The following is a 57,407-nucleotide window of genomic DNA, read 5'->3' as shown; positions in this document are numbered from 1 at the left end:
CGTGAGTATAATTTAAGTTTTGGTATTCGCAGGGAAGTGTTGGAAAATTTAGGAAAAGAAATTGTAATTATGCATCCCGGCCCAATTAACAGAGGTGTGGAATTAGATAGTGATGTGGCTGATGGCCCTTTTTCTATTATTTTACATCAGGTTGAAAATGGAGTAGCTGTTCGTATGGCGGCATTATATTTATTATCGCCTCATAATCACTAATGCTGAACAAACATTTACTGTTTGCTTGGTTTAAAACAAATAACGATGAATAGAATTTGTTTGTTCCCCGGTACATTCGATCCTGTAACATTAGGGCATGTAGATATAATTAACCGAGCCCTTCCTTTATTTGATAAAATTTATGTAGGTATTGGTATTAATGCGGCTAAAAATCCCATGTTTTCAGCAGAACAACGCATGGATTGGTTCAAAGCCATATTTCGTAATGAACCTAAAGTTGAAAGTGTTTGCTATGAAGGATTAACGATTGATTTTTGCGAAAAAATCGGTGCCCGTTTTATTTTAAGGGGTATTCGATTTGTTAGCGATTTTGAATACGAAAAATCAATTGCCGATGCCAATAGAACCATGAATAGAAATATTGAAACCATTTTTTTAACCGGTGAACCTAAATATACTTCAGTGGCATCTACCATTGTTCGCGATATTTTAAAAAATGGCGGAAATGCCGATGCTTTTTTGCCGCAAGAAGTAGTTGCTACCCTTCAACAAAGAAAAATATGAGTGTAATTTGGTGGAAGCAGCATATTGAATTGAATGAATTAAATGAACTGAATAAAAATACCTTGGGTGAAGCTTTAGGTATTCAGTTTACAGAAATTGGAAACAATTACCTAGTGGCAACCATGCCTGTAACCCATGTTACAAAACAACCTTACGGATATTTACATGGAGGTGCATCAGCTGCCTTAGCTGAAACCATTGGCAGTGTTGCTTCAGCATTAATTATAAATCCGGAAAAACAACTTTGTATGGGTTTAGAAATTAATGCCAATCATGTTAAGGCTGTTCAGCAAGGCATAGTAACCGCCAAGTGTCAACCATTGCACATTGGTGCTACTACGCATGTGTGGGACATAAGAATTACTAATGAAAAGCATCAATTAATTTGCATAAGCCGATTAACTGTTGCTATTATCAAAAAGCATTAGGCGGTTGTATAACCGGCCTTTTTTAATACCTCAATAATAGATGGGTAGGTATGTTGAAGGTAATTATGTAAATCACTTGGTTTTACCCAAATTACTTCACTTATATCTTCAATAGCTTGCGGTATTAGTTTTTCTGCTTTAGTAGCTTTCATTAAAAACCAATGGGTATGTTTTTCAATTTCATTACCTGAGTAGGGATCCACATATTCATGTACAGTAACAGCAATTTCGTTACCTAATGTTAACTGGTGTAAACCGGTTTCTTCTTGAATTTCACGCATTACGCAGGTTTGTATAGTTTCATCTTCTTCCTTTTTACCCTTAGGTAAATCCCATTTACTCCTGCGAAAAATCATTAATATTTCTCCATCTTCATTCGTAATTAATCCACCACCGGCAATAACAATCTTTTTCATTTTGGTAATATTAATAGAATGTGAATAATAATATTGCAAGTTACAGCATTCAACTCTGCCTTGCAGCTTAATTTAGCGTGAAATTTTGAAACATTAAAGAAGAAGCAAACTGTTTTTTATGCAAGCCAATGCTCAAGCCGTTGCCGAAAAGCTATTACAAATTAAAGCAATTCAACTTAATCCTTCAAACCCCTTTACCTGGGCTAGTGGATGGAAAAGTCCCATTTATTGTGATAATAGAAAAGTGTTGTCATTTCCTTATGAACGCGATTTTATAAAGAGTGAACTATGCAATGTGTTGTTTTCCGAATATGAAAATGCAGATGCAATTGCCGGCGTAGCAACGGCAGGAATTGCTTGGGGTGCGATGGCAGCCGATCAGTTAAAGCTTCCTTTCCTTTATGTGCGCCCCAAACCTAAAGAACATGGTTTAGGTAATCAAATTGAAGGAAATGTGTTTCCCGGCAAGAAAGTGGTGGTGATAGAAGATTTAATTTCAACGGGAAAAAGTAGTTTAGCAGTAGTAAAAGTATTACAGCAAGCCGGTATGGAAGTAATAGGTTTGGTTTCTCTATTTACCTATGGTTTTGACGTTGCAGATCAATTGTTCAAAGAGGCCGGAATTCCCTTTAAGACATTAACGAATTATAGTGTTTTAATCAATTTAGCTGTTCAAAAACAAATTGTTGATGCTTCAACCGAAGAATTATTATTAAATTGGTGTAATGCTCCCGATAAATGGGGTCAAAATAAGTAATAGAATTACACACTTAAATGGCATTTTATGATGAAAAAATGGGTATTAATTATCGTATTTGCGTTTGCAGCACAGTATGCTCAAAGCCAAGTAATGTCGGCCCGGCCTCAGTGGGTAACCATTAAATCAGATAATTTAAGGTGTTGGGAGTGTAAAGAGCGGCTGGAAAAATACTTGATTGTTGAAAATAATGCCAGTATGCAGAAGGGGATGGTACAATGGAAAATTAACTTATTGGCAGGCGAAATTCGCATTCAATATGTACCTGACCGTGTTTCAGTAGATGACATTAAAACTGCCCTTAATAATGCCGGTTTTGATGCAGATGATGAAAAAGCAGAACCCGATGCTTATAAAAAATTGCCCCCCATTTGTAAAAGAGCTGAAGATGGTGGCGGTCCACAAAAGGGGAAGCCTTGCCATATTCCACCCATGCAATAAAGCTTCTAAAAGCTAAATATTTTGTATCCATTCGGTTATAAAGGCAAATGTTGTTGTCCTTTATAATCGAATGGTACATGTATAAAGATTCCTGATTTGCCCACTTTACAGTATCCCTTTACTTGTAACTCAACCGACTTTTGAAATAGGCTGTTCAATGCATTTTTATAAAATACCGACTTGGAAATTCTTAAAGCTGTGGGTATTGTAAATTCTGACTTTTTGTCAATTTTCATTAAAGTATCCAAATGATATTCGCCCACCCAATCTCCATTTAGTAAAACCGTTCCCACCACTTTTTTCAAATTCACCGCAAACCCGTTTGGGTTAGAAAATGCTAAATCCACCTTTACATTGACCGAATCTTTTGATAACGGTTGTACCTCTACTTGATCAATACTTCTAAAAACAAATGCCTGAGGTTTATTGCAAGCCATTAATATTCCTATTAGGGCAAATAGGGGCAAAGCTTTTTTAAACACCATTTTTTTTCTGAAAAGTAATTAAAAATTCCGGCTTACAAAAAGCTACTTAAAATTACCGTAAATTTGTTGCTAAACAATTTAGGTTTTTTGTAAAATTTTAGTCCTGATTTGACAACCAAAATAATTAGCTTTAATTAAATACAATAATTAATTGATTATAAGTTAATTATAAAATTTTATTGAAATTTAAAAGCTAAATAATTTTACTCATTTCGAACGATTTTTTAACTTTTGAAAGAATTATTTAAAAATGGATAATTTAAAATCATTATTAATTGATAATCAATATTTTATAAACGTTGAATCACTTAAAACTTTAGTTAAATTTTCAAATGTAAAAATTGAACAATGCGATAGCTGGCAAAAAATAAGTTTTCGCAATCGTTGCATGTTGGTTGGTGCTAATGGTGTTATGGGATTAACCGTACCCATTCAAAAAGGACGTGATCAAAAAGCTTTTTTTAGTGACATAAAAATTGATTACTCTAGTAGGTGGCAACTTACTCATTGGCGTACCCTGGTTACCAATTATAACCGTTCCCCTTTTTTTGAATATTATGCGCCCTCTTTAAAAGAAATTATTTTCACCCCTTTTCCCTCCCTGTTTGAATTGAATTTGGCTACCCTTCAATGGGTTTTAAAAAGTTTAAAACTTGCTGTCAATTTGTCGTTTACTGAAACATTTTTACCTCAATACCCTAATTTTGTACAAGATGACCGGAACAGGTATAACCCTAAAAACTTTCAGCAAATACAAAATCCTGTTCGTTATACCCAAGTTTTTGAAACCAAAATTGGCTTTCAAAAAAATTTGAGTTGTATTGATTTATTGTGTTGTGAGGGTCCTAATGCATTACATATTTTGCTGCAAAAACTATAAAGGGTTGGTAACATTTCTAAACTTGGAATAACACAACGCTTACAATTTTTATTGGGGCAATTGTAAAAGCATTGCTTCATGGGTTTGGTATTTTTTTAATTCTAAATGGCTTTTTATGCAACCTTTTTTACAGAAAATGATTGGTGATAATAAGGTTTTAGACTATGTAATTGTACTGGGATGGATGTTATTGGTGTGGGTAATGCTTAAATTTTTTAAAAAATACCTTATTCGTTATTTGCAGCATTTAACCGGCAAAACCAACAATCAGTTTGATGACCAATTAGTAGTAGCAGCCGAAAAATTCGTTATTCCTTATCTGTATTTGTTTGTTAATTATTCCATTATCACTACCCTTAATTTATCTCAAAAGTTACTGCATGTTTTATCCGCGGCACTTTCTGTAATAACCATTTACTACGCGGTTCGCTTAATCAATTATTTAATGCACAGCTTGGTTTTGTTGTATATGCACCTTAAAAATGAACCGCCTATTCGTATTAAACAATTAAATAGTCTACTTCTATTGGTGAAAGTATTGATTTGGGGGGGCGGTTTTATCATGTTACTCGACAATCTTGGTTATAATGTTACCACAATTATTGCCGGATTAGGGGTGGGCGGCATTGCCATTGCACTGGCTGCTCAAAATATTTTAAGCGATTTATTCAGCTATTTAGTGATATTTTTTGATAAACCTTTTGAAATAGGCGATTTTATAGTTGTAGGAACTACCAGTGGGATTATTGAAAGGATTGGTATTAAAACTTCTCATTTAAGAAGTTTGGATGGCCAACAATTGGTAATGCCCAATGCTGAATTAGTAAAATCTACCATTCATAATTTTAAGCGGATGGAACGTAGGCGTGTAGTGAACAGCATTGGAGTTACCTACCAAACCTCTAAGCAATATTTAGAAGCTATTCCTGGCATTTTAAAACAAATTATTACTGCTGCAGGAGCCACTTTTGACAGAGCGCACCTTAAAACGTTCGGTGATTTTGCTATTTTGTTCGAATACGTTTTTTATATAGAAAGTCCCGATTATGTTTTGTACATGAATACCGTTCAAGCCATTAATCTTTCCCTTTTTGAAGCGTTTGAACAAAGTGGAATTGAGTTTGCATACCCATCGCAAACCATTTATTTGGCAGGAAACGCCAATCCTAACTTGAATTTGCCCGTAAATTAAGTCAGGTTTATTCTGTACTTACTGCTTTTTGGTTCTGAAAACTTTGTTCAATTTTTTTACAAAGTTCAGTTTCTATCATTTTTTCGGCAACATCAATCATGTTGGCAAAGGCTTTGGCATTGCTAATGCCATGGCCAATAATCACTGGCTTAGCTACCCCTAATACAGGGGTTCCACCATAATTTTCATAATGAAAACGCTGTATATAGTTATCATTGTGAAAATTTCTTTGGTGGGCTATATCATAAAAGCTTTCTGCTAGTTTTAAAACCACATTGCCGGTAAAGCCATCACAAACAATTACATCGGCTTTGTCATTGAATAAATCGCGGCCTTCCATATTACCACTAAAATGAATTTGAGCATTGTTTTTTAATAATGGGAAAGTAGATTGAGCCAAAATGTTTCCTTTTCCTTCTTCTTCACCAACATTTAAAAGCCCCACTTTGGGATTGGATATGTGCAAAATGTGTTGTGCATATAAACTACCTAAAACGGCAAATTGTTCTAAATGTTCGGGTTTACAGTCGGCGTTTAAACCTACATCTAACAATAATCCGGTATTACCACTTAATTTAGGTAATATTGTTGCAATGGTTGGCCGAATTACGCCTTCAATGGCCTTAATACTAAATAATGCACCCACTAACATAGCACCGGTATTCCCGGCACTAATAAAAGCATCAATTTTTTGAGTAGCTAATAAATGAAAACCAATAGCAATAGAACTTTTGGGTTTTTCTTTTAATGCTTTGGTGGGATGTTCATTATAACCAATTACTTCTTCAGCATGCAAAATAGGAATATGGGTTAATTGGTACTTTTGTAACAACCCTTCAATAGCCGAATGGTTACCTATAGCTGTAATTGTAACTTGTTTACTATTGGGAAAATGGTTAGATGTTAAATATTCATGAATACCTTTTATGGCTTCTAAGGGTGCAAAATCGCCTCCCATTACATCTATTCCTATGTTCATTTTTTTTTGTTTAATAGCTCAACAATGCTGTTTTAATTAAATGTGTTTTACCATTTTCATTTGTAAAAATAGGGGAGAAAATAAGTAAAATACATGCTATCCAAAACTTATTTAACAATATAGTTGTAGGAAAATCAATACCTACTCGGTAAAGGTATTGATAAAAACAAAAAAAGCTGCTATTCGTTAGAAAACAAATAGCAGTGTGAAAAATATAAAAACGAAAATTAGGCCTTTAAAGGTGCTTTTTCAGCTACTAACTTTCCTTTGTAATACAATTTACCTTCACTTACATGTGCACGATGGCGTACATGTGTTTCACCGGTTGTACTGTCTTTACTTAATGTAACAGTTTCAGCCAGGTAATGTGTTCTTCTTTTAGCACTGCGTTGCTGTGAATGTCTGCGTTTCGGATTAGGCATAACCTTAAATTTATACTTTCAAAAAAATTTATTCTAAACCTTTTAATTTATCCAATCCTTTCCACAATGGGTTCGGATTTTGACTGGTTTGTTCTTCCATTTTTTTTAACTGTTCTAGAACAGCTTTGTTGCAAAGTGGCCCACCATATTCATCGGGGTTACACATATTTTGCATGGGTAAACATAAGTTAATGAATTCATATATCCAATCGGCTATCTGAATATGGCTTTCATTTTTTCCTATGTAAAACACATCCGGATCATCTTCCTGTTCGTTCATAATGTTGGGTTCCTCTACCATTTTAATTACCATGTTAAATTCATCCCAGAGTATTTTGGTAAGGGGGTTCCTACATCTGTCACACTGAATTTCAACTGTTCCGTCAATATCAAACTTTAGTTGCATAAAGCCATTTTTTTTATCAAGGCTTAGTTTAATATCGGCATTACACTTTGAAAATTCCTGATGTCCGTAAGCTGCAAAGAACTTATCTTCCACCTTAAATTCAAACACATGAACCCCGGGCTTTAACCCTACAAAAGCTATCTCAAATTCTCTGTTATGGCTCATGGTTTTATTTTAGGGTGGGCAAAGGTACAGTTTTGAATTGAAAGAGCAAAGGAATTTATTCCTGCACTTTTATTCAAAAAGGTTTACAATATGAAATTAAACATAAAATTTAACCAAAAAAGACAAATTTGGGTTTGGCTTACCTTATTGTTATTAGTTGGGTTTATTCAATTAATTACTTTATTTCCACCATTCATTGAGCGGTTTTACAGTTGTGCCTTTTATAAGTTTTATGCACAAATATTGAGGGCTTTGTTGGGTTGGATTCCCTTTAGTGCAGGTGATATATTGTATTTTATTGTGGGTGTTTGGTGTTTGGTATGGGTAATTAAACTACTGAAATACATTTTTACCCGGAATTGGAAGCTATTAACTAAACGCATCATCCTTTTTGTCAAAATTGTGCTAGTTATATATATATGGTTCATGTTAGGGTGGGGCTTGAACTATCATAGGCAGGGTATTGCTGAACAGTTAAACTTGCAGGTTCAGCCTTATAGTACAGAAGAATTATGCACATTGCGCGATAGTTTGGCTGTTCAATTAAATTATTGGCGCAAACAAGTTTCTGCAGATACAACATTACCTAAACCTGCTTTAAAATATTTGTACCAACAAGCTGTTACCGATTATTTGCAAAGTGCCCAACAGTACCCTTTTCTTAAATATGCTTTTCCTAGCATAAAAAGCAGTTTATTTTCACCTTGGGCAAAATACTTTGGTTGGGGTGGTTATTATAATCCATTTACCGGGGAAGCACAGGTGCGGAATAATCTTCCCCGCATTTTAATACCCTTTACTGTTTTGCATGAAATTGCACACCAAATTGGTTATGCAGGGGAAGAAGAGGCCAATTTTGTGGGTTTTATTGTGGGAAAGACATCTACACATCCATACGTGGTTTATTCTTGCTATAGTGAGTTGTATAAATATGTTTTTAGTGAACTGTTACAGCGAAACACTTTTCCTGATAAAAGTCCGGCATTAGATACTTTGGTGAAATATGATTTTAAACAAATCAATTTATTTTTTAGGCGTGAGGACAATAATATTGCCCCTCAAATCATGAATTTGTACGATATTTATTTAAGAGTAAATCAACAAACCAATGGCATTGATAGTTATAATCAGGTAGTTGGCTTATTAATTGCTTATCAAAAAAAATATGGGAAAATTTAATGGATTAAAATTACTGATATCGGTTATTGTTATTTTAGCCTTGGGTTCTGCCGGTGGTTTAGTAACCGCTCCTCAAATTAAAACCTGGTATGTTTTATTGCAAAAGCCGGTATTTAATCCTCCTAATTATTTGTTTGCACCTGTATGGACTTTTCTATATTTATCCATGGGCGTATCATTCTATTTATTGTGGAATAGCAAAAAATCTAACTATAAACAATATGCTATATCCGCCTTTGTTATTCAATTTATATTAAATATTGCCTGGTCGTTTATATTTTTTTATTTACACCACGTAGGGTGGGCTTTAGCCGAAATTTTAATGATTTGGTTATTTATTTTGCTCACTATTGTTTATGCATTTAAAGTACAAAAATGGGCGGCTTGGTTACTAATACCTTATTTGGCATGGGTAAGTTTTGCTACCATTTTAAATGCTGCAATATATATTATAAATTAAAACTGATTTTTCCACATCATACTTTCAATAGGCTTGTTGGGTTGATGGCTATATTTCGCATTGGCTTTTTGATTGTATTTGATAGCAATTTCACCTTCTACCGGAAAATAAATAAGTTGGCCAATAGGCATGCCCTTGTATATTTTTACAGGCTGCTTTACCGATATTTCCAACGTCCAATTACCACAAAAACCAACATCGCCCTTACCCGCTGTGGCATGAATGTCAATACCCAAACGTCCGGTTGATGATTTGCCTTCTAAAAATGGCACATGTGCATGTGTTTCTGTATATTCAGCGGTAACCCCCAAATAAAAAACATGTGGGTATAAAACAAAACCCTCATCGGGTATTTCAAAATACTCTATGGTGTTGTGTTGCTTTGCATCTAAAATATGATTTTTGTAAGTAGCTAAAGTGCTTCCCAAATGCACATCGTAGCTGTTACTTCCTAAGCAATTGCGCGAAAAGGGCGTAATTTTTATAGTGCCTTTCTCCATTTCTTCTAAAATGCGTATGTCAGATAAAATCATGGCCTGATAAATAGTTAAGTAGGTTAGTTAAACATATTTCATTGCTTACACATGGCATAATGTTACCTTTGTACCATGCACACTGCAATATAATTCGGAATTGTGCAAAATGTAGCATTCTAAAATATATGCCACTGTTTTATCAACAAAATATTAACCAAAACACTCGTTTAGCCATTTGGCATATTACAGAACCCTTATCATTTTTTTTAACTAAAGTACCCATTCAAAAAACCATAACTCATCCGCATAAGCAGTTGCAACATGCTGCCGGTCGTTATTTGTTGCCTTATTTGTTTGAAGATTTTCCTTATGATGAAATTTTAATTGCCAGTACCCGTAAACCTTATTTGCCCGATGAGCAATACCATTTTTCCATTTCGCATTGTGGCGATTACGTTGCCGCAATTGTTAGTAAAAATGAACGGGTTGGCATTGATATTGAGAAACCGCAGCAAAAAATTGTGAATATCAGTACCAAGTTTTTGCATAAAGAAGAATATCAGTTTTTGCGTTACGGTGGCGATTTAATGGCTACTACCACATTATTATGGAATGCAAAAGAAGCCATGTTTAAGTGGTGGGGATTAGGAAAAATTGATTTTAAAACCATGCTTCGAATTGAACAAATGGATGCTTCATCGCAAACTTTAAAAGGATGTTTTAGAAAAAATGGTATACAGCAACCTTTGGAATTGCATTATGAATTATTGCCCGACTTGTGTTTAGTATGGGTAAATACCCCTACGTTAGTGTAATTTACCGGGCGTTGCCTGCTTAGGAATTAAGGATAAACTTTTTCGCAAATTTTGTTTTAGTTGCGTCTTAACTATTTGGCCCATTGTATTGGCTTTTAAGAATACCGATTGATGAAAGTGATTACTCAATTCTTGTTTTAATTGTAAAACCTTCTCCGGTTTTGAAATTTCATCGTTACACATAATATCTAACAATTCTTTTATTCGATATTTGGCAGATGATAATCTGAATGCCATTAATGTTTTTTCTTCTGCTTGATACTGTGCTATGGATTCTTGATTCAAGTATTTGCTTACCAATGCTACAAAAGGATTGTTTTCTTTAAAAAATTGAGGCAGATATAAGTTTTTTCTTCCTTCATAGGATTGCTGATCAAAGTCAATAGCCCGAATACGATACTGGTAACCTTCAATATCGGGTGTAATGTTTACCACAAAGTTGTAGCTGCGCATATCGCCTAATAAGTGCGTAAAGCAACGCTCATTGAATTTTACAAACTCTTTTGCAAGCCTTACTGCATTTAAATCGGGTACGTGTAAGTATTGGTCAATGAATTTATCGCCGGGTATGCCGGGAATATGTTCTTCAATTAATGTGTTTTTAGAAGTGAAATATGTAATTCGGTTGGGTGATAATAAGTGTTCTAATTCTAAACCATATACCCGGCTGGCATCTGCTTGTTTAATATAGTAGTGATCTTGATTGTCGTTAAATTTATTAATGATTTTAATTCTAAACGGTTGGCTATTGCCGAAATAACAAAAGTCGATGCCGGCTACATCTAAGTGATTAATAAAACTAAAATCGCCTTTGGTCTTTAATATGGCATAATTTTTTACTAAGTTTTCTTTTAAAAATTCCAAATCGCGCATATCATAAATGGCACTTTCCCAAAACGTATCATGGTTATTGTCGTCTTTAATTGGTACGGTATAAATAAATCTGGTTAAATCGCTATACAAAGTGGGCAATTGCAATTCACGCCCAAAGCGCATTAGGTAATGCCTTAATTCAGCATTAATGGGATAAATAGGCTTTTTACGGCTTGGTTTATAAACATTAAACGATGTAGTAGAATCGGTTAACATAATGGGTATGGATTAATCAGGTAAAAACAGGTTTGATTCATCATGCATTAAATTCAAATTTACTGTATCGCTACCTGCAATGCCTTCAACGGAACCTTTAATATGAGCAGCATTTAGTAATACTTTTTCCAATTGTTTTTCTCTTGCTTTCCATAGTTTTTCCATAGCAATTCTTTCCTGTTGAATAGATAGTTTTAATTGCATGAATCCTTCGCTAATGGCATTCCATTGTTCTTTAAATTCCGCACCGGTAAGGTAATCATACAACATTGTCATTTTTTCACCTTTATTTTCCTGGCTTTTTTTCGCTTCCGAAATTTTTATAAGTGCATTACGCAAAAGCGCAGATAAACTTCTAACTTCTGAAAATGAACAAATGTAAACGCCATCTTTTTCGCCAAAATGTTCCATTTCTTTTGGCATTGCCTGGGTAACCAAAACAGCAACATCCGCACCAAGATTACGCATATCAACTTTTATTTTTTCAATCCATTCTTTGTTAAAGTCTTTTGTGCGTTTACTTTCATAAATAATGGTACCGCAGGTTTGTGCAAGTGCATTGCGAACGGTTTGTATACAATCTGCTCCTTTTATTCCTTTTCCAACTTCGCTTACAATATCAAAAGGGAAGGTGCTGCGTAACAATTCTTCTAACAATAATTCCTGTACTTCGCCTTGTAATTGCATGGAGCCTTGTTCGGCCTTTCGTTTCATTTCATCCACCAGTTTTTTTTGATCTTCAATTTGCTTCTCCAGTTCTTTCATTCGCAGTTGGTATTGTTCTTCCTTAAGTGTCATTTTTTCTTGTTCAACTTGCAATACTTCCTGTTTTAGCTTTTCTCTTTCCGTTAATAATTTTCGTTGTAGCGTTAATTCCAATTCTTCTTCTTTTTGTTGTAACAATTGTTCTTTTTGTAAAAACTGCAATTCTTTTTCTTGAGCAGTTTTTAACTTCTCTCTAAAATCAGCTTCATTCTTTTGCAGTATTTGTAATTTAGCTTCAAAGTCGGCATTAATGCGCTGCTGAATTTGTTTTTCCAGTTCGGTTTGCAGCTTTTGTTTTTCCTGCAATAGCTTATTATTAAATTCGATTTCATTATTTTCCAACTGTTTTAGCAGTTGCCCTTCTTTTAATTTATATTCTTCATCCTTTCCTTTTTGCCATTCCACCATTTTTTTTCTCAATTCATTTTGAATTTCTTCTCTAATGGTATCGCCGGGTTCAAATTGATGATTACACTTAGGACATGTTAGAATAAATGAGGACATACAACTAATATTTTGATTTTAAACAAATGTACTATAAATGCATGTGGCAGCACACCGTAGATATTATTGCATAAACATAAAAAACCATTGTTTATACAACAATGGTTAGCTAAGTGCGGAAGAGGAGATTCGAACTCCCACGCCCGTTAAGGCGCTACCACCTCAAAGTAGTGCGTCTACCAATTTCGCCACCTCCGCATGCACTATCTTCCAACAAAAATAAATAAATACCCTTTTGTAACAAGTTCTATTTTTTATTTATTTAATTGTTTTTACATTCGTTCCGGTACCTGAATTCCTAATAAATTCATGGAAGTTTTAATTACGTGGGCCGTTAAAGTAGCCAGCTGAATTCTAAATTGTTGTTGAACGCTACTAGATTCGTGTAAAATAGAATGATCAACATAAAACGAATTAAAAGTTTTGGCCAGGTTAAATACATAAATAGCCAATATAGATGGATTTAACGTATTGGCTGCATCTGAAATAAAACCGGGAAATTGTTCCAATGCTTTTACCAGTTCGGTTTCTAATTCACTAAGTTGCAAGGGGGCAGTATTGTTATTTTCAACAGCGGGTTGTTCCTTTATTTTGCGCAAAATACTTTTAATACGGGCATAGGTATATTGAATAAAGGGACCGGTAAATCCATGAAAGTCAATGCTTTCTTCCGGATTAAAAATCATTTTCTTTTTAGGATCAACCCTTAGTAAAAAGAATTTTAAAGCCCCCAAGCCAAGGGTATGATACAAATGTTCTAATTCGGCAGCAGTGAAATCATTTACTTTTCCCAATTCCTCGGTTTTTTCACGTGCTATTGCAATCATTTCTTTTACAATATCATCGGCATCCACTACAGTACCTTCACGGCTCTTCATTTTACCATGTGGAAGTTCCACCATGCCATAGCTTAAGTGATAAATTTGTTTAGCAGAGGGTAATCCTAATTTTTCGCAGATTAGTTTTAGCACCTTGAAGTGATAGTTTTGTTCATCGCCTACCACATATATTGTTTTTGATGGATGAAATTCTTGTTCGCGTTGTTCTGCTAAACCAATATCTTGTGTTATGTAAACAGAGGTTCCATCTTTTCGTTGTACAATTTTTTCGTCTAATCCATCGGCGGTTAAATCAATCCATACACTGCCATCATCTTTTTTGTAAAATACCTTTTTGGCCAAACCTTCTTCCACCAATTTTTTTCCTAACAAATAGGTTTCACTTTCATAATAAACCTTATGAAAATCGCTGCCTATTTTTTTATAGGTTTCCTCAAAGCCTTGATAAACCCATTCATTCATTTGTTTCCATAGGGCTAATACCTCTGGTTTGCCCGCCTCCCAGTCAACCAGCATTTGTTGAGCTTCTTGCATTATTGGCGCAAGTTTTTCGGCATCTTCTTTTGTGTAACCCTTTTCCATAAGCTGTTCAACTTCAGCTTTATATAGGTTATTAAACAAAACATAGTAATTGCCCACAAAATGGTCACCCTTCATATGGGTGCTTTCAGGTGTAGCTCCTTTACCCAGTTTAAGCCATGCAACCATGCTTTTGCAAATATGTATGCCACGGTCGTTTACAATGCAGGTTTTTATAACATCGTACCCATTTGCTTCTAAAATAGCAGCAATACCCCAACCTAAAAAATTGTTACGCAAATGACCCAAATGCAAGGGCTTATTTGTGTTAGGCGAGGAGTATTCTACTAAAATTTTTTCATGTTTTTTGGGCGATAAGCCAAAATGCTCATTTTGCCAATTATTATTTAAAAACTGTTGCCAATAGCCTGCTTTAATATTTAAGTTTAAAAATCCATTAATAATGTTGAAGCTTTCAAATAATTCCCCATGGTTTTGAATAAAATATTGCCCAATTTTTTCGCCAATTTGATTGGGTGATTGTTGTAAACTTTTGCTAAAACTAAATAGAACAATAGTATAATCACCTTCAAATTCAGGCTTGGTTTCATTCACCAAAACTTGATTATATGGGATTTGAAATTGAAATAATTGTTGAAGCGCGTTAGAGGTAAAGTTTTTAATAATATTTACTATATGCATATTAACAATTTGGGTTTGCAAATCTAACATATTTATGTGCTACCTTCGCGCCGTTTATGCGGTCCGTTCATAATTTTATACGCAGCACCATATTACAAATAATTGACTGGTTTTATCCCTGGTTTAAAAAAATAATGCCCAAACAAACCTTTCGTTATGCTGCATGTGGTGGTTTTAATACGTTAACAGATATTACCTTATTTTTCGTTGCCTACAATTTTATTTTTCACAAAAAACCGGTTCAAACCCCTATTGTACTCATTTCAGCACCTATAGCTTCATTTTTGTTTAGCTTTTTGGTTACCTTCCCGGTAGGTTTTTATTTAAGCCGTTATGTGGTTTTTCAACAAACCGAAGCTAAGAAAACAGTTCAGTTACGTAAATATTTCATGGTAGTAATGGGCTGTTTATTTTTAAATTATATCTTCCTGAAATTATTTATTGAAGTGTTTCATTGGTATCCTACTCCGTCTAAAATAGTTACTACTTTCTTTGTAATTATTTTCAGCTATTTATCCCAAAAACATTACACCTTTAAGGCAGTTTCATCGGTTGATTGACAGTCATTCTGGTACTTTTAAGCTAAGGGGCTGACAATTTTACATTTTTTCTGTCAATGGCATAATCGTTGCCTAGATTAAAAGAATTAAAAATTGAAATCATAATCAGCAATAAAATTTATTTATTATGGGAAAAATTATAGGAATTGACTTAGGAACCACCAACAGTTGTGTGGCTGTTATGGAAGGTAATGAGCCCGTTGTAATTGCCAATGATGAAGGACGTAGAACCACGCCTTCTGTTGTGGCCTTTTTGAAAAATGGAGAACGGAAAGTTGGTGATCCGGCTAAACGTCAGGCTATTACCAATCCTCATAATACCATTGCCAGCGTAAAGCGCTTTATGGGTAGAAGGTTTGATGAGGTAACTGAAGAAATTAGTCACTGGAGTTATAAAGTAGTAAAAGGTGATAACAATACTGTAAGAATTGATATTGATGGGCGTTTATATACTCCACAAGAAATCTCTGCCATGATTCTTCAAAAAATGAAGAAAACTGCAGAAGATTATTTAGGTCAGGAAGTAACAGAAGCTGTTATTACAGTTCCTGCTTATTTTAACGATGCCCAACGTCAGGCAACTAAAGAAGCCGGTGAAATAGCTGGTTTAAATGTACGACGTATTGTAAACGAACCTACTGCTGCCGCTTTGGCATATGGTTTAGATAAGAAACATGACATGAAAATTGCCGTGTTTGATTTAGGTGGGGGTACATTCGATATTTCTATTTTAGACTTAGGCGATGGTGTATTTGAAGTAAAATCAACCAATGGCGATACGCACTTGGGTGGTGACGACTTTGATAAAGTAATTATGGATTGGTTGGCAGATGAATTTAAAAAAGATGAAGCCATTGATTTGAGAAAAGACCCTATGGCTTTACAACGCTTAAAAGATGCTGCTGAAAAAGCTAAAATTGAATTAAGTTCATCTTCTGAAACAGAAATTAATTTACCCTATATTACTGCAGTAGATGGTGTACCTAAACACTTGGTTAAAAAATTAAGCAGAGCCAAGTTTGAACAATTATCAGATAGTTTGTTTGAGCGTTGTTTAAAACCTTGTGAAGCCGCTTTAAAAGATGCAGGTTATTCTGCTTCTCAAATTAACGAGGTTATTTTGGTAGGAGGTTCAACTCGTATACCTAAAGTGCAGGAAATTGTAGAGAAGTTTTTTGGTAAAAAACCCAACAAGGGAGTAAATCCTGATGAAGTGGTAGCTGTTGGTGCTGCTATTCAAGGTGCCGTATTAACCGGTGAAGTGAAAGATGTGTTGTTGTTAGATGTAACCCCACTCACTTTAGGTATTGAAACCATGGGTGGTGTATTAACACCTATGATTCCTGCAAATACAACCATTCCGACCAAAAAGTCAGAAATATTTTCAACTGCAAGCGATAATCAACCGGGTGTACAAATTCATGTATTACAAGGCGAACGTCCATTGGCAAAAGATAATAAGAGCTTAGGTATGTTTAACTTAGATGGAATACCACCAGCCCCAAGAGGAGTTCCTCAAATTGAAGTAACTTTTGATATTGATGCCAATGGTATGTTACATGTTAGTGCAAAAGATAAAGGCACCGGAAAAGAGCAAAAAATTCGTATTGAAGCAGGTAGTGGTTTAAGCAAGGAAGAAGTAGAAAAAATGAAAGCAGAAGCCAAGGCCCATGAAGCTGAAGATAAAGCTGCTAAAGATAAAATTGAAAAATTAAACCAAGCCGACAGTTTGATTTTCCAAACCGAAAAACAACTGAAAGAATTTGGTGACAAAGTACCTGCTGATAAAAAAGCTCCCATTGATGAGGCTTTAAGTAAGTTAAAAGAAGCTCATAAAAATCAAGATATGAATAATCTTGATAGCGCAATGGCTGCTCTAAACACCGCATGGACCGCTGCCAGTGAGGAGATTTATAAAGCTCAAGCCGCAGGCGCACAAGCCGGTACCGATGGTAATGCAGCTGATAATGCTTCAGCCGGTCAACAAAATGCCGGAGGCGATACTGTTGAAGATGCACAGTTCGAAGAAGTAAAATAAAAATCATACTTTCAAATTTCTAAAAGCCCCTGCAACAACGTAGGGGCTTTTGTGTTATTATACCATACTAATTCATAATTTATGTCATTATTATTTCAACCCATTACTATTAAAAATATTTCTTTCAAAAATCGTATAGTTGTTTCCCCAATGTGCCAATACTCAGCCAAAGATGGTTTTGCCAACGATTGGCATTTAGTGCATTTAGGCAGTAGGGCAGTAGGTGGTGCCGGATTAGTATTTACCGAAGCGGCGGCTGTTAGTGCTGAAGGTAGAATTAGTCCTGCCGACATGGGAATTTGGAAAGATGAACATATACCAATGTTGCAACGTATTACAACATTTATAGAACAGCAGGGTGCTGTACCCGGTATACAGTTAGCACATGCAGGCAGGAAAGCCAGTTGCCGTGCCCCTTGGGAAGGGGGAATGCAAGTACCCATGTCGGAAGGTGGATGGCCCGTATTGGCTCCCAGCAATATTCCATTTAAAGAAACAACTCTACCTGTGGTTGATCTTACCCAATTGCAAATAAAAGAAGTGCTGCAACAGTTTAAAATGGCTGCTAAGCGTGCATTAACTGCCGGATTTAAAGTGGTTGAAATTCATGCGGCACATGGTTATCTGATTCATCAGTTTTTATCGCCTATGAGTAATCAACGAACTGATGCATATGGCGGAAGTTTTGAAAATAGAATAAGATTTTTATTAGATGTAGTGCAAGCAATTAAAGGGGTATGGCCATCTGATTTACCCTTATTTGTTCGAATTTCTGCAACTGATTGGCATGAACAAGGTTGGCAATTGGAAGATTCTATTGCTTTGGCGCACCACTTAAAACGGTTAGGCGTTGATGTAATTGATTGCTCTTCGGGTGGTAATATTTCACATGTTCAAATACCTGTTGGCCCGGGCTATCAGGTGCCCTTTGCTGCGGCCATTAAAAAAGAAACAGATATGTTAACCGGAGCTGTAGGTTTAATTACCATGGCAGCACAGGCTAATGAAATTTTAGAACAACAATTTGCCGACTTTATTTTCATAGCCCGTGAGTTTTTACGTAACCCTTATTTTCCCATGTATGCAGCTAAAGTGCTGAATGAAAATATGGTTTGGCCTAAGCAATATGAAAGAGCAAAATAAATGAGAAATATCATACATAAGTATTATTAACAAAGCTTTTATCTATAAAAATTATTGTTGTTATAAAAATATTTCGTACATTTGCACCCGCATTTGAGTATATAGCTGTACCTCTACTTACGGATTAACAACTTGCCATTGTAATCTTCTTCTAACGATTATTGATTTTTTCCGCAAGCATGCCCATGCTAATTTTTATTTAAAAAAATTAATAATAATGTTATGGAAAACAAACAAAAAGGTTCATTAGTACAAATTGAACAAGAACAATTGAATCAATTAGTTTCTGAAGTTAAAGAAACTGTGGCAGTTAATTTAAATGATTATGCCCCTGCAAAGTCTAAAAACATAAGTGCAGCAACCGTATGGCACATTCAAAATCAAAAAAAACGTGCTTTAAGACAAAAACTTACCGATCGTTGGGGATTATAATTTTTTGAATTGGTTTTTAAATTACAGTGTTGAGCCCGGATTTATTTCCGGGTTTTTTATTTTAAGCAATATTTCAACTAAAATAATTTTTCATTCACTGCTTAATAGTTATTTTTAAACCAATAAATTTTAAACTATGAATGTGCACAAAAGAAAATTCCGCGTTTTACTGGCCATTGCTTCCATTTTAGTAATGGGTATTTTTTCATTTACACTGCCTAACCAACCCAAACCAAGAAATTTAAAAGTATTGCCTCAGAATATCAGTCATGATAGTTTGGAGCAAGTTATGGATGGTTTTAAAGCTGCTTTGGGCGTAAAATGTTCTTTTTGCCATGCTCCCTCAAAAACACAACCGGGCCGAATGGATCCTGCTAGTGATGAGAATCCCAAAAAAGATATTGCCCGTGACATGATGCGTATGACCATGGAAATTAATTCCAAGTACATTAGCCAAATTCAAACTGGCGATACCGCAAAATTACAAATGGTAACTTGTGCTACTTGTCATAGAGGTAAATCAAAACCCGAATTGCAATAAATTTCTTTTTGGTATAATTATTTTTCAACCGGTTATATTGTTAACCGGTTTTTTTGTAATTAATTGCTTATAAATAGCAACAAAATGTTTTGTTAGAATAAATTAATGTGTTTAATTTACACATTAATTGTTTATTTTGGTATTATAAAATTTAGGAAAATTGGCAAAAAAACTATCGATTTCTGAATCCGGCTCTAATGAGCCTTTAAAGAAAACAACTGCAAAGAAAAGTAGCGAATATAAATCTATTAAAAAAGAAATGAATGGAACCGAAAAGGCTACTTCAAGTACTAAAGCCAGTTCTGTTTCCAAAACTAAAAAGTCTACCAGCGTTAAAAAAATCGAATCTGATTCGAATAAAAAATTGGATGCAGTTGCAGTAGAAGATAATCTGAATAAAAAAACAGTAAAGAAAAAAACTGCAAAGTCTGTTGAAAAGAGAATCACGAATTCTGTATCAGAAAATATTAAAATTACCTTTTACTTAAAATTCTCTACCCATTTTGGACAAAACTTATTTATTACAGGTAATCATAAAGTTTTAGGTAATGATAATATAGAGCAGGCCTTATCCATGCACTATTTCAATAACAATTATTGGTGGGTTGAATTGGATTTAAACTTGAAAGAAATTCCAGCAGAGGGAATTACTTACCATTATATTTTAAAAAATGAGGATGGTACCATTGTTTATGATTGGGGAAATGACAAAAAAATTTTACCCAATTATTGCAAGAAGGAGGAGATAATAATTGAAGATTCCTGGAATTTTGCCGGATATTACGAAAACGCTTTTTATACTGAGCCTTTTCAAGAAATTTTATTACCTAAACACAACACTGTTGTTCAAGCATTAAAATTAAATGCCACCACCACTCATTTAGTTATTGTAAAAGCCCCATTGTTAAATGAGGATGAAACTTTATGCATTTGTGGTGAAGGTGCAAGTTTTAATAATTGGAATGTTGAAAAGCCTTTAATATTAAAGCGTTTGCCCAACGAACCTGTTTTTTATGCTCAAATAAAAATGCCGGCAACTGTACATGCGTTGCAATATAAATTTGGTATTTATAATCATACAACAAAACAATTTGTTCGTTATGAAAACGGCAAAAATCGGGTTTTAAACAATTGGTCAAAAAAGGGAAAACAAACTTTAGCCATTATTAACGAAGGCTTTGCCGTATTACCCAATAACACATGGCGTGGGGCAGGAGTTGCCATTCCTGTTTTTAGTTTAAGAAGTGAACAGAGTGCAGGGGTTGGAGAATTTTCCGATTTAAAATTATTGGTTGATTGGGCCAAGCAAACCGGTTTAAAATTAATTCAAATATTACCGGTAAACGATACTACGGCTACCCATACTTGGACAGATTCTTACCCATACGCAGCCATTTCTGCGTTTGCATTACATCCATTGTATATTCGTTTAAAAACAGCAACAAATGAAGAAAATTTACATTTATTGCAAGCTATAGAAGATAAATGCAAACAATTAAATGAATTGCCTACTGTTGATTATGAAGAAGTAATGCAATTAAAGTTAGCTTACTTAAAGAAAATTTATCCTTTGCAATGGCAGCAATTGTTACAAAGTAGCGACTATAAAATCTTCTTTCACAATAATCAACACTGGTTAGTACCCTATGCTGTATTTTGCTATTTGCGCGACACCTACGGCACGTCTAATTTTAGCCAATGGCCTGAATATAGTACATATAACGAGGCAGTGGTAACTGAAATGGCCCAACCTAATTCAGAGCATTACAAAGCCATTGCTTTTCATTTTTTTGTTCAATTTCATTTACATCAACAATTATTAGATGCTACTAATTATGCTCACCAACATGGCATTATTTTAAAAGGTGATATCGCTATAGGGGTTTATAGAAACGGAGCTGACACCTGGCAAGAGCCACATTTGTTTCATTTAGATAGACAATCAGGAGCTCCACCTGATGATTTTGCTATAAAAGGTCAAAATTGGGGATTCCCAACCTATAATTGGCAGCAAATGATGAAAGATGGATTTGCCTGGTGGAAAAAACGCTTTGAACAAATGCGTTATTATTTTGATGCGTTTAGAATTGACCATATTTTAGGCTTTTTCAGAATTTGGAGTATTCCATACCATGCTGTTGAAGGTATTATGGGGCGTTTTGTTCCGGCTATTCCCGTACATGTAAATGAATTATTTGGCAGAAATATTTGGTTCGATTATCATCGCTTTACTCAACCATTCATTAATGATGATGTATTAAATGAATTGTTTGGTAACGATGCCGAATTTGTTAAAGGTAATTTTTTAGAGTATAATGGATTTGGGAATTATACTTTAAAAGAGGCTTACAATACGCAACGAAAAGTTGAGCAATATCTTGCACATTGGAATGATGACGACTTTACACATAAAATAAAGCAAGGCTTATTTAACTTAATCAGTAATGTTATTCTATTTGAAGAAGAGGGAAGTAATGGTCAACAGTTTCATTTTAGGTTTGGTATGGAAAGTACCACATCATTTCGTTTCTTAGATGGTCATTCACAACAACAATTACGCGATTTATACATTGATTATTTCTTCCGTAGGCAAGATGATTTTTGGAAAAATGAAGCTTTACAAAAATTGCCAGCTTTAAAAAAGGTAACCAATATGCTTATTTGTGGGGAAGATTTGGGACTTGTTCCAGCATGTGTTCCTGATGTAATGCGTCAATTAGGTTTGTTGAGTCTTGAAATACAAAGAATGCCTAAAAATCCACAGCAAACCTTTTTCCATCCTAACAATGCACCTTATTTAAGTGTAGTTACACCTTCAACTCATGATATGAGTACTATAAGAGGTTGGTGGGAAGAAGATAAACAATTAATTCAGCAGTTTTATAATAATGAATTAGGACAATGGGGTGCTGCTCCCTTTTATTGTGAAGCATGGATTAATAAAGCCATTGTAGTGCAACACTTGTATTCACCTGCCATGTGGAGCATTTTTCAATTACAAGATTTATTGGGTATGGATGAAAACATTCGTAGAAATGATCCCAATGATGAACGTATTAACGTACCGGCAAATCCTAAACATTATTGGCGTTACCGCATGCATTTAACTTTGGAACAATTGAATAATAGTAATGAATTTACTAATCTATTGCAGCAGTTAGTGCATGAAAGTGGAAGATGAGTTTAGGTAAATAATAAAATTAATAAAACCGGTTTTTATGCCGGTTTATTTTTTTAGGCATATTGATATTGCTTTTCTTTGCTTTTATTCTTAATAATCCATGAAATTATTTTATAAGCCCATAGCATTACCATTCGAATACCCATTTACCATTTCCGGGGGAAGAACAAAGACACATCAACCTAGTTTATTGGTAGCCTTACAATTAGGTAATTATATAGGTTATGGTGAAGCCCCTGCTATTCAATATTACAATGTAACTGTTGATGAAATGGTCGCTGTACTTGAGCAAAAAAGAAACTTTGTTGAAAAGTTTGCACTTACCGAACCGGAAAGGTATTGGCATTATTTGCATCATTTACTTCCCAATCATCCATTTTTGGTAGCTGCATTAGATATGGCAGCTTGGGATTTATTTGGCAAAATGGAACAACAACCAATTTATAAAATTTGGGGTTTAACTTGGGAAAATACACCACTTACCGATTACACAATTGGCATTGATAGTGAAGAAAAAATGATACAAAAAATGCTTGCCAAGCCCTGGCCTATTTATAAAATTAAATTGGGCTTTGAAAATGATGTTGCATTAGTTGCTGCATTGCGCAATAAAACCAATGCTGTAATTAGGGTAGATGCGAATGCCGGTTGGACTTTAGAAGAAGCTTTAATAAAAATTCCGGAGTTACAAAAATTAGGAGTTGAGTTTATTGAACAGCCGCTGGCAAAAGAAAACTGGGAAGGAATGAAAGTATTGTTTCAGCAATCACCTTTACCACTTATTGCTGATGAAAGTTGCGTAAGTGAACATGATGTGGCTAAGTGCAAAGATCATTTTCATGGCATCAATATTAAACTTACAAAATGTAGTGGATTAACTCCGGCTAAGCGAATGATTCATGAAGCCCGAAATTTAGGATTAAAAGTCATGATGGGAAGTATGAATGAATCAACAGTAGGTACTGCAGCCATAGCGCAATTTTTACCATTGCTGGATTATGTTGATATGGATGGCCCCTTATTATTAAAAGAAGACATAGCAACAGGTTTAGAATTTAATGAAGGTAAGGTTCAAATGAAAGGGAATACCGGCTTAGGTATTGAGTTAAAACAATAATTAGTTAAATCATATTAATAATTTATGACACCGGAACGTAGCCAAAAACTGTGGAATGTGTTGAATAAACGTCAACCCAATTTAACAGTGGTAATGGAAAATGTACAAGACCCGCATAATATTTCAGCAGTAATGCGTAGTTGTGATGCAGTGGGCATTCAGGACATATATATCATTACAACAAAAGTACCTCGCCATCGCAAATTTGGGGCAAAGAGTAGCAGCAGCGCCGCAAAATGGTTAACGATTCATGCGTTTGATAGTGTTGAGTTGTGTTATGAAGCCTTGCGAAAACAATACAATAAAATTTATACTACCCATTTAGCTTCTAATGCGGAATCACTATATTCAATAGATTTTGCTGATAATAGTGTGGCTTTGGTATTTGGCAATGAACATGAAGGTGTTAGTGAATTGGCAAGAGAATTGGCCGATGGAAATTTTATTATTCCACAAGTGGGTATTATTCAAAGCCTGAATATTTCAGTGGCTTGTGCGGTTAGTATTTATGAAGCATTTAGGCAAAAGCAAGTAGCCGGACACTACAATCAACCCGCATTAAATGCTGCGCATATGCAAACGGTTATGGAACAATGGGGGCTTATTGAAAATGAAGAAGTATAATAAAATTCACTGTATGAAGATTTCAATGTTGGTAATTACGCTTTTCTTTTCAGTTTGTATCGTACAAGCACAAAATATAAAAAAAGTAAGAATTAAGGAGGTGTTGCATTATATCGACACTACTCAAAAACCCGTTGTTATTAATTTTTGGGCTACCTGGTGTGCACCGTGTGTACATGAACTGGCCTATTTTGAAAAAGAAATACAAAAAGCTGCCGGCGATAAAGTTCAAATATTGTTGGTAAGTGTTGATTATGCAGACGACTACCCAAAAACAATTGAAAAATTTATACAGGAACATGGTTACATATCAACCGTATGGTGGTTAAACGAAACCAATGCCGCCGATTTTTGTCCTAAAATTGATAAAACTTGGAATGGAAATATTCCTGCTACATTGATGTATAATCCGTCAACTCATTACCGTAAGTTTTATAACAGGCAATTAACTGCGCCCCAAATTCCTGAAGCTGTAGAACAATTGTTAAGCACTGCCAATTAATTTTGGAACTCTTCTTTACGAATTTTCTTTTTCTTTTGTTCTTGGCCTTGCTGCGCTTGTTGTTGCAGTACCGTAATACTAACATTTAATTCAAAACCAATTAAAAGAATTAAGGAGTTTAAGTAAATAAGTAACATAATAATTAACACCGTACCTATTGAGCCATATACTTTGTTGTAACTACTGAAGTGATTAACCCAAAATGAAAAGCCAATGGTTGTAAGTAACATTAAAGTTGTTGCTAAAATAGAACCGGGGGAAATTAGTGGCCATTTTTTTTGAATGGCAGGAGCAAAACGGTAAATAAAAGCAATGCCAAAAAATATAAACAATACAATAATGCCCCACCTTACGGTATTCCACCAAGGATAAAAGGTTTTCTTTTTAAAATGAAAAAACTCACGTAATAATCCAGCTAACTCTCCTTGGCCAATTAATACCAAAAGTGAAGCAAGAACTAATAAGATTAATAAAGTAGTTAAGCGAATAGCGCGCCATCTTCTATGCAGGAAATAAGCTTTTTTTTCAGAAATAGACTTATCAAAAGTTCTAATAATACCCATAGTTGCATTCGATGCATAAAATAGCACCAAAATAAAACCGAATGAAAAGATACCCACATGTTTTTTCAGTAAATCGTTTATAAGGATATTAATTAATTTATAGGTATTTGAGTTGGGAGTTAAATCTTTAAATAAGTTCAGCATTTGACCTTTAAAGTCGAATGAGTCAGGTAGATAAGGAATGATGGAAAAAATGAATAAAAAGGCTGCAGGCAAAGCCATTATTAAATTGAATGAAATAGCGGAGGCACGATCAATAATGCCAATTTTATTGATTTGCTGAAAAAAAAATCGGATAACATAAAATAACGGAATGCCTTTAAAACCTGGAATAACAATTTGCTTGCTTTTTTTAATTGCAAAAGCAATGGGGGGAAAGGTAATAAGTTTATGCTCCAACTTTGTCACGCTTACTTTTGTTTTTGTTTTTTAGCCATTTCAGCATCAAGTGCTTGTTGGTATTGTTTTGCATAAAAGCTATGCTCAGCAAAATTACTGCTAAAGTGGCTGTAGCCGCTAAAATCGCTTTTCGCTACAAAATATAGATAGTTGGTTTTGGGAGCATTTAAAACTATGTCAATACATTTTGCAGAAGGTGTACAAATTGGTCCCGGAGGTAATCCCTTGTTTCTATAGGTGTTGTAGGGAGAAGGATTAAACAAATATTTTTCATAAATACGCGTTAGTGCAAAATCCTTCATGGCATATTTGATGGTGGGGCATGCTTGTAAAGCCATGTTTTGGTTTAAGCGATTAATATAAACACTTGCAATTTTGCCTCTTTCTTCATCTATATTAGATTCTTCCTCTACAATAGAAGCTAAAATATATGCTTGTTGAGGTGATAATCCAATGGCTTTTGCTTTTTCTAATCGATCATTTTTGCTCCAAAAAATAGAATCTGATACTGATAAACGATTAAAGATTTTCCTTAAAGAAGTGTTCCAATAAAAAGTATAGGTGTCCGGAATAATGATGGTGAAAACGGTACTTGTATCAACTTTATAAGGCAATAATGAGTCATTGCTATTCATAAAATTCATTACCTTATTAGAGTCTATAGCAAAATTTTTAGCAATGAGTTTGGCTAAGTCTTCTTTTAATCTAAGTTTATTAATCACTAGGTTAACGGCAGCTTGCTGATTATTTTTCAGCATACGCACAATTGATAAAGCACTTGCATTTTTATTTACCTCATATTTACCGGGCTTTACATGCTTGGCAATATTTAATTCTTTCAAAACAAATTGAAACGGCCACCCTCGTTTAATAATATGTTGTTTTAGCAAAGCTTGTGTTATTAAACTTGCTGATAAACTATCTTCCGACAAAGTGAAATACTGCTTTTTTTCTGAGAAAGCTGTTGCAGGGCTTTTTAAATAAATAAAAAATGCAATAGCCAAACCTGCTATAATAAGCACAGCTAAACCAATTACCTTTCGCATAGAAGTTCAATATAATAAAAAACCCTGTCTGTTACAAACAGACAGGGCAAAAATATTTTTTATAGATTACTTTGTGGCAGGAGGAGTATTTAAAGGAATACTGTTTGCCGGTGTTGTATTTTGGTTGGTGTTCACTTTTTGAATAATGGAAGTATCAGGGCCTTTTGTTGAGCCTCTGAAAATTAGGGTAGAGAATAAAGCAAGTACAGCTATTATAGCTGCAAATAACCATGTTCCTTTTTCTAAAACATCAGTTGTTTGTTTAACACCCATAATTTGATTGCCAAAACCACCTACATTGCCTGCTAAACCACCACCTTTTGGGTTTTGAATTAAAACAATAAACCCTAATGCTACACAAGCAATTACAATTAAAATAATAAAAACTACAGTCATGCTATATTTCTTTTAGTTGTTCAATTTTTTTTGCAAAATAAGCGGATTTATCAGGATCTAAAAAACTTAATTTAATATAAACCTGCACAGCTTTATCTATTTTGCCTTGTTTTACCAAAATTTCAGCCATAGTTTCGGTAATAATTTCTTTGGTTTGATTGGAAGTTTGGGCAATTCCCGGTATAATACTATCAATTTCAGTTTGTTGATGCGCCTGCATTTCCGGGGTCTGTTGGTTTTTGACAATTTTTAGCCAGTCGGTAAATTTTAATAACTGCTTACTTAGTTTGTCTTGTGGTTCTTTGGTTAAATCGGCTGTAATGCCCAACGAACCAAAATAGTCAATGGTATGAAAATGAACCGGTTCATAAGTTAATTCCTCTTCCGACTCAACCGGCTGTTGAAAACTAGCCCATTGAGCTGCAATAGTTTCGGTTAATTTTTCATTTTCTTTAACTAATTCGGTACTGTTATTGTCAGTTAACCGCTGCTCTATGCTTTCTTCTTTTGTATGATAGTTACTTTCTAACTCAACATCCTTCAATTGTCGCATTTGCTCTGCGATATCCATATTGTTGGTAGGCTCAACTATTTTATTGTCAACTTCCTCATTTGAATTAGATATTGTTAAAGCAGATACCTCTTGTTCAATATCATCAACAACTTCATGCCCTAATGTATGTTCTTGTTCTATAAGGGAAGAATCATTGTGAGAGGAGGTGGAATCATCAACTTCCTTTAAATTTAAATTAGTTGGTTCGTGCTGCGAAAGTTGATGCTGTTCATTCTCATTTAGTACTTCTTCATTCGTATTAATTTCAGCTGTAGCTTCTATTGGTAATGCTTCAATTTTTTCATTCCCTTCAATGGAATGGGCCGGCATTTCCTCAATTGTATGCTCAATAGCATTTGTGCTACTTTGCAAAACTGTTGCTACATCTACCAATTCAGTATTGTCATTGTGTGTTGTAATCTGGTCGGTGGCTTGTGTAACTTGTAAAGGGGTTGCCTCTTTTTCGTTTACGGTTGCAAGTAAATACTGCATCCAGTTAATATTGCCTGACGACGCCCAAATAAAAGCCATTGTAGGATTTGAAATAGCTTGATGATTGAGCTGTAGTTTCGCTGCCAGTAAAACATGGGCAGGTGTAAAGAATGGGTATTCTGTACAAATTTGCTGCAAACTTTCAATAGCAACTTCCTGAAATGGTTGTTGCAATAGGGCATAAGCAGTTTGATTGATGACAGCATTCATGTTGTGAAAATACATTATTTATTTACCAGTTTGAAAAAATATGGTTAAAAATATCATCTGTAATATTGCTTACAATTGTTGAAAGTAATTGCCCCTCTGCTTGTTGTAAGGATAGGTTAGAAGAAAAGTCATAATTACGGCTTACATCAAATTCATCGGTTTTATTATCAACATTGTTTTTTACAGTAATGTGTGCAGCAACAGTTAATCGGTTTGCTGTAGCTTGTTGTGAGGAAATAGCAGCTGTGGAAACTGAATAGTCGGAAATGTATCCACTAACTACCAAATTGGCATCATCGCTATTGGTACGAATTAATTTGGTTTGACTGGCAATTTTTAATTGCAGCTTATCAGTTAATTGTGGGCTTAATTGTGGATTAACATAACTGGCTTTATTTTCAATAAACCCAATTTTGATGGTTTTGATTTTTGAATAATCTATTGACACATCTTTGAATGAATAAATTTTACAAGCACTCAATAATGCAATACCAAAAAATAAAAGTATTGGTATTGCATAGTTTCTCAAAACGCTTTTGTATCCAAGTTTTAGTTGGATGATTGATTGTTTATTCTTCAATGTCATATTCTTTCAATTTGCGGTAAAGGGTACGCTCACTAATGCCTAAATCCGAAGCGGCATCTTTTCGTTTACCTTTGTGTTTTTTAAGTGCTTTAATAATCAGTTCTTTTTCTTTATCCATAATATTCAGCGATTCTTCTACAACCTCATGATGGTGCAAATCGTCGTGATTAATTAATAAGGGCTGATTGCCTGTACCAATTACAGGGGTAGTTATTGTATTTGCCGTGGCGGGTATGGTGCCCGGGAAAACCGGATGTAAACCATCTTCATGATGGGCAACATCATGAATCAATGATTCTTTTGTAAACTGAGCGGCAGTTCCTGCTAAAGATGGATTCTTTAAAATTTCCAAAAACATTTTTTTCAACTCTGTTACATCTTTTTTCATATCGAAAAAAAGTTTGTAAAGAATTTCACGTTCATTCGCAAATTCAGGATGAGCTGAATCAGTTGTATGTGCTAATACCGGTAAATTATTGTTTTGGTGTCTTTCGGGTAAAAATCTTCTCAATTCTTGTGACGATAAAATTTGTTCGTTACTTAAAACGGATATCTGCTCGGCCAAGTTTTTTAATTCGCGAACATTGCCCGGAAAGGGGTATTGCATGAGTATTATTCTAGCTTCCTCACTTAATTGAACCGGATTGGTTTTATAACGTTCAGCAAAATCAACTACAAATTTTCTGAATAATAAGGGAATATCTTCCTTCCGATCGCGTAATGCAGGTACGCGAATAGGTACAGTACTTAAACGATAATATAAATCTTGACGAAAGCGGCCTTTTTCTGCAAATTCAATTAGTTCGCGGTTGGTAGCAGCTATAACTCTAACATCGGTTTTTTGAACTTTAGATGAACCTACCCGAATGAATTCACCTGTTTCTAGAACTCTTAATAAACGAGCTTGCGTACCCATTGGCATTTCACCAATTTCATCTAAAAAAATGGTACCACCGTTTACTGTTTCAAAATAGCCCTTTCTACTATCTACCGCACCGGTAAAGGCACCTTTTTCATGACCAAATAATTCTGAGTCAATGGTTCCTTCCGGAATGGCGCCGCAGTTTACGGCAATAAAAGGATTATGCTTACGTGCAGAAAGTGCATGAATGATTTGTGAAAATACTTCTTTACCAACACCACTTTCCCCAACAATTAAAACAGTTAAATCGGTAGCTGCAACCTGCACGGCAGTGTCTAATGCAAAATTTAGGGCAGGTGAGTTGCCTATAATGCCAAATCGGTTTTTTATACTTTGTAAATCCATACGCATTAATGTTAATTCATTCAATAACTGAAGCCATTTATTAGGCAACAATTTCTCCAATTAAAGTAGCCTGTGTAGCATTTTGTACGTGCACATTTACATATTCGCCGGGCTTTAATTGGTAATGGGCTTTCGGAAAAACCAACATTTTGTTTTGGGAATTTCTTCCTTTCCAAAAGGTTGCATCTTTTTTACTTTCTCCTTCAATCAATACTTCAAAAGTTTTACCAATGTCTTTTTCATTACTTTTTTTTGATAATTCATTTTGAAGATTGATGATTTCTTGTAATCTTCGTTTTTTTACTTCTTCCGGCACATCATCGGTAAATCTTCTGGCAGCCAATGTTCCAGGCCTTTCGCTATAAAAAAACATATAGGCATAATCATATTGTGCATATTCCATTGCACTTAAAGTATCGTTGTGTTCTTCTTCTGTTTCTGTACAGAAGCCGGTAATAATATCGGTACTAATGGCGCAATCGGGTATAATTTCTTTAATTCTATCTACTTTTGCTAAATACCATTCGCGGCTGTATGTACGATTCATAAGTTGCAAAATGCGTGTATTACCACTTTGTATGGGCAAGTGAATGTAGTTGCAAATATTTTTATATTTGGCAATGGTATGTAACACTTCATCCGTAATATCTTTTGGGTGTGATGTGCTGAAACGAACCCTTAACAATGGGTGGAGTAGTGCAACTTTTTCTAATAATTGAGCAAAATTTACAGTAGTATTATTTGTTTCATCGTACCAATAGTAACTATCAACATTTTGTCCAAGAAGGGTAACTTCACGAAAACCTTTATTAACTAAATCTTTAATTTCTTCTATGATGGAATTGGCGCTTCTGCTACGTTCACGTCCGCGGGTAAAAGGTACAACACAAAAACTGCACATATTATTACATCCGCGCATAATGGAAACAAATGCAGTAACACCATTACTATCTATACGAACAGGTGAAATATCAGCATATGTTTCTTCTCTACTTAATAAAACATTTACCGCTTTTTGGCCGGTTTCTGCTTCAGTAATTAAAGCAGGTAAACTTCTGTAGGCATCGGGACCAACAACTATATCAACCAGTTTTTCTTCTTCTAATAATTTGGTTTTTAAACGTTCTGCCATACAACCTAATACGCCAATTAATAAGTCAGGTTTTTGTTCTTTTATTTTTCTGAACTCGGTTAAACGTTTGCGGATGGTTTGTTCTGCTTTTTCGCGAATTGAACAGGTATTTAATAAAATGAGTGAGGCTTCTTCAAATTGCCTTGTAGCCCCAAAACCTTCTTGGTGTAATATGGAGGCTACAATTTCGCTGTCACTAAAATTCATTTGGCAGCCATAGCTTTCAATATAAAATTTTTTTTGAAACAGGGCAGATTCCTGACCAACAGGTGCATAAGCTTCTCCTTGCCGCTTTTCATCGTGTAGTTTGGTAGGTATTTCAAATACGTTCATTGCACATTTTCTTTTTGGAGTGCAAAAATACACTTTTAAAGCAAGCGATGACACTTTGTCAGCAATACATTGGTTAATTTTAAGGAAATGCCTTTACTTTTGTAAAAATTTGAGCAAGCCTATTTCTTTTTTTACACATTTTTTTGCCCTGTTTGTGTTCTTATTGGAAATTAGCAGGGGTTTATTTGTATAAATGGCCATACTTAACATGAAATTACACAGAATTTTATTGCTTTTTTTTGCGTTTAGTTATTTAAGTGTAAGTGCGCAAGATATTTTAGTAAATACCCTTAAAAACGAGATTTATCGCCCTATTAAAAAAGATAAGGATAAAGATACCATTAACTGGCAATGGAAGCGCGGGGGCTTGTTTAATTTTAGCCTATCGCAAGGTTCATTAAGCAATTGGGCTGCCGGTGGTGATAATTTTTCATTGGCAGTAAGTTCCTACTTTAACTATTTTGTTTATTACAAAAAAGATAGACATTCTTGGGACAATAATTTGGATGTGAATTTAGGCTACATTCAAACCACAAGTTTGGGTGGACGTAAAAATGATGACCGAATTGATTATGTAAGCAAGTATGGTTACAAAGTTGATACATCAGGAAAATGGTATTTATCCGGATTATTCAATTTTCGATCTCAGTTTTTTGATGGTTACACCTATTCAAGTGGGATGCCGGTATTTGCTTCTAGTTTTTTATCACCCGCATTTGTAATATTAGCGGCTGGTTTTGACTATAAGCCCACGTCTAAATTTTCTTTGTTCCTTTCTCCCATTACATCAAGATGGGTAATTGTAACGAATCAATATTTGGCTAATCAAAAAGCGTATGGAGTTGATTCGGGAAGACATGTATTAAATGAGTTTGGTGCTTTTGCAACCATTAATTATAACACTACCATTCTAAAAAATGTTGATTATAGGGGCAGGGTTGATTTGTTTTCAAATTATTTAAATAAGCCACAAAACATTAACTTTTACATGACTAATCAATTTAATTTTAAAATCAATAAATATTTAACGGCTTCGTATAGTTTAGATATGATATATGATGATAATGTGAAAATATTTGGTCCTAACGGAGATTCGCCGGCATTACAGGTAAAAAGCATGATAGGTCTTGGATTTAATATGCCTTTAAAGAAACGGCACAAAGCCATCCCCGTTAACATAGCACCCCCTTCAATTCCCACAATTATTGATCCCCGAATTAATTTAAATACATCAGGCAATCACCTTAATTAGTTGTTTTATTTTATGTGCCTGATATATTAATTCGCCATCATCTTTGGCTATTAAAGTAACGTGGCCCATTTTGCGTCCGGGTTTGGTAGTTTGTTTCCCATATAAGTGCACAAAGGCTTGCTCAACTTTTAATACATCATTCAAACCTTCATAAATAGGTGCGCCGGTGTAGCCCGGTTCACCCAATAAATTAATCATTGCTGAAGGGTTAATTAGTTTAGTATTACCTAAAGGATAGCCTAAAATAATGCGCCAAAGCATATCATATTGACTGCAATAACTGGCTTCAATGGTATGATGTCCACTATTGTGCACTCGGGGTGCGGTTTCATTTACCCAAATTTCCTGGTCTTTATCAATTAAAAATTCAATAGCAAATAAACCGGCCGTATTCAGTTTTTGCACTACTTTTATGGCAATAGCTTCGGCTTTCCATAATAATTCGCGACTAATTCGGGCCGGGGCAATTTGGTATTCTAAAATATTTAATACAGGGTCAAAAACCATTTCTGCAGGAGGGTAAATGGCAGTTTCACCTTTCTTATTCCGAGCAACTATTATGGCAATTTCTTTATGAATATTAATCATTTTTTCTAAAACAGATGGGTGCTCAAAACCTAAGGCAACTTCCTCTTTATTTTTAATTATTTGTACACCTCTGCCATCATAACCTCCTTCACCTATCTTATGTACCGCAGGAAAAAGATGGGTATGCTGCATTACCTCATTCAAAGTTTCAGTTATAACAAAAGGCGCAGTAGGTATTTGGTGTTCATGGTAAAATTGTTTTTGATGTATTTTGTTTTTTATGGTTTTAATAGCAGACGGTGAAGGATAAATGGCTAAACCTTCTGCTTCCAATTGTTCTAATGCGGCAATATTTACAGCTTCAATTTCTATGGTTAACGCATCTACCATTTTACCGAAGCGGTAAACCGTTTCATAATCGGTTATACTGCCCTGAACAAAATGATGGCATAAATGTGCAGATGGGCAGTTTTTGTCATTTTCTAAAACATAGGTTTCTACTGTGTAATTGGCTGCAGCCTGTAATAGCATTCTACCCAATTGACCACCCCCTAATATGCCTACTTTCATATAAAGATTATTAAGTTTTAAGAAATATATTTATCCATAACAATTACACCTGAAGCCTTTTATGCCCATTTGTATTGCGAAGATAATTGCGAGCTAAATTGAAAATGAGTTTTTTGAATAAATGTTTTAATTTTGAAATATGCTACCCGATTATCCACACAAATTATTTAATGACCGCAGAGCAAACTATTGTTTGTTAATGCTGGCATTGGCAATGGACTCGGCAATTCAACTGTAATTGCATACGTTTTGTTATTCAATTGATTTTCTATTTATTTAATTAATAATCTTTATTTAATATGTCTTTGCAAGTAAAAGAAGCAGGTGGCATGCAAAATGCTGCCACCAATGATTTCCTTCCTTTAGAAGGGACTGATTATGTTGAATTTTATGTTGGTAATGCCAAACAAGCAACACATTATTATAAAACAGCATTCGGTTTTCAAAGTGTAGCATATTCAGGTCCGGAAACCGGTAATCAAGCAACTGCCAGTTATGTTGTTAGGCAAAATAAGTTAACTTTTATGTTTACTACGCCTTTAAGGTCAACACATCCCATTGCTGAGCACATATTTAAACATGGCGATGGGGTGAAAGCCTTATCATTACGTGTACAAGATGCAACTGATGCATGGCATCAAACTACAAAACGTGGGGCTAAAAGTTATATGGAACCTACTCATTTAAAAGATGAACACGGCGAAGTTATAATCAGTGGTATTTATACTTATGGAGATACTGTGCACTTATTTATTGAACGAAAAAATTATAAAGGTGCTTTTATGCCGGGTTATGTTGAGTGGAAAACCAATTATAATCCTTCCGAAACAGGCTTGCTTTATGTTGATCATTGTGTGGGGAATGTTGGATGGAACCAAATGAATAAGTGGGTGGCTTTTTATGAAAATGTTATGGGGTTCAAAAATATTTTGACTTTTGATGACAAGGATATTTCAACAGAATATTCAGCCTTAATGAGTAAGGTAATGAGTAACGGAAACGGGTTTGTGAAGTTTCCGATTAATGAACCGGCTGAAGGCAAAAAGAAATCGCAGGTTGAAGAATATTTGGAATTTTATGATGGTGAAGGGGTACAACACGTAGCTTTAGCTACTAACAATATTATTGAAACAGTAACAGCTTTACAAAACCGTGGCGTTGAATTTTTAAAAGTGCCTACTTCTTATTATGAAACTGTTTTAGAAAGGGTAGGTCACATTCAGGAAGATATAGCCGCTTTGCGGGAATTGGGTATTTTAATTGATAGAGACGATGAAGGCTATTTACTACAAATATTTACCAAACCTGTAGAAGATAGGCCTACTTTATTTTTTGAAATTATTCAGCGCCATGGCGCCAAAAGTTTTGGTAAAGGAAATTTTAAGGCTTTGTTTGAAGCTATTGAACGTGAGCAAGCCTTAAGAGGCAACTTATAAACATGCCTGCATAAATTTTGCATTTTGTATTAGTAAGGATTCTGTATTTTCAATTTTAATTACTGATTTTTGTTCCTCAATTATTATAATATTGAGGAACATTTTGCATGTTAAAATTTGAAAGCATTATGCGTTTGTTTGTTTTGTGTTGCTTTTTGTTGTTGTTTAGTGGGGGTGTATGGGCTCAAAATTCATTTGTTGATTTTCAAAAGTCGAATGTAAGGGTAGCCAATGCATTTAAATTAAAAGAAGATACCCTGGCTAAACAGTTTAAAAAAGCAGGTTTAAGTTGGCCGCCCAAGCAACTTTATATTCGTAGTTTTAAATACGATAGTCAGTTGGAAGTATGGGCACGTAATAATAGTACCGAGCCTTTTAAATTAATAAAGACTTATAAAATTTGTGCTTTAAGCGGTGGTTTAGGGCCTAAGCGAATTGAAGGTGATTATCAGGTTCCGGAAGGTTTCTATTACATTAATATGTTCAATCCCAAAAGCACCTACTACTTATCGTTAGGTCTCAATTATCCAAATGTTTCCGATCAACTTTTATCCGATTCAGTAAAGCCCGGTAGCGATATTTTTATACATGGTACTTGTGTAACCGTTGGTTGTATACCTATAATGGATAACCAAATTGATGAGTTATATTTATTGGCTTCATATGCCAAAAGTAATGGTGAAGATTTTATTCCTGTACATATTTTTCCTGTTCGATTTGATAATCCTAAAAGCATGGCCTTTTTGGAAAAGGTTACCAAAGATGATAAAGCTTATGGTGATTTTGCCCAAAGCTTAGAGAAAGTGTACAATTATTTTGAAAAACACAAAACCCTTCCAGTTATTACTGTTAACAGTAAAGGCAATTATTTAATGTACTAAGCCTTACGTTATTACTTCTCTAACTTTAATATTTGAATAGTAATAGGAGTCTGTTGGCGCAGCACCACGTTTTCTTCTGCATTCATGGTATCTATTATAGCGGCGGTGTAATGTCTAACAGTTATCAATTGCAAGTTTTTTTGTACCTGCACATCAAATTTTTCTGCAGCATGCATTGCTAGGTCGTTTATTTTTTCTGCTTTATCGTCTAAACAAATTTGCACACTAATGGCACCAAACTGAATTAGGTTGGGAATTAATCTTAAAGCATTCAAATATGTATAAATATCTTGAATTGAATGGCCTCCTATAAAAGAGAAATCGAGGCTTTGTAAGGTAATTAGTACTTGTTTGTTTTTTAAAATTTGAATGGGTGGAAATTGTAAGTGCTTAGCATTGTGTATGATGGTGCCTGGTAAAGAAGGATTCAAAAAGCATTTCACCAATAATGGAATATGCTTGTTTTGTAAAGGCTTAATGGTTTTCGGATGTATAACTTGTGCACCATAATAAGCCATTTCAATTACTTCATTATAATTGAATTCGGGAATATACCTGGCTTCTTTAAACATTTTGGGATCTGCGCTCATTACACCTTCAACATCTTTCCAAATGCTTACACTTTTTGTGTCTAAAATATTGCCTAATATGGCAGCAGTAAAATCACTTCCTTCACGTCCTAAGGTTGTACTTTCATTATCGGTAGTTGCACCAATAAATCCCTGAGTAATGTAAACAGAGTGTGTATTATTTAAAAATGTTTGTTGTGCTTTTTGAGCAGTTATATCCCATATTATGCCGGCATCTCTAAAATTATTATCAGTCAATAATACATCTCTAATATCAATCCATTGAGTATTCAAACCATTTTCCTTGCAAAAGAAATGAAGAATAGTGGAGCTAAGTAATTCACCGCAACAAACAATTTGATCGTAATAATAATCGTAACCTCTAACTGGTTTATCATGTAAAAGCCATTCTACTTCGGTAAAGATATCAAGCATTCGAACATAGCAGGCATTATATTCTTTTACCAGCAAATATTTGGCAACGGTAAGGTGCTGCTGTTTAATAACTTCAAATAGCTGCAAAGCCTCAGTAGCTTTTTGTTGAAAAAATGAATCAACCACTTTTTCTAAAGCATTGGTAGTTTTGCCCATAGCTGAAATTACCAATACTGCCTTTTCACCTGCTTCAATGTTTTCAATAATTTGAAAAACTTGTTGAATGCGTTCAATATTACTAATACTGGCACCGCCGAACTTATAAACAATCATGCTATTTAACAAATGATTAAGTGGAAGATTGGCAAAGCTACAGTAATTATGCTTTGTAAAATACAAAGCAATTTTTATTGGTACAATTCTTGAATTCAACACAAAAAAATATGCAGCTGACAATTTTTTTAAATTTTTTTAAACTATCAATGATGGTAACTGCTTTAATAGCGAATGGTTGTAAGCCAGGCAGCAGTTTGCACTATGCTCCTGTAGCAAAGTATTCTAAAATGGAAAGAGATGTGTTGTTTTATATTAATGAATACAGAACTTCAAAAGGATTACAGCCGTTGCAATGGAGCAATGCCATTTATCCTTTGGCCTCTGAACATAGTGTTGATATGGCTGAACATAAGGTAGCATTTGGACATGATGGTTTTGATGCTAGGTTTAACTCCATAAAAAACAAATTAGGTTATCTGCGTGGTGCCGCCGAAAACGTAGCGCTTGGACATTTAGATGCTAAGGCTGTTGTGAAAGGTTGGTTGAATAGTCCCGGCCATAAAAAAAATATTGAAGGCAATTACAATTTAACGGCTATTGGTATTGCACAAGGTAATGATGGTAATTTATACTTCACTCAAATTTTCATTAATAAGCCATCTAACTAAGCTATTGTAATGTGTATGGCGAACACGATTGCATAAAAAAATATTGTATGTATTGTGCGTGCCCTTTATCTTTATCAAAAAACATACAATACTATGATGGTGAATAGAAAAATTTTGACATTAGATGAATTTACCATTCAACAATTACGCCAATTTCCAACAGCAACAGGTGAGTTAAGTAGTTTATTACGCGATATGGGCTTGGCTGCCAAGCGGGTAAATGTTGAAGTGAATAAAGCCGGTTTAGTTGATATTTTAGGCGATGCGGGTTCTATTAATATTCAGGGTGAAGATGTAAAGAAGTTAGATGTTTATGCCAATAATCAATTTATGGGCGCATTAAAGCATGGCATAAGCTGTGCAGGTATTGGTAGCGAGGAATTGGATGATTTTGTGATTTTTGATGATGAAGTGAGTAATAACAGTAAATACGTGGTATTATTCGATCCATTGGATGGGAGCGGAAATATAGATGTGAACATTTCAATTGGTACAATATTTAGCGTTTATCGTAGAGTTAGCCCTAAAGGTTCACCTTGTACTCGCGAAGATTTTCTTCAGCCTGGAAATAGGCAAGTGGCTGCAGGTTATATTATTTACGGCAGTTCAACTATGTTGGTGTATGCTACCAAGCGGGGGGTAAATGGGTTTACTTTAGACCCGTCTATTGGTGAGTTTTGTTTAAGTCACCCCAATATTCAATGCCCAGAAAGCGGCAATTTTTATTCCGTGAATCATGGTTATTTCTTTCAATACCAAAAAGGTGTACAGCAATACATTACCGCCTGTCAGAAAAAAACGAAGTCGGAAGGCGGGCCTTATACACAACGATATATTGGCAGTATGGTAGCTGATGTGCATAGAAATTTATTAAAGGGAGGTATTTTCATGTATCCTGGAACCGATAGCAAACCCAATGGTAAGTTGCGTTTATTGTATGAATGTAATCCTCTCGCTTTTATTATTGAAGTAGCAGGAGGTAAAGCAACAAATGGCGAACAACGCATATTGGATATTCAACCTCAACAATTACATCAACGGTCACCTTTATTTATTGGTAGTAAATTAATGATGGAAGAATTAGAAAATTATTTAATGCAAAATAAAGAAGCGCATGTATAAATTTCTTGTGTTGGGAATATTTTTTTTATGTTGTCAACAGGTAAGTAAAGCACAGCAAGTAATATTACCACATCAGTTAAATTATTTTATCAATCCTAAGCCGAATACCTTATTGTACAACGACACTTTGTACAGAGGTGCACGTGAGTTTAAAGGCTTGTTTTACAAAACGGGTAATCTGCAGTTAATTCATTACTATCAAAAACATCAGCAAAACAAAATTTGGGGAAATGTTTTAGGTATTCTGGGAGCAGGTATGATGGGTGCCGGAGTTGGATTGGCCAGTAATCACCATTCAGGACTTGGGTGGACATTTATAGGTGGTGGATTTTGCACTACTGTAGTTGGAGGATATTTAATAGCTTCGGGGCAGAAAAACTTAATATTAGCCGTAGATTTGTTTAATAAATGGTCGCACCAACAATTACCCAAAGTACAGGCCGGTATAGGTTTTTCGGGAAGTAGTGCTGGGTTAGTTATAAATTTTTAGACATGCAAAAAAAAATAATTGAAGTAAAAAATCTTACTAAAAACTACGGTTCAGTTCAAGCAGTTAAAGGGATTAGTTTTGATGTATATGAAGGAGAGATATTTGGTTTATTAGGCCCCAATGGCGCAGGTAAATCAACCACCTTAGAAATTATAGAAACACTAAAAGATAAAACCAGCGGTGAAGTTTGGGTGGACGGGTATAGCTTAGATAAAAACCCTAATGAAATAAAACAAATTATTGGGGTGCAATTGCAATTAAGCGGTTATTATCCCGGATTAACATTGGCAGAACTTTTAGATTTGTTTGCAGGGTTATACAACAAAAAAATTGATAAGAAAAAGATTTTAGAAGAAGTAAAACTGGCCGATAAAGCAAAAGCAAAGTATAAAGAATTAAGTGGTGGCCAACAACAGCGTTTTTCATTAGCCACTACACTTATTAATAATCCCAAAATTATTTTTTTAGATGAACCTACTACAGGATTAGATCCACAAGCTAGAAGAAATCTTTGGGATTTAATTAAACAAATTCGATTAAGCGGAACTACTGTCATTATTACTACGCATTATATGGATGAAGCGGAAGAACTTTGCGATAGAGTAGCCATTATTGATAGCGGTAAGATCCAATCCGTAGCTACCCCTGACGAATTAATTGACAATTTAGTAGCAACCGGTTTTGAAAGAACAAAAGAAGTGAAGAAAGCAACTTTGGAAGATGTTTTCATTCATTTAACCGGCAAATCATTACGCGAAGATTAATTTTATTTTATGCATACAGACGAACGTTACCCCATTGGTAAATATGAGCCCAAGCCTTTTTCAGAGGCACAAAAGCAAGAGTGGTTAAAGGCCATTGCACAATTACCGGAAGAATTAGAAATAGAGGTTCAACATTTAGATGCAGCACAATTGAATACACCCTATAGGGAAGGAGGATGGACACTGCAACAACTTATTCATCATATGGCCGATAGCCATATGAATGCTTATATCCGATTTAAATTGGGGTTAACGGAAAATAAACCTACCATAAAACCATACAATGAAAAAGCATGGGCACTATTACCCGACAATGATACTGTTCCCATTAATGTATCATTAACACTGCTGCATGCTTTGCACAAACGTTGGCATGCCACCATGAAGGATTTATCGCAGGCTGATTTTGAAAGAACAGTTATTCATCCTGAACAAGGACGCGAATTAAGTTTATGGTTGTTATTAGGCTTATATGCATGGCATGGTAAACACCATAAGGCACACATACAGGCTTTGAAAGATAAAATGAATTGGTAATGCAAAGAGATTTAACGTGGACTACCTTAGCCAGTAATTATTTATTGAAAGATACTTGGGCTACTATACGAAAAGATACCTGCCTATTGCCCAATGGAAAAGTAATTGATCCATTTTATGTGTATGAATTTCCCGATTGGGTTACAGCATTTGCCATTACTAAAGATGGGAAAGTATTATTAGAACGACAATATCGGCATGCTTTAGGCCGAACAGATATTGAAACGCCGGGAGGATGTATAGATTATAGCGATGCATCGCCTGAAGCTGCATTGCAAAGAGAATTATTAGAAGAAACCGGTTATTACTTTACCGAATTTCAAAAATTGGGCATTACATCCGCAAATCCTTCAACTAATAACAATATTATGCATATGTTTTTGGCAACGGGCGGTGAAAAAGTGGCTGAACAAAATTTTGATCCCGGTGAAGATTTAGAAATTTTATTTGCCAGTATTGATGAGGTAAAACAATTTGTACGTGAAAATAAAATTATACAAAGTATGCATGTTACCTGTATTTTTTTGGCATTGGAAAAATTAGGTGAATTGCATTTTTAATGGATAGGGTCTATATCTGCAATTAAAAAAACGCTCCCGCAAACAATAATTAAATCATCTTTTAAAGCCATTTGCACAGCTGCTTTTAAGGCAGTATTTACATCGGCATAAGTGTTGCCTAATAAATGGTAATCCTTCGCAATTTCGGTTAATTCAGTGGCATTCAGTGCCCTTGGAATATTTGCTTGCGTAAAATAATAGTGTGCATTAGTAGGCAACAATGATAAAACTAATTGTGGGTCTTTATCTTTTACCATTCCAAATATTATGTGTAATTGACGGTAGGTACAAAGTTTAATTTGATTTAATAACTGTTTTATTCCTGCTTCATTATGTGCAACATCTGCAATAACGGTAGGGTATTGATGTAATAATTCCCAGCGTCCATGTAAGCCTGTTATTCTTTTTGCATTTGCTAATCCTTCAAATATTGAATCGTCAGATAATTGCCATTCTTGCAGTTTTAATTGGTTTACTGCCGTTAAAGTTGTAATTAAATTATTAAGTTGATAAATACCTGGTAAGTCAAGCTGATAAGAATTTATTTCGCCATTTTTATTATTCAGCAATTTTACCATTAGGGCAGTAAAGGTTTGTTGGTATTCTAAAACTGAAAAAGCTTGTTGTGCATAATAGATAGGAGCATTTTTTTGTGCAGCCACACTTTCAAAAACAGGTTTTGTTTCATCAGTCACTTCGCCTATTACAACTGGAATATGCTGTTTAATAATTCCTGCTTTTTCGCTGGCAATGGCTTCCAAAGTATTGCCCAGCAAATTCATATGGTCCCATCCAATGTTGGTAATAATAGAAAGTTCTGGTGTAATAATGTTGGTACTATCTAAACGGCCTCCCAAACCGGTTTCAATTACAGCTACATCAACATGCGTTTCCGCAAAATAGCTAAAAGCCATTGCCACAGTAATTTCAAAAAAAGAAGGTTGAATTTCTGCGATGGCAGGTTTTATTTTTTCAACAAAATCAATAATAAAAGCTTCAGTACATAATTCCCCATTTATTTTAATTCGTTCTCTAAAATCTTTTAAATGAGGTGATGTATATAATCCGGTTTTGTAGCCGGCTTTTTGTAAAATTGCCGCCAGCATATGGCTGGTACTTCCTTTGCCATTGGTGCCTGCAATGTGAATAGTTTTGAATTTTTGCTGTGGGTTGCCTAATTTATTGCAGAGTAAAATCGTATTGGTTAAATCTTTTTTATAGGCTGATGCACCTTGCCTGCTAAACATGGGTAAATGTTCGTACAGGTAAGTTAATGTTTCGAAATAGTTCATTGTAAAAAAATTAGCCATTCAGTTTAAAACTAAATACAATAGTGCCGGTTTGGTTATCTGTATCACCTGCATTTAGTTTTAATAATTTGGCTTTGCGTAAAGCAATATTTCTAATGTTTTGATTGGTAGTGGTTGTACCTCGTGGATTTATATTAGCCTGAATAACTTCACCTAGTTTATTCACAGTAATATCTACGGCAACTTTTGCAGGCTCATTAAAATCATCTTCAAAGCTGGGTAGCTTTGTAAAATGCCTGCCCGTTAAACCATTTCTTATACTTACACCGCTGGTTCCGGTTCCGCCATTGCCTGTATAGCTATCGCTATTGGGGTTACCATTAGGTTTGCCCTGATCGCCTTTTCCACCTGCAATTCCCTGATTGAAAACACCATTGTAAGAATCGGCACCATTACCGCTCGATGTGGTTGAGGTACCCCCCTGAAATAATGCTTTTGGTTTAGGTGGAGTAGGTGTGGGTTTTATTACGTTATTATCATTTCTTTTTGGGTGAATTGCCGTTGGATTATGGTTTAAAGGTTTTTTGGGATTCACTTTTTTTTCTAAAGTGCCAACAGCTTCATCATTTTCGCCTGTTACCTCATTGGCTAAAACATCGGGGGTAGATTGTACCTGTTTTGATGGTGGAGGAGTTGATAGTTTGGTGTCTTGTTCTACGGATGGGTTGCCCTGCATTTGTGGCGCTACATCGCCCAAACCTGTTTCACTGTTACCTAAATTTACCTCAATACCTGTGTCGGTGGTAGGTTGTGGAATTTGTGGCAGTGACCATTTTAAAAAAAAGAAAATCAAAAATATACCAGCACAAATAACAATAGTATATATGGCTGCTTTTCTGTTTTTTTCTAATTCAAAATTTTGATACACCATTTCAGCATTATTCATACAAAGTTATCTTATTTTTTTAGCGATGACCGGATGTTGAAAATTACTGTTGGAACGTTTAATTAAGCACATGTATTGTGTTAAATGTTGTTGAATTATTGGCTTGTTAATTATTCACTTGAATTATAAGGATAAAATAATGTTGCAATTCAATAAAAGCATTTAATTTACACACCAATACTAACTAAACATTAACAATTAAAACTTATTGGTTATGATGCGAAAATTACTTGGCTTGCTGTCTTTATGCTGTTTTTTAATACTTCCTGCTATTACACAAGCAGCTAGTTTGCCTATGTTACCCGGAAAAAATGCTCCCGATTCTGCCGGTAAAGTGGGGGCAACGTTGAATGGTGCTGTTTTAAAAAATGCGTTAGCAGAGTACAAAAACTTATCACGGAAGGAAAAAAAGTTTCGTATTAAAGAATCAAAAGCATTATTGAAAGAATATAAAGTTCAAAAAAAAGCGGGTACTTCAACTGATACAAATACATTGTTATTAGTTATTTTGGCTATACTATTGCCTCCCTTGGCTGTTTATTTACATGAAAATGCAATTAATACTAAGTTTTGGATTGACTTGTTGCTGACACTTTTGTTCTTCCTACCTGGTATTATATATGCCCTAATCGTTATTTTAGGTGGATAGTTGAAAGATTACTTGTAATTACAGTCATATATTATTCTTTTATTTGTTAGTCATAATTTTTTTGGAAAGCAGGGCCATGTATGAATTCATCCAATTTTAGTTGTTAATTACCTGCTTAACATAAAAAATAGGACTAATAGTAAAATTTTTCTGAATTGGGTAATATCTTCCTTTAATTTTGCACCTTATTATTATTTTTTCATTCCTTAAAACCAAGGTTCTTCAATGAACAATACCTATACCTCGCTGGTTGAGCAAACATTTCATTTTCCCCAGGAAGGATTTAATTTGAATGATGATGGATACTTAAGTTTTAACGGACTAAATCTAAAAGCGTTAATTGACAAATATGGAACGCCAATGAAACTTACCTATTTACCCAAAATAGGTATGCAAATTAATAAGGCAAAAAATATGTTTAATGCTGCTTTTAAGAAGCATAAATATGAGGGAGAGTATTTTTATTGTTATTGCACCAAAAGTTCACACTTTTCATTTATTGTTGAAGAAGCCCTAAAGCATAATATCAATTTAGAAACTTCGTATGCTTACGATATTGAAATTATCAATCAGCTTTATAAACGAAGAAAAATTAATAAAGAAATTTTTATAATTTGTAATGGTTACAAGCAAAGAGCTTACACGAGCAGAATTGCTAAGCTTATCAATTCCGGATTTAAAAATGTAATACCGGTATTAGATAATAAAGAGGAATTGCAGGCTTACAAAAGAAGTGTAAAGCAACCTTTTAAACTGGGAATTAGGGTAGCAGCAGAAGAGGAACCTTCTTTCCCATTTTACACATCGCGCTTAGGCATGCGTGCAAAGGATATTTTGGAATTTTATGTTGATGAAATTGAAGGATTTGAAGATAAGTTTCAGTTGAAAATGCTACACATTTTCCTAAATAAAGGCATTAAAGATGATATTTATTATTGGAGTGAGTTGAATAAAATTATTAACCTATACTGCCAATTAAAGAAAATTTGTCCTGAGTTAGATTCTATTAATATTGGCGGTGGTTTTCCCATAAAACATTCATTGGCGTTTGAATATGATTATCAATTCATGATTAATGAAATTGTTTCTAACATTAAAAAGGCCTGTAAAAAAGCCAAAGTTCCAATGCCTAATATTTATACGGAATTTGGAAGTTTTACCGTAGGGGAAAGCATGGCGCATATTTATAGTGTTACAGGTCAAAAAATTCAAAACGATCGGGAGTGTTGGTACATGATTGATTCTTCTTTTATTACAACATTACCTGATACATGGGGAATTGGTGAAAAGTTTTTAATGTTACCCATTAATAAATGGGAAAATGAATACCATAGGGTAGTGTTGGGTGGTATTACTTGCGATAGCCATGATTATTATGATAGTGAGGAGCATATTAATGAAGTTTTTTTACCCAAGCTAACATCTCCCGATAAAGAAAATGAACAAAGTAATAAAGAGTCATTATATGTAGGATTTTTTCATACCGGTGCCTATCAGGATCAAATTAGCGGGTATGGCGGTATTAAGCACTGTTTAATTCCTTCGCCAAAGCATGTTATTGTTGAATATGATAAAAATGGGAAATTAATTGATTGGTTGTATGCAAAAGAACAATCTGCTCAAAGTATGTTGAAAATATTAGGTTATTTACGTTAGTTTATACCCCCATGCAAAAACCAAAACAAGAGGCCGTCTGAAAAAACAGGCGGCTTTGGTTTATTCAGAGCCGGTAAATACGGAGTATTTATTTTTTGGTCTTAAGTTGTATTGCCATTTAAAACCCCTAACTTTTAGGCTTTCCGGATCAGCTTGTTTCATTGGGCTCATCACCCCTTTCAAATCGTTAATAAATAATACTTTTTGTATTTCTCCATCTGTAAAATAGGCATCAATTACACTGCAGGTTGATTGGTTTACGCCTATGAATTTATGATTGTCATCCTCTACAAAATAAATATTATCGGCCGGGGTACCTCGGGTATGTATGTAATTGATTTTTCCATCATGAAAAAATGCATGTGTACTATTGCCCCTTACCTGGTTGTAATAATTGTTACTGGCTTTACTTATGGTAAGTGCATTTTCAAATACCGATAATTCTTTAGGTTTTTTATTGGCTAAGAACAAATAAATAGTGTCACCTGAAATTTGGTTTTCATTTGACCAAACAATGGGGTGAGTAAATAGTCGAAATGCAGAATCAAATTGCGTATAAAACAAACTGTCGCCAACAGCTTGCAATGAGTCTGAAAATATTTTTACATGATGGTATGCTTCAATAAAGCGATTATTACTAGTATCTTTTGCAATCTGTGCACTATCAATTAATAACCTATTAGCAGCACCCAATGAGTCTCTAATAACGGGAACAGGCCTAGTTTTAATTAATGAAGAAAGTTTACCTGAACGCAAAGTGTCGGCTCCAACATAAATGCTGTCTTTTTCTTGTTTTATTAATAAAATAGGTTGCTCGGTAGCTAAGAAAGCATCTTCTTTACGGTTCGTTTTTATATTATTTGCAATAATGTCATAACCTCCGGTTGAATCTTTACTTCGATAAACTGCATTGCCCTGAAATTCGCCAATGCCGGTGCTATCATTAAAAGCCATATAATCGGAAGTGAAGGTGTATGTGCTATCGTCAATGAATGGCCGTTTTGAAAAATTTGCTACTTTATGTTTTAAATCATAGTAACCGTCTGTTACCAATATAGTACGGTTGCCGTTAATTACCTTAGAAGGAGAAATAAAGGTGGTTATGTTTGTATTGATATTGTATAAAAGGGTGTCGGTATAAATTTTATATTCTGGGTCAATTAGTACTACATTCTTTTTAAATATTACATCGCGGGTATCACCATAATAAGTACCTTCTTTACTGGTTAACACAGACTGACCGTTCACTAACTTACCACCATTGAAGTATTTACCAATTTTAATTTGTGTATCATATTCCAAATCGTTGGTGGTTAATACTCCTTTCCCATCGGTAAGTTTTACTTTGTTTTTGAGAAATGCCTTTTTTTCTTTACCCAAATATTTTAAATATTGCGAATAGGTTTGCACACTGTCAGCATCATTAATATGTACGTTTCCAAAGGCTTCTAAAATATTTAGCTTTTGGTTTAAAACAATACTATCCGCATAAAAAAGGGTTTTGTTTTGTTGCACTTCAGCATGCCCCACTAATGCAATAAATTGTCCGGCAGTATCTTTATTTTGAAAGTTGTAAGTATCTGCATGGATTATAGTAATGGTTTTTTTACTTGTTGTATCGGTTGTATTATTGGCTTGTGCCCATAATTTTCCGGATAATAAAAGCCCCAGCAATAATCCACAAATTTTAATACAATGCATGTTGTTATTTGTGTTGTTGAGCACTGGTATCATTTAGAGGTACCATTAATGGTCCAGATTTATCTTTTCTACCAAAAACCGAAATGTTTACGTAACGTTTAGGGTGTGTTCTTAAGTCATCCAATAAGATGTTTGCACTTCTTACTGTATTATTCAAATTATTGTATAATTTTTTATCATTTAACAATAAGCCTAGAGAACCATCGCCAGAATTTATTTTTGCAAGTACATTATTCAAATTACTAACTGTAGTTTTTAATTCTGTAATTGTTCCTTTCATATCGGCATCGGCCAGTTGGCGGGTAGTCGATTCAACATTGCTTAGCGATTGTGAAATTTTATCATTGTTATCGCTTAAATTTTTGGTGAAACTATTTACATTATTCATGGTTTGCACAATAGCTCCATTTTGTTGGTCTAACATTTTTTTAAGAGAGGCTGATGATGCTACTAAGCTGGCTGTTGTTTCATTGATGTTAGCAATAACCTGTTGCAGATTATGTTTTGTATGGGGATCGAAAATGCTATTTACATTTTTCAATACACTATCTAATGAATGCAGGGTAGTATTAAGTTGCGTACTAATGGGTTCAATTTTATTACTTAATTGTCCTAGTAGTCCTGGGTTTGAATTGGTAAGAAGTGTATCACCAGAACTTAAATAGGTGGTACTATTGCCCAATTGTATATCAATGCTGGGACTTCCTAAAAAACCTTCTTTTATGTAGGCAACCGAGTTAGAGGGAATATTGTAGTTACCCTTTAGTTTTATGGCGATTATAATATCTTTTAAATTTTTGTCTGCATTTTCAATGTCAAAAACACTTCCAATTTGATAACCATTAATATAAACCGGATTTGATACCATAATGCCCTTTGCATTTGGGTATTTGGCGTATAAAAAATTACCTGTTTTAAAAACACTTCTCCCTTTTAAAAAATTAAATCCCAATATTAACAAGGTAATGGCTATGGCCGTTAATACTCCTACTTTTGTTTCGTTGGAAATCTTCATAAACGCAAATCTAAGGGTTATTCATCAAGCTAAATATAATAAAAAATAGTGTTATTTTTTATTTTGCGTATTTCCGTTAGCCTGCATTTTATTTTCTAAAGAATATTTGTAGCGTTTTACAGCTCGGGTAATGGCTTCAGCAATTTCCTGCTGACCTTTTTCACTGTTTAAATAATCTTCTTCTTCAGGATTAGAAATAAATCCGGTTTCTACCAATATGGCAGGCATAGCCACCGCCTGCAATACCCAAATACCTTTACCACGTTGTTTCGCTTCGCGACTTACACGCCCCATTTTTGTAAATTCATCTTCTACAGTTAAAGCCAAACTTTGGCTTCTTTCGGCATATTGTTGTGTTTTTAATGAATATAACACAATTTTTGCCGGGTCATTAGGATCAAAATCTTTCATTTCATTCGCTAAAGTGCTATCCATATATAATGATTCGTTTTCACGGAGTGCCTTTTCTTTATCATCATTTTTATCAACTCCCCATATGTATGTTTCTGTACCCTTTGCCGGGTTGGGGGTGGTATAAGTATGATATTGTTTTACTTTTCGGGTATATTTTTTTCCCTTTTTGTGATAAGTTTCGGTTTTATAGCCAATAAATTCGCTATGTCTAATGGGGTCAACGTAATTGCAGTGAATGGAAATGAATAAATCGCCTTTAGCCTGATTGGCTTTTGCGGCTTTTACTTTTACGTTATCATAAACATCTGTTGTACGTGTCATATAAACATCAACGTCGGGCATTTGCCTATGAATTTCTTTTTCAAGTTTTAAAGAAATGGCTAAAGCAACATCTTTTTCATGTGAATATCTTCCTGAAGCACCATAATCAACTCCACCATGCCCGGCATCAATTACAATTCGTTTTAAGGCAGGTTTGGGCCCCGGTTGTTGCGGATTAGTTTGACTAGGATTGGTAAATGATGCTAAAAAAACAAAACACCAAATATTCATTAAACTTACAGTTGCAACTTTTTTTATCATTCGTTTAAACGTTAAAGGCATTAAGCTAATTAAACTATTTAATGTGAAGCACCTATTTTTGCTTCCGTTATTATGAGATTACGCGGTAAAATTAACGTAAAAACCCTTGCGGGAAGTATAGCAATTGGCATTGTACTCCTGATTTCAATGAATTTGAAGGCTTTTAACACGCCTCAAATTATTTTTTTCAATTCGTTAACAGGGTTTTCTGATACTATTCCAAATAATGATACTTTACCGATTGCAAATGATACCGTAATAATAAATGGTCGGAAGGATTCCAGCTTATTGGCGAAGGATACTGGTAAATTAGCAAAAAATGATACACTTAATTTATCTAAAGATTCATTGGATGCCCCGGTAAATTATGCTGCATCAGATTCCGGTGTATTGTTAATCCCCTCTAAGCAATTTATTTTATATGGGAAAGCTGATGCTAAATACAAGGATATTGAATTACAGGCTGCCATCATTAACTATAATCAGCAATCGCAATTGGTAAGGGCCTACGGATTAAGCGATACATCAACCGATTTAAATGCAAAGCCTAAGTTAACTCAGGGCGATTCAAAATCTATTAGTGATTCTATTCTGTTCAACCTAAAAACAATGAAAGGAAGAACCACGAATAGTTTTTTTAATGAAGGGGAATTATTTGTGCATGCTAATGTGTTGAAAAAAGAGGGGAAAGATATTTTTTATGGTTACCGAGGTAGATTTACAACATGTAATTTAGATACCCCACATTTTGCCTTTAGAACCCGAAAATTGAAAATGATTGCCAATAAATTGGCGGTAAGTGGACCTGCATCTCCTGAATTTGAGGGTGTTCCGATTCCCATTGGAATTCCTTTTGGCATTTATCCTTTAACAACAGGCCGTCATTCGGGTATTTTGCCACCACAGTTTATTGTTAGTCAGGATTTTGGATTGGGGTTAGAAAATTTGGGTTATTACAAAGTGTTGAGCGACAATTTTGATGTTACTACCCGTGCTAACATTTATTCCTATGGGGGTTATTCATTTACCATTAATCCCAAATATTATGTTCGTTATCATTACCAAGGTGCATTAAATTTTAGTTTCCAAAGCATTAAAGCATTGAATCAAAATTATTTAACACCACAAGAATACAATACATCAAAATCATTCATGCTTAACTGGACCCATACACGTGATAATAAAGCACGTCCCGGTACCACATTTAGTGCTAACGTAAACTTTGGTAGTACCAAGTTTAATCAGTACGTGTTAAACAATCCTTTTGTGAATTTTCAAAACCAGTTAAATTCATCAATTAGTTATAGTAAAGATTTTGGAGGAAAGTCGAATATATCGGTAAACTTGAATCACAACCAAAATAGTAATACCGGATTGGTTAATTTGAATTTGCCTACAATAAGTTACAATGTAAATACTTTTTACCCCTTCCAAAAAAAGGAACAGGTGGGTGTTCCAAAATGGTGGGAGAGTATAGGTATTGGATATACCGGCAATTTTACCAATCAACTTTCATTTTACGATTCGGCATTTAGTTTTAAAAAGTTGTTAGATACAGCCCAATATGGCTTTACGCATAATATTCCCATTACCTTAACCTTACCGCAATTGGGGCCCGTTACTTTAAGTCCTTCTGTTTCTTATCAGGAAAGATGGTATGGACAGAAGATATTTCGTAATTGGGACAGTATCAACAACCGCTTAGATACCAGCATAAGAAAAGGATTTTTTGCTGCCCGGCAAATGACATATGGCATTAGTGCCAGTACTCGAATTTTCGGAACCTATCAGTTCAAACATTCCAGCGGCATACAAGCTATTCGCCATGAAATAAGGCCTACTATTGCATTGAACTATTCACCCAACATGAATGGAAAATTTTATTACTCAATGAAAGTAGATACATTTGGTCATGTAATTCGCTTTTCACAATTTGATGGAGTAATACCGGGTGCCTTTCCCGAAGGTGCTTTTGGGGGTATTAGTTTTGGCGTAGATAATTTATTGGAAATGAAAGTGAAAAGCAAAACAGACACTAGCAATAATGGCATAAAAAAAGTGAAGCTATTAGATGGATTTGGCTTTAACTCATCATACAACTTATTGGCCGATAGTTTTGCGTTAGCTCCGTTTAATTTGTATGCACGAAGCACTTTATTTGAAAAAATAAATATTACGGCCAGTGCAATACTCGATCCTTACCAGGTTGATCAGTTTGGTTTTAGAAAAAATGTATTTACTTGGAACAGCAGCCACCCTACGTTAGGACGCTTAACCAGTGCCAACATTGCCATATCCACGCAGTTTAAAAGCAAAACGAAAGATGGGAAAACCTCGAACAGCCAAGTTCCCGTTGATCCATTTATGACGCCGGAAGAACAGCAAATGCAATTACAATACATACGCAATAACCCTGCTGAGTACACTGATTTTAATATACCCTGGACTTTATCACTATCATATTCTTTAAACTATACCAAACAGCTGCATGTTGATTCATTGAGTCGATATTCCTTTGCCAGTATATTCACCTCGAACTTAAACTTTCAAGGCGATTTTAGTTTAACCACTAAATGGAAAGTGGGTGCTACCGGTTTCTTAGACTTTAATGCAGGAAAATTGCAACAATTAAGTATGTATTTAACACGTGAAATGCATTGTTGGCAAATGTCAATCAATGTTACCCCTATCGGATTGTGGCGTTCGTTTAGTATCACTTTAAATCCGAAATCGGGCATACTACGTGATTTAAGAATAAACCGAACCCGAACATTTTCAAATTACTGATAAGTAGGTTTTTCCTGAGGATTATTTTCATATTTCAAGTAATGATTTTTCATAATGTTATAGATCTTATCTCTTAATTCTTTCGTGTTCAAATTTTCCACTTCAACCGGAGGTAGAAAATGCATGTATAATTTATGTGGCCAGAAATAAAAGGTTTTATGAATAGGCATTGCTTTTCGAGTGTTGAAAATAAGTGCAGGGATAATTGGGTTCTTTGTAACTTCAGCCAATTTAAAAGCTCCGTCGTAAAATTGTTTTAGTGGTTCTTTGGTTCTATTGCGGGTTCCTTCCGGGAATATGCACATATTCATTCCTGCTTTTAATACTTGTTTCATCTCTTCAAAACTACGTAAACGGCTGCGTTCACTTTTTCTATTAACTAAAACAGAGCCTTTTTTATAATACCAACCAAATATGGGAATTTTTGCAAATGAATCTTTAGCAATAGTTTTATTGGGGCTAGGTGTAAAAGGTGCTGAAAGTGGAACATCTAGCAAGGCATTATGGTTACATGTAACTATATAAGCCTTATTTTTTTTGAAATGTTCATAACCATATACTTTTAAGGGGCAACCTACTAAAGGTAACCAAATGTTCATCCAGTAACGCGATAGATTAATGAAAATTTTTTGCCCCTTATTACCCGGAATAGCATAACACAGCATGGAAGGGATATAAAAAATTAAAAAAGTAATGATGAAGGTGGTTAAGCCCCAGAAAGCCCAAATACGTCCAAAAATATTTTTAAATAATTGCATATATTTTTAATTTATAATTTCCAATCTATAGGCGTTTTACCTTGTTTTATTAAAAGTTCATTGGTTTTGCTAAAATGTTTGCAACCCAAAAATCCATTATGCGCACTTAATGGAGAGGGGTGTGCTGCCTTTAAAATAAAATGTTTAGTGGCATCAATAAATTGTTGTTTTTCCTGTGCAAAGCGGCCCCAAAGTAAAAAAACAATACCGGATTTTTCTTCCGATATTTTTTTGATGGCTGCATCGGTAAAATTCATCCATCCAATTTTTGAATGACTAGCGGCTTCATTAGCCCTAACAGTTAATATTGCATTTAATAACAATACGCCCTGTTTCGCCCAAGAGGTAAGATTACCTATTGCAGGTATGGGCATACCAATATCTGCGTTTAATTCTTTAAAAATATTTTGTAAAGAAGGTGGAGCAGGAATTCCATCCGGCACACTAAAACACAAACCCATGGCTTGGTTAGGGCCATGATAGGGGTCTTGCCCCAAAATAACAACTTTTACTTCACTAAACGGAGTAGTATTAAATGCATTGAAAATAAGGCTACCGGGCGGGTATATTGTTGCTCCGGTGGCTTTTTCAGTTTTTAAATGGGTTACTATTTGTAAAAAATAGGGCTTTGTAAACTCTTTTTGCAATTGGTCTTTCCAACTATTTTCAATTTTTACATCCATTTTTTGAAATGTGTTTGGATGCAAACTAATTAAAATTTAGTTTTGCGCCCTAATCATTTGGTTCGGTAGCTCAGCTGGATAGAGCAACTGCCTTCTAAGCAGTAGGTCATTGGTTCGAATCCAATCCGAATCACTTACATTTTAACCTTAGCAATTTTCGCTAAGGTTTTTTATGTATCAACTATTATTTAAATGGATTTTTGGGTAAATATTTTTCTAGGTTAGGATGTACTACTTTACCCATGCCTGCTTTTTTGAATGCGGGAATAAATGCCGTAACTGAAATAATACCTGCAATTCCCTCAATAAGAAGGGTAAATGGCGCACTTGTTTTGTGGGCAAGATATCCAACTAATAAACTGCCTAATGGTTGCATACCCATAAAGGCCATTACGTAATAACTAATCACTCTACCTCGCATATTTTCTTTAACATTGGTTTGAATGTATGTATTGGTTGATGCTATTAATGCCAATAACCCACTTTCACCCAGCATAATTATTGCTAAAGCCAGCCAAAAGTTTTGCATGTAAGAAAATAAGATAATACAGGAAGAGATAAGTAAATTGGCTAATGTAATTATTTTTAAAAAATCCTTATCAGGTCTTAGGGTAGCTACATAAACGGCCCCCATTAAAGCACCTAGTCCGGCTATGCTATTTAACCAACTAAAAGTGGTTACATTACCTTTAAAAATTTGTTGAGCATATACTGGAAATAAAGTATTGTAAGGCATTACAAAAAAACTAATTAAAGCCATTAGTAATATGGCCGAACGAATGCCTTTGCTGTTTTGTAAATAGTCATATCCTTCCTTTAAGTTTTGCCAAATAGGCTCATCAATGGTTTTGGTAGGAGGCGTTTTTAGTTTCATTAATAACAGTGAAACTATTACTGCAATAAAACTCAAAAAATTCATAAAAAAACAAACACCTTCTCCAAAACTACTTAGCAAAATACCTGCAACAGCCGGGCCTGCCAAACGTGCAAAAGTAACCATGCTTGAGTTTAACGCAATGGCATTGGGCAAGTCTGCTTTTTTTTCAACCATCAATATCATAAACGATTGACGAGCAGGTGTATCGAAGGCATTGATAATACCTAATATGATACTTAAAATAATAATGGTAGTTACCGTATGTGTTTCCGTAATTACCAAGGCAGCTAAAATTCCTGCTTGCACCATTGAAGCAATTTGTGTAATGAGTAAGGTTTTATAGCGACTGTGCCTATCAACATAAGTACCTGCATAAGGCGACAAAAGCATTGTAGGAATTTGTCCTGCAAAGGCAACCACCCCCAACATGAAAGAAGAATGAGTTAATGTATACACCAGCCAACTAACCGCTATACGCTGCATCCAGGTACCAATTAATGAAATAGCCTGCCCACCAAAGTAAAGCCTGAAATTTTTGTATTGCAAAGCTCGCATGGAATTGGGTAACTGCATGCTTCAAATTTTTTTTTACTTCTTAATTGAATACTAACAAAGATACATTGCAAAAAATTGAAGAACGATTAATGTTTGCTGTTGATGAGTTTAAAAATTGCAAAAGCGTTAATGAGTACTTTTTACCGACCATATCTTTACATTACTTTTACATCATAATTATGCCATATGAAATTGCCTTTATTTACTGTTAATACTGATTGGATGTTGCTTTCATCTGTTGCAGCAACTATTCATCAGGCTTTTGAACTTTCAGTTGATGAAAAATCCCAACAAAATGTAATAAAGTGCCGAACTTTTTTAAATAAAAAAATGCAGCAACACAATGTATTGTTTTACGGTATTAATACAGGATTTGGTTATTTGCAAAATGTACAAATAGATAATTCTCAAATTGAACAATTACAGTATAACTTACTAATGTCACATGCCTGTGGAATGGGTAATGAAGTGCCCGATGCCATTGTAAAGCTAATGTTGCTTTTAAAAATAAAATCGTTGGTGTATGGGCATAGTGGGGTACAATGGGCAACGGTACAGCGTTTGGTTGACTTGTATAATAATAATATTTTACCGGTTGTTTATACGCAAGGTTCATTGGGGGCTTCCGGCGATTTAGCACCGTTAAGCCATTTAAGTCTGCCTTTAATTGGATTGGGAAAGGTTAAGTACAATAATACTGCAATGCCTACGCAACAAGCTTTGCAAATGTTGAACTGGCAACCTGTAGCTTTGCAAAGCAAAGAAGGGCTTGCTTTAATTAACGGTACCCAATTTATGAGCGCTTATGGCATTTACTGTGTTGCAAAAGCCAAAAATTTGTTGAAATGGGCCAACTTAATTGCAGCTATTTCCTTTGATGCATTTTATTGTACTACCGAGCCTTTGAACAAACTTATTCATGAAATAAGAGCCCATAAAGGGCAGGTATATTGTGCCAGAGTACTTCGTGAATATTTAGCTGATAGCACCATTGCTCAGAAAAAAAAGCAACAAGTGCAAGACCCTTATTCTTTCAGATGCATTCCGCAGGTGCATGGTGCAACTGCTGATACTTTACATTTTGTGGAAGAAACCTTTACTCGAGAAATTAACTCTGTAACAGATAATCCAAATATTTTTCCCGATGAAGATGCCATATTAAGCGGAGGTAATTTTCACGGACAGCCATTGGCGTTGGCATTGGATTTTTTATCCATTGCTATGAGCGAATTAGCCAACATAAGTGAACGAAGAACCTATCAGTTAATAAGTGGGCATCGGGGATTGCCTTTGTTTTTGGTGAAGGATCCCGGATTAAATAGTGGATTCATGATACCACAATATACCGCAGCCGGTATTGTTAGCGAAAATAAACAATTATGTACCCCCGCAAGTGTTGATAGTATTTCCTCTTCTAACAATCAGGAAGATCATGTTAGTATGGGTGCTAATGCTGCTACCAAATGCTTTCAATTAATAAATAATGTGGAGAAAGTATTAGCCATTGAATTACTTACTGCAAGCCAAGCCTTACATTTCCGAAGACCGGAAACCAGCTCTGAAGTTATTGAAAACATTGTTACTGAGTTTGGGAAATTAGTATCTTTTAATGAAAAAGATAGGGTATTGCATGATGATATGATGTTAGCAGTACAATTTTTACAAACCCACGTGTTACCTGATTAATACCGTAGTGCCTTTTAATGAAAACTTTTCACCCGTTTGGCTATCAGT

59 protein-coding genes and 2 tRNA genes (2 of these 61 cut by a window edge) are annotated in these 57,407 nt (G+C 34.7%); 33 read left to right on the top strand and 28 right to left on the bottom strand.

What is annotated here, in order from left to right; genetic code table 11:
* The 3 genes in view from ACP5P5_RS05140 to ACP5P5_RS05130 are tightly spaced (at most 45 nt apart) and all read left to right on the top strand, a layout consistent with a single transcriptional unit that may run on beyond the window.
* Positions 1-213: the final stretch of an aspartate carbamoyltransferase catalytic subunit gene (locus tag ACP5P5_RS05140; protein WP_428285033.1), read on the top strand. 714 nt of this gene lie to the left of the window's left edge; 213 of the gene's 927 nt are visible here — the last part of the coding sequence; the start codon falls outside the window, past its left edge; the stop codon is at positions 211-213.
* 45 nt (positions 214-258) lie between these two features.
* Positions 259-738, top strand: coding sequence for a pantetheine-phosphate adenylyltransferase (coaD, locus tag ACP5P5_RS05135; RefSeq protein WP_428285032.1), 480 nt, complete (start codon positions 259-261; stop codon positions 736-738).
* Positions 735-1,166: a hotdog fold thioesterase gene (locus tag ACP5P5_RS05130; RefSeq protein ID WP_428285031.1), complete on the top strand. Its 432-nt coding sequence runs from the start codon at positions 735-737 to the stop codon at positions 1,164-1,166. The genes coaD and ACP5P5_RS05130 overlap by 4 nt, the downstream gene beginning before the upstream one ends.
* Here ACP5P5_RS05130 and ACP5P5_RS05125 read toward each other — a convergent pair.
* Positions 1,163-1,582: an NUDIX hydrolase gene (locus ACP5P5_RS05125; RefSeq protein ID WP_428285030.1), complete on the bottom strand. Its 420-nt coding sequence runs from the start codon at positions 1,580-1,582 to the stop codon at positions 1,163-1,165. The two genes, ACP5P5_RS05130 and ACP5P5_RS05125, sit on opposite strands and share 4 nt — an antisense overlap.
* Before the next feature lie 118 nt (positions 1,583-1,700).
* On the opposite strand from ACP5P5_RS05125, the gene pyrE reads away from it, so the two are divergent.
* Entirely contained in the window at positions 1,701-2,339 is a 639-nt protein-coding gene (pyrE, locus tag ACP5P5_RS05120) for an orotate phosphoribosyltransferase (protein WP_428285029.1), read from the top strand.
* Between the two features lie 27 nt (positions 2,340-2,366).
* Entirely contained in the window at positions 2,367-2,780 is a 414-nt protein-coding gene (locus ACP5P5_RS05115) for a heavy-metal-associated domain-containing protein (protein WP_428285028.1), read from the top strand.
* A 35-nt stretch (positions 2,781-2,815) separates the two neighbouring features.
* Here ACP5P5_RS05115 and ACP5P5_RS05110 read toward each other — a convergent pair whose 3' ends face one another.
* Complete coding sequence (locus tag ACP5P5_RS05110; protein WP_428285027.1) at positions 2,816-3,265, bottom strand: LEA type 2 family protein; 450 nt, start codon at positions 3,263-3,265, stop codon at positions 2,816-2,818.
* A 250-nt stretch (positions 3,266-3,515) separates the two neighbouring features.
* On the opposite strand from ACP5P5_RS05110, the gene ACP5P5_RS05105 reads away from it, so the two are divergent.
* A complete protein-coding gene (locus ACP5P5_RS05105) occupies positions 3,516-4,145 on the top strand; it encodes a WbqC family protein (RefSeq protein ID WP_428285026.1) in 630 nt (209 codons plus the stop codon).
* Positions 4,146-4,260: 115 nt separating this feature from the next.
* Positions 4,261-5,337 carry a mechanosensitive ion channel family protein gene (locus tag ACP5P5_RS05100; RefSeq protein ID WP_428285025.1) on the top strand — a complete coding sequence of 359 codons (1,077 nt, stop codon included), beginning with the start codon at positions 4,261-4,263 and terminating at the stop codon, positions 5,335-5,337.
* 7 nt (positions 5,338-5,344) lie between these two features.
* Here the strand turns inward: ACP5P5_RS05100 and plsX are convergent, their stop codons facing one another.
* The 3 genes from plsX to ACP5P5_RS05085 all read right to left on the bottom strand — a co-directional run bounded on the left by plsX (position 5,345) and on the right by ACP5P5_RS05085 (position 7,309).
* Positions 5,345-6,316: a phosphate acyltransferase PlsX gene (gene plsX / locus ACP5P5_RS05095; RefSeq protein ID WP_428285024.1), complete on the bottom strand. Its 972-nt coding sequence runs from the start codon at positions 6,314-6,316 to the stop codon at positions 5,345-5,347.
* A gap of 227 nt (positions 6,317-6,543) precedes the next feature.
* Complete coding sequence (rpmF, locus tag ACP5P5_RS05090; protein ID WP_111293097.1) at positions 6,544-6,738, bottom strand: 50S ribosomal protein L32; 195 nt, start codon at positions 6,736-6,738, stop codon at positions 6,544-6,546.
* A 28-nt stretch (positions 6,739-6,766) separates the two neighbouring features.
* A complete protein-coding gene (locus ACP5P5_RS05085; RefSeq protein WP_428285023.1) occupies positions 6,767-7,309 on the bottom strand; it encodes a YceD family protein in 543 nt (180 codons plus the stop codon).
* A 90-nt stretch (positions 7,310-7,399) separates the two neighbouring features.
* On the opposite strand from ACP5P5_RS05085, the gene ACP5P5_RS05080 reads away from it, so the two are divergent.
* Entirely contained in the window at positions 7,400-8,488 is a 1,089-nt protein-coding gene (locus ACP5P5_RS05080) for a DUF3810 domain-containing protein (RefSeq protein ID WP_428285022.1), read from the top strand.
* Positions 8,475-8,948: a TspO/MBR family protein gene (locus ACP5P5_RS05075; protein WP_428285021.1), complete on the top strand. Its 474-nt coding sequence runs from the start codon at positions 8,475-8,477 to the stop codon at positions 8,946-8,948. The genes ACP5P5_RS05080 and ACP5P5_RS05075 overlap by 14 nt, the downstream gene beginning before the upstream one ends.
* Here the strand turns inward: ACP5P5_RS05075 and dcd are convergent.
* Positions 8,945-9,481: a dCTP deaminase gene (dcd, locus tag ACP5P5_RS05070; protein ID WP_428285020.1), complete on the bottom strand. Its 537-nt coding sequence runs from the start codon at positions 9,479-9,481 to the stop codon at positions 8,945-8,947. The two genes, ACP5P5_RS05075 and dcd, sit on opposite strands and share 4 nt — an antisense overlap.
* 128 nt (positions 9,482-9,609) lie before the next feature.
* On the opposite strand from dcd, the gene ACP5P5_RS05065 reads away from it, so the two are divergent.
* Positions 9,610-10,239 carry a 4'-phosphopantetheinyl transferase family protein gene (locus tag ACP5P5_RS05065; RefSeq protein ID WP_428285019.1) on the top strand — a complete coding sequence of 210 codons (630 nt, stop codon included), beginning with the start codon at positions 9,610-9,612 and terminating at the stop codon, positions 10,237-10,239.
* On the opposite strand, the gene ACP5P5_RS05060 is transcribed toward ACP5P5_RS05065, so the two are convergent.
* The 4 genes from ACP5P5_RS05060 to argS all read right to left on the bottom strand — a co-directional run bounded on the left by ACP5P5_RS05060 (position 10,231) and on the right by argS (position 14,657).
* Positions 10,231-11,328 (bottom strand): hypothetical protein, encoded by a 1,098-nt coding sequence (locus ACP5P5_RS05060; RefSeq protein ID WP_428285018.1) that lies wholly within the window; start codon positions 11,326-11,328, stop codon positions 10,231-10,233. The genes ACP5P5_RS05065 and ACP5P5_RS05060 overlap by 9 nt on opposite strands.
* A 12-nt stretch (positions 11,329-11,340) precedes the next feature.
* On the bottom strand, positions 11,341-12,597 hold the full coding sequence (locus tag ACP5P5_RS05055; RefSeq protein ID WP_428285017.1) for a DUF2130 domain-containing protein: 1,257 nt from the start codon (positions 12,595-12,597) through the stop codon (positions 11,341-11,343).
* 114 nt (positions 12,598-12,711) lie between these two features.
* Positions 12,712-12,795 (bottom strand) — tRNA-Leu (locus tag ACP5P5_RS05050).
* Positions 12,796-12,869: 74 nt separating this feature from the next.
* Positions 12,870-14,657 carry an arginine--tRNA ligase gene (gene argS, locus ACP5P5_RS05045; protein WP_428285016.1) on the bottom strand — a complete coding sequence of 596 codons (1,788 nt, stop codon included), beginning with the start codon at positions 14,655-14,657 and terminating at the stop codon, positions 12,870-12,872.
* A gap of 56 nt (positions 14,658-14,713) precedes the next feature.
* Here argS and ACP5P5_RS05040 point away from each other — a divergent pair, with 56 nt between their 5' ends.
* From ACP5P5_RS05040 to ACP5P5_RS05000, 9 genes are all read left to right on the top strand, one after another.
* Positions 14,714-15,217 (top strand): GtrA family protein, encoded by a 504-nt coding sequence (locus ACP5P5_RS05040; RefSeq protein WP_428285015.1) that lies wholly within the window; start codon positions 14,714-14,716, stop codon positions 15,215-15,217.
* 127 nt (positions 15,218-15,344) lie between these two features.
* Positions 15,345-17,255, top strand: coding sequence for a molecular chaperone DnaK (gene dnaK / locus ACP5P5_RS05035; protein ID WP_428285014.1), 1,911 nt, complete (start codon positions 15,345-15,347; stop codon positions 17,253-17,255).
* A gap of 81 nt (positions 17,256-17,336) precedes the next feature.
* Positions 17,337-18,398, top strand: a complete 1,062-nt coding sequence (gene namA, locus ACP5P5_RS05030) for an NADPH dehydrogenase NamA (RefSeq protein ID WP_428285013.1) — start codon at positions 17,337-17,339, stop codon at positions 18,396-18,398.
* Between the two features lie 222 nt (positions 18,399-18,620).
* Positions 18,621-18,830, top strand: coding sequence for a hypothetical protein (locus ACP5P5_RS05025; RefSeq protein ID WP_428285012.1), 210 nt, complete (start codon positions 18,621-18,623; stop codon positions 18,828-18,830).
* Positions 18,831-18,966: 136 nt separating this feature from the next.
* Entirely contained in the window at positions 18,967-19,371 is a 405-nt protein-coding gene (locus ACP5P5_RS05020; RefSeq protein WP_428285011.1) for a c-type cytochrome, read from the top strand.
* Between the two features lie 160 nt (positions 19,372-19,531).
* A complete protein-coding gene (locus ACP5P5_RS05015; protein ID WP_428285010.1) occupies positions 19,532-22,552 on the top strand; it encodes a 4-alpha-glucanotransferase in 3,021 nt (1,006 codons plus the stop codon).
* 100 nt (positions 22,553-22,652) lie between these two features.
* The gene (locus ACP5P5_RS05010; protein ID WP_428285009.1) at positions 22,653-23,669 is read left to right on the top strand and encodes a dipeptide epimerase; all 1,017 of its coding nucleotides are present in this window, start codon (positions 22,653-22,655) and stop codon (positions 23,667-23,669) included.
* Positions 23,670-23,693: 24 nt separating this feature from the next.
* Entirely contained in the window at positions 23,694-24,293 is a 600-nt protein-coding gene (locus ACP5P5_RS05005) for a TrmH family RNA methyltransferase (RefSeq protein WP_428285008.1), read from the top strand.
* 13 nt (positions 24,294-24,306) lie between these two features.
* Positions 24,307-24,795 carry a TlpA disulfide reductase family protein gene (locus ACP5P5_RS05000; RefSeq protein ID WP_428285007.1) on the top strand — a complete coding sequence of 163 codons (489 nt, stop codon included), beginning with the start codon at positions 24,307-24,309 and terminating at the stop codon, positions 24,793-24,795.
* Here ACP5P5_RS05000 and ACP5P5_RS04995 read toward each other — a convergent pair.
* The 7 genes from ACP5P5_RS04995 to miaB form a co-directional block, all read right to left on the bottom strand.
* Positions 24,792-25,766 carry a YihY/virulence factor BrkB family protein gene (locus ACP5P5_RS04995; protein ID WP_428285006.1) on the bottom strand — a complete coding sequence of 325 codons (975 nt, stop codon included), beginning with the start codon at positions 25,764-25,766 and terminating at the stop codon, positions 24,792-24,794. The genes ACP5P5_RS05000 and ACP5P5_RS04995 overlap by 4 nt on opposite strands.
* Positions 25,767-25,768: 2 nt before the next feature.
* On the bottom strand, positions 25,769-26,803 hold the full coding sequence (mltG, locus tag ACP5P5_RS04990) for an endolytic transglycosylase MltG (protein ID WP_428285005.1): 1,035 nt from the start codon (positions 26,801-26,803) through the stop codon (positions 25,769-25,771).
* 66 nt (positions 26,804-26,869) lie between these two features.
* On the bottom strand, positions 26,870-27,199 hold the full coding sequence (secG, locus tag ACP5P5_RS04985; protein WP_428285004.1) for a preprotein translocase subunit SecG: 330 nt from the start codon (positions 27,197-27,199) through the stop codon (positions 26,870-26,872).
* Between the two features lies 1 nt (position 27,200).
* Positions 27,201-28,454, bottom strand: coding sequence for a hypothetical protein (locus ACP5P5_RS04980; protein ID WP_428285003.1), 1,254 nt, complete (start codon positions 28,452-28,454; stop codon positions 27,201-27,203).
* Between the two features lie 22 nt (positions 28,455-28,476).
* Positions 28,477-29,040 (bottom strand): LPS assembly lipoprotein LptE, encoded by a 564-nt coding sequence (gene lptE / locus ACP5P5_RS04975; protein ID WP_428285002.1) that lies wholly within the window; start codon positions 29,038-29,040, stop codon positions 28,477-28,479.
* Complete coding sequence (locus tag ACP5P5_RS04970; RefSeq protein WP_428285001.1) at positions 29,024-30,307, bottom strand: sigma-54 interaction domain-containing protein; 1,284 nt, start codon at positions 30,305-30,307, stop codon at positions 29,024-29,026. The genes lptE and ACP5P5_RS04970 overlap by 17 nt, the downstream gene beginning before the upstream one ends.
* A 40-nt stretch (positions 30,308-30,347) precedes the next feature.
* Positions 30,348-31,772: a tRNA (N6-isopentenyl adenosine(37)-C2)-methylthiotransferase MiaB gene (gene miaB, locus ACP5P5_RS04965; RefSeq protein WP_428285000.1), complete on the bottom strand. Its 1,425-nt coding sequence runs from the start codon at positions 31,770-31,772 to the stop codon at positions 30,348-30,350.
* Positions 31,773-31,980: 208 nt separating this feature from the next.
* Here miaB and ACP5P5_RS04960 point away from each other — a divergent pair, with 208 nt between their 5' ends.
* Positions 31,981-33,024: a DUF3078 domain-containing protein gene (locus ACP5P5_RS04960; RefSeq protein WP_428284999.1), complete on the top strand. Its 1,044-nt coding sequence runs from the start codon at positions 31,981-31,983 to the stop codon at positions 33,022-33,024.
* On the opposite strand, the gene ACP5P5_RS04955 is transcribed toward ACP5P5_RS04960, so the two are convergent.
* Positions 33,004-34,122 (bottom strand): 5-(carboxyamino)imidazole ribonucleotide synthase, encoded by a 1,119-nt coding sequence (locus ACP5P5_RS04955; protein ID WP_428284998.1) that lies wholly within the window; start codon positions 34,120-34,122, stop codon positions 33,004-33,006. The genes ACP5P5_RS04960 and ACP5P5_RS04955 overlap by 21 nt on opposite strands.
* A 299-nt stretch (positions 34,123-34,421) precedes the next feature.
* Here ACP5P5_RS04955 and hppD point away from each other — a divergent pair, with 299 nt between their 5' ends.
* On the top strand, positions 34,422-35,558 hold the full coding sequence (hppD, locus tag ACP5P5_RS04950; RefSeq protein ID WP_428284997.1) for a 4-hydroxyphenylpyruvate dioxygenase: 1,137 nt from the start codon (positions 34,422-34,424) through the stop codon (positions 35,556-35,558).
* Between the two features lie 128 nt (positions 35,559-35,686).
* Positions 35,687-36,439: a L,D-transpeptidase family protein gene (locus ACP5P5_RS04945; RefSeq protein ID WP_428284996.1), complete on the top strand. Its 753-nt coding sequence runs from the start codon at positions 35,687-35,689 to the stop codon at positions 36,437-36,439.
* Positions 36,440-36,450: 11 nt separating this feature from the next.
* Here ACP5P5_RS04945 and ACP5P5_RS04940 read toward each other — a convergent pair whose 3' ends face one another.
* Complete coding sequence (locus ACP5P5_RS04940; RefSeq protein ID WP_428284995.1) at positions 36,451-37,716, bottom strand: aspartate kinase; 1,266 nt, start codon at positions 37,714-37,716, stop codon at positions 36,451-36,453.
* Positions 37,717-37,826: 110 nt separating this feature from the next.
* Here ACP5P5_RS04940 and ACP5P5_RS04935 point away from each other — a divergent pair, with 110 nt between their 5' ends.
* The 6 genes from ACP5P5_RS04935 (at position 37,827) to ACP5P5_RS04910 (ending at position 41,800) form a co-directional block, all read left to right on the top strand.
* Positions 37,827-38,327: a CAP domain-containing protein gene (locus tag ACP5P5_RS04935; protein ID WP_428284994.1), complete on the top strand. Its 501-nt coding sequence runs from the start codon at positions 37,827-37,829 to the stop codon at positions 38,325-38,327.
* Between the two features lie 93 nt (positions 38,328-38,420).
* Positions 38,421-39,449, top strand: a complete 1,029-nt coding sequence (gene fbp / locus ACP5P5_RS04930; RefSeq protein ID WP_211307667.1) for a class 1 fructose-bisphosphatase — start codon at positions 38,421-38,423, stop codon at positions 39,447-39,449.
* Positions 39,442-39,939, top strand: a complete 498-nt coding sequence (locus tag ACP5P5_RS04925) for a hypothetical protein (protein WP_428284993.1) — start codon at positions 39,442-39,444, stop codon at positions 39,937-39,939. The genes fbp and ACP5P5_RS04925 overlap by 8 nt, the downstream gene beginning before the upstream one ends.
* Before the next feature lie 2 nt (positions 39,940-39,941).
* Positions 39,942-40,703: an ABC transporter ATP-binding protein gene (locus ACP5P5_RS04920; RefSeq protein ID WP_111293120.1), complete on the top strand. Its 762-nt coding sequence runs from the start codon at positions 39,942-39,944 to the stop codon at positions 40,701-40,703.
* 9 nt (positions 40,704-40,712) lie between these two features.
* Complete coding sequence (locus ACP5P5_RS04915; protein ID WP_428284992.1) at positions 40,713-41,240, top strand: YfiT family bacillithiol transferase; 528 nt, start codon at positions 40,713-40,715, stop codon at positions 41,238-41,240.
* Complete coding sequence (locus ACP5P5_RS04910) at positions 41,240-41,800, top strand: NUDIX hydrolase (RefSeq protein WP_428284991.1); 561 nt, start codon at positions 41,240-41,242, stop codon at positions 41,798-41,800. Before ACP5P5_RS04915 ends, ACP5P5_RS04910 begins: the two co-directional genes overlap by 1 nt.
* Here ACP5P5_RS04910 and ACP5P5_RS04905 read toward each other — a convergent pair.
* Positions 41,797-43,092 carry a bifunctional folylpolyglutamate synthase/dihydrofolate synthase gene (locus tag ACP5P5_RS04905; RefSeq protein WP_428284990.1) on the bottom strand — a complete coding sequence of 432 codons (1,296 nt, stop codon included), beginning with the start codon at positions 43,090-43,092 and terminating at the stop codon, positions 41,797-41,799. The genes ACP5P5_RS04910 and ACP5P5_RS04905 overlap by 4 nt on opposite strands.
* 10 nt (positions 43,093-43,102) lie before the next feature.
* Complete coding sequence (locus ACP5P5_RS04900; RefSeq protein ID WP_428284989.1) at positions 43,103-43,996, bottom strand: hypothetical protein; 894 nt, start codon at positions 43,994-43,996, stop codon at positions 43,103-43,105.
* Between the two features lie 214 nt (positions 43,997-44,210).
* Here ACP5P5_RS04900 and ACP5P5_RS04895 point away from each other — a divergent pair, with 214 nt between their 5' ends.
* Both ACP5P5_RS04895 and ACP5P5_RS04890 read left to right on the top strand, forming a co-directional pair.
* On the top strand, positions 44,211-44,645 hold the full coding sequence (locus ACP5P5_RS04895; protein WP_428284988.1) for a YqaE/Pmp3 family membrane protein: 435 nt from the start codon (positions 44,211-44,213) through the stop codon (positions 44,643-44,645).
* Positions 44,646-44,870: 225 nt separating this feature from the next.
* Positions 44,871-46,301 (top strand): arginine decarboxylase, encoded by a 1,431-nt coding sequence (locus tag ACP5P5_RS04890; RefSeq protein ID WP_428284987.1) that lies wholly within the window; start codon positions 44,871-44,873, stop codon positions 46,299-46,301.
* Between the two features lie 60 nt (positions 46,302-46,361).
* Here ACP5P5_RS04890 and ACP5P5_RS04885 read toward each other — a convergent pair whose 3' ends face one another.
* Genes ACP5P5_RS04885 through ACP5P5_RS04875 form a run of 3 tightly spaced genes read right to left on the bottom strand, consistent with a single transcriptional unit; the run spans position 46,362 to position 50,013 of the window.
* Positions 46,362-48,002: an OstA-like protein gene (locus tag ACP5P5_RS04885; RefSeq protein ID WP_428284986.1), complete on the bottom strand. Its 1,641-nt coding sequence runs from the start codon at positions 48,000-48,002 to the stop codon at positions 46,362-46,364.
* A 4-nt stretch (positions 48,003-48,006) separates the two neighbouring features.
* Positions 48,007-49,017, bottom strand: coding sequence for an MlaD family protein (locus ACP5P5_RS04880; protein ID WP_428284985.1), 1,011 nt, complete (start codon positions 49,015-49,017; stop codon positions 48,007-48,009).
* A gap of 51 nt (positions 49,018-49,068) precedes the next feature.
* A complete protein-coding gene (locus ACP5P5_RS04875; protein WP_428284984.1) occupies positions 49,069-50,013 on the bottom strand; it encodes an N-acetylmuramoyl-L-alanine amidase family protein in 945 nt (314 codons plus the stop codon).
* A 72-nt stretch (positions 50,014-50,085) separates the two neighbouring features.
* Between ACP5P5_RS04875 and ACP5P5_RS04870 the strand changes: the two genes are divergently transcribed.
* Positions 50,086-52,800, top strand: coding sequence for a putative LPS assembly protein LptD (locus ACP5P5_RS04870; RefSeq protein WP_428284983.1), 2,715 nt, complete (start codon positions 50,086-50,088; stop codon positions 52,798-52,800).
* Here the strand turns inward: ACP5P5_RS04870 and ACP5P5_RS04865 are convergent.
* Together ACP5P5_RS04865 and ung are read right to left on the bottom strand one after the other, a co-directional pair.
* The gene (locus ACP5P5_RS04865; protein WP_428284982.1) at positions 52,794-53,558 is read right to left on the bottom strand and encodes a lysophospholipid acyltransferase family protein; all 765 of its coding nucleotides are present in this window, start codon (positions 53,556-53,558) and stop codon (positions 52,794-52,796) included. The genes ACP5P5_RS04870 and ACP5P5_RS04865 overlap by 7 nt on opposite strands.
* A gap of 11 nt (positions 53,559-53,569) precedes the next feature.
* A complete protein-coding gene (ung, locus tag ACP5P5_RS04860; RefSeq protein WP_428284981.1) occupies positions 53,570-54,241 on the bottom strand; it encodes a uracil-DNA glycosylase in 672 nt (223 codons plus the stop codon).
* A gap of 59 nt (positions 54,242-54,300) precedes the next feature.
* Between ung and ACP5P5_RS04855 the strand changes: the two genes are divergently transcribed.
* Positions 54,301-54,374: transfer RNA gene (locus ACP5P5_RS04855), tRNA-Arg, on the top strand.
* 51 nt (positions 54,375-54,425) lie between these two features.
* Here ACP5P5_RS04855 and ACP5P5_RS04850 read toward each other — a convergent pair.
* Positions 54,426-55,691: an MFS transporter gene (locus ACP5P5_RS04850; protein WP_428284980.1), complete on the bottom strand. Its 1,266-nt coding sequence runs from the start codon at positions 55,689-55,691 to the stop codon at positions 54,426-54,428.
* A gap of 168 nt (positions 55,692-55,859) precedes the next feature.
* On the opposite strand from ACP5P5_RS04850, the gene hutH reads away from it, so the two are divergent.
* Positions 55,860-57,359 (top strand): histidine ammonia-lyase, encoded by a 1,500-nt coding sequence (hutH, locus tag ACP5P5_RS04845; RefSeq protein ID WP_428284979.1) that lies wholly within the window; start codon positions 55,860-55,862, stop codon positions 57,357-57,359.
* Here hutH and ACP5P5_RS04840 read toward each other — a convergent pair.
* On the bottom strand, positions 57,348-57,407 hold the 3' portion of the coding sequence (locus tag ACP5P5_RS04840; protein ID WP_428284978.1) for a gliding motility-associated C-terminal domain-containing protein. It continues 1,608 nt past the right edge of the window; 60 of the gene's 1,668 nt are visible here — the last part of the coding sequence; the start codon falls outside the window, past its right edge; the stop codon is at positions 57,348-57,350. The two genes, hutH and ACP5P5_RS04840, sit on opposite strands and share 12 nt — an antisense overlap.

The sequence above is a fragment of the Hydrotalea sp. genome (genome assembly GCF_049968455.1).
Taxonomy (GTDB): Bacteria; Bacteroidota; Bacteroidia; order Chitinophagales; family Chitinophagaceae; genus Hydrotalea.
This window is presented reverse-complemented; position numbering and strand designations above follow the sequence as displayed.

Bases quoted from the DNA above. Each gene is read 5' to 3' on its own strand.
- ACP5P5_RS05115 (WP_428285028.1), top strand. From the start codon at position 2,367: ATGATGAAAAAATGGGTATTAATTATCGTATTTGCGTTTGCAGCACAG.
- ACP5P5_RS04915 (WP_428284992.1), top strand. From the start codon at position 40,713: ATGCATACAGACGAACGTTACCCCATTGGTAAATATGAGCCCAAGCCT.
- ACP5P5_RS05130 (WP_428285031.1), top strand. From the start codon at position 735: ATGAGTGTAATTTGGTGGAAGCAGCATATTGAATTGAATGAATTAAAT.
- lptE (WP_428285002.1), bottom strand. From the start codon at position 29,040: ATGACATTGAAGAATAAACAATCAATCATCCAACTAAAACTTGGATAC.
- ACP5P5_RS04920 (WP_111293120.1), top strand. From the start codon at position 39,942: ATGCAAAAAAAAATAATTGAAGTAAAAAATCTTACTAAAAACTACGGT.
- ACP5P5_RS05060 (WP_428285018.1), bottom strand. From the start codon at position 11,328: ATGTTAACCGATTCTACTACATCGTTTAATGTTTATAAACCAAGCCGT.
- ACP5P5_RS04865 (WP_428284982.1), bottom strand. From the start codon at position 53,558: ATGCAATTATTTAAAAATATTTTTGGACGTATTTGGGCTTTCTGGGGC.
- plsX (WP_428285024.1), bottom strand. From the start codon at position 6,316: ATGAACATAGGAATAGATGTAATGGGAGGCGATTTTGCACCCTTAGAA.
- ACP5P5_RS05000 (WP_428285007.1), top strand. From the start codon at position 24,307: ATGAAGATTTCAATGTTGGTAATTACGCTTTTCTTTTCAGTTTGTATC.
- ACP5P5_RS04935 (WP_428284994.1), top strand. From the start codon at position 37,827: ATGCAGCTGACAATTTTTTTAAATTTTTTTAAACTATCAATGATGGTA.
- secG (WP_428285004.1), bottom strand. From the start codon at position 27,199: ATGACTGTAGTTTTTATTATTTTAATTGTAATTGCTTGTGTAGCATTA.
- ACP5P5_RS04870 (WP_428284983.1), top strand. From the start codon at position 50,086: ATGAGATTACGCGGTAAAATTAACGTAAAAACCCTTGCGGGAAGTATA.
- ACP5P5_RS05005 (WP_428285008.1), top strand. From the start codon at position 23,694: ATGACACCGGAACGTAGCCAAAAACTGTGGAATGTGTTGAATAAACGT.
- ACP5P5_RS04925 (WP_428284993.1), top strand. From the start codon at position 39,442: ATGTATAAATTTCTTGTGTTGGGAATATTTTTTTTATGTTGTCAACAG.
- ACP5P5_RS04895 (WP_428284988.1), top strand. From the start codon at position 44,211: ATGATGCGAAAATTACTTGGCTTGCTGTCTTTATGCTGTTTTTTAATA.
- ACP5P5_RS04945 (WP_428284996.1), top strand. From the start codon at position 35,687: ATGCGTTTGTTTGTTTTGTGTTGCTTTTTGTTGTTGTTTAGTGGGGGT.
- ACP5P5_RS05110 (WP_428285027.1), bottom strand. From the start codon at position 3,265: ATGGTGTTTAAAAAAGCTTTGCCCCTATTTGCCCTAATAGGAATATTA.
- ACP5P5_RS04880 (WP_428284985.1), bottom strand. From the start codon at position 49,017: ATGAAGATTTCCAACGAAACAAAAGTAGGAGTATTAACGGCCATAGCC.
- argS (WP_428285016.1), bottom strand. From the start codon at position 14,657: ATGCATATAGTAAATATTATTAAAAACTTTACCTCTAACGCGCTTCAA.
- ACP5P5_RS05105 (WP_428285026.1), top strand. From the start codon at position 3,516: ATGGATAATTTAAAATCATTATTAATTGATAATCAATATTTTATAAAC.
- ACP5P5_RS05065 (WP_428285019.1), top strand. From the start codon at position 9,610: ATGCCACTGTTTTATCAACAAAATATTAACCAAAACACTCGTTTAGCC.
- ACP5P5_RS04885 (WP_428284986.1), bottom strand. From the start codon at position 48,002: ATGCATTGTATTAAAATTTGTGGATTATTGCTGGGGCTTTTATTATCC.
- fbp (WP_211307667.1), top strand. From the start codon at position 38,421: ATGATGGTGAATAGAAAAATTTTGACATTAGATGAATTTACCATTCAA.
- ACP5P5_RS04960 (WP_428284999.1), top strand. From the start codon at position 31,981: ATGAAATTACACAGAATTTTATTGCTTTTTTTTGCGTTTAGTTATTTA.
- ACP5P5_RS05085 (WP_428285023.1), bottom strand. From the start codon at position 7,309: ATGAGCCATAACAGAGAATTTGAGATAGCTTTTGTAGGGTTAAAGCCC.
- ung (WP_428284981.1), bottom strand. From the start codon at position 54,241: ATGGATGTAAAAATTGAAAATAGTTGGAAAGACCAATTGCAAAAAGAG.
- ACP5P5_RS05055 (WP_428285017.1), bottom strand. From the start codon at position 12,597: ATGTCCTCATTTATTCTAACATGTCCTAAGTGTAATCATCAATTTGAA.
- mltG (WP_428285005.1), bottom strand. From the start codon at position 26,803: ATGCGAAAGGTAATTGGTTTAGCTGTGCTTATTATAGCAGGTTTGGCT.
- dnaK (WP_428285014.1), top strand. From the start codon at position 15,345: ATGGGAAAAATTATAGGAATTGACTTAGGAACCACCAACAGTTGTGTG.
- ACP5P5_RS05020 (WP_428285011.1), top strand. From the start codon at position 18,967: ATGAATGTGCACAAAAGAAAATTCCGCGTTTTACTGGCCATTGCTTCC.
- ACP5P5_RS05125 (WP_428285030.1), bottom strand. From the start codon at position 1,582: ATGAAAAAGATTGTTATTGCCGGTGGTGGATTAATTACGAATGAAGAT.
- ACP5P5_RS05025 (WP_428285012.1), top strand. From the start codon at position 18,621: ATGGAAAACAAACAAAAAGGTTCATTAGTACAAATTGAACAAGAACAA.
- ACP5P5_RS04890 (WP_428284987.1), top strand. From the start codon at position 44,871: ATGAACAATACCTATACCTCGCTGGTTGAGCAAACATTTCATTTTCCC.
- pyrE (WP_428285029.1), top strand. From the start codon at position 1,701: ATGCAAGCCAATGCTCAAGCCGTTGCCGAAAAGCTATTACAAATTAAA.
- ACP5P5_RS05080 (WP_428285022.1), top strand. From the start codon at position 7,400: ATGAAATTAAACATAAAATTTAACCAAAAAAGACAAATTTGGGTTTGG.
- namA (WP_428285013.1), top strand. From the start codon at position 17,337: ATGTCATTATTATTTCAACCCATTACTATTAAAAATATTTCTTTCAAA.
- ACP5P5_RS05075 (WP_428285021.1), top strand. From the start codon at position 8,475: ATGGGAAAATTTAATGGATTAAAATTACTGATATCGGTTATTGTTATT.
- coaD (WP_428285032.1), top strand. From the start codon at position 259: ATGAATAGAATTTGTTTGTTCCCCGGTACATTCGATCCTGTAACATTA.
- hppD (WP_428284997.1), top strand. From the start codon at position 34,422: ATGTCTTTGCAAGTAAAAGAAGCAGGTGGCATGCAAAATGCTGCCACC.
- rpmF (WP_111293097.1), bottom strand. From the start codon at position 6,738: ATGCCTAATCCGAAACGCAGACATTCACAGCAACGCAGTGCTAAAAGA.
- ACP5P5_RS05100 (WP_428285025.1), top strand. From the start codon at position 4,261: ATGCAACCTTTTTTACAGAAAATGATTGGTGATAATAAGGTTTTAGAC.
- ACP5P5_RS04910 (WP_428284991.1), top strand. From the start codon at position 41,240: ATGCAAAGAGATTTAACGTGGACTACCTTAGCCAGTAATTATTTATTG.
- ACP5P5_RS05040 (WP_428285015.1), top strand. From the start codon at position 14,714: ATGCGGTCCGTTCATAATTTTATACGCAGCACCATATTACAAATAATT.
- miaB (WP_428285000.1), bottom strand. From the start codon at position 31,772: ATGAACGTATTTGAAATACCTACCAAACTACACGATGAAAAGCGGCAA.
- ACP5P5_RS04905 (WP_428284990.1), bottom strand. From the start codon at position 43,092: ATGAACTATTTCGAAACATTAACTTACCTGTACGAACATTTACCCATG.
- dcd (WP_428285020.1), bottom strand. From the start codon at position 9,481: ATGATTTTATCTGACATACGCATTTTAGAAGAAATGGAGAAAGGCACT.
- ACP5P5_RS05010 (WP_428285009.1), top strand. From the start codon at position 22,653: ATGAAATTATTTTATAAGCCCATAGCATTACCATTCGAATACCCATTT.
- ACP5P5_RS04970 (WP_428285001.1), bottom strand. From the start codon at position 30,307: ATGGATTTACAAAGTATAAAAAACCGATTTGGCATTATAGGCAACTCA.
- ACP5P5_RS04980 (WP_428285003.1), bottom strand. From the start codon at position 28,454: ATGAATGCTGTCATCAATCAAACTGCTTATGCCCTATTGCAACAACCA.
- ACP5P5_RS04850 (WP_428284980.1), bottom strand. From the start codon at position 55,691: ATGCAGTTACCCAATTCCATGCGAGCTTTGCAATACAAAAATTTCAGG.
- ACP5P5_RS04900 (WP_428284989.1), bottom strand. From the start codon at position 43,996: ATGAATAATGCTGAAATGGTGTATCAAAATTTTGAATTAGAAAAAAAC.
- ACP5P5_RS04875 (WP_428284984.1), bottom strand. From the start codon at position 50,013: ATGATAAAAAAAGTTGCAACTGTAAGTTTAATGAATATTTGGTGTTTT.
- hutH (WP_428284979.1), top strand. From the start codon at position 55,860: ATGAAATTGCCTTTATTTACTGTTAATACTGATTGGATGTTGCTTTCA.
- ACP5P5_RS04955 (WP_428284998.1), bottom strand. From the start codon at position 34,122: ATGAAAGTAGGCATATTAGGGGGTGGTCAATTGGGTAGAATGCTATTA.
- ACP5P5_RS04940 (WP_428284995.1), bottom strand. From the start codon at position 37,716: ATGATTGTTTATAAGTTCGGCGGTGCCAGTATTAGTAATATTGAACGC.